The following is a 57,671-nucleotide window of genomic DNA, read 5'->3' on the forward strand; positions in this document are numbered from 1 at the left end:
GCCGGGGCCCCCCGCCCCCCCGGGGCCGCCGCGCCGGCGGGCCCGCCCCCCCCCGCCCCACCGCGTGGCCCCCCCCCCCCCCCCCGACCCCGGCGGCGCCGCCCCCCCGCCCCCCCCCCGACTTCTTAAAGCGTTTCTTCGCTGGGCTGGTTCAGGTGACCAGAAAAGACGATGCGGTAATCGACAGATGCGGAGAGAGGCTCGCGAAATGGATCTGGTTTGCGCCTCCGACGCCGTCGCTGTCGAAAGAAAGAGCTCCCGTCGAACTGTTGTAGATAATGTGATCGGAACTGTCATGCGCGGCTTTGCCGGCAAAGAAAGCGTCCGACGAGAGGCCCCCCTGATCGAGACCGGCAAAGATGGAATGATCGAGGTGGATTTTGTCCTGGGCTTTGTTGAAATCAGTGATCTTGTCGACGTTTCCAGCACCAAGGGCGGTACTGAACACGAAGGCATCTCTGCCCCCACGCCCGCTCAACGTATCGGCTCCGCCGCCGCCGTCGATCTTGTTGCTACCGGCATTGCCTTGAATGGTCTGTCCGAATTCGTTGCCGGTCAGATTGATGGCGGCCTTGCTGGATGCCTTGGTGGTTGCGAGTTGCTCGATATGCGAGCCAGCCGAAAGAGCGAAGCTCACCGAGGCAAGAACCTTATCGGCGCCGCTTCCTCTCTGCTCCACCACCTTGTCGTGGGCATTGTCGACGTAATAGGTGTCATTGCCGCCATAGCCGGTCATCTTGTCGGCGCCACCGCCACCATTGATCTTGTTGACGCCGCCATTCCCGTAGATGGCTTGGCCGAATTCATTGCCGGTCAGGTTGATGGCCGTCCTGCCCCCAGAGCTGGCAGTGGAGAGCTGCTCGATATGTGAGCCCGCCGTAAGAGCATAACTCACCGAGGCCACGACCTTGTCGAACCCCCCGCTTGGCGCTTCCATCACCTTGTCATGAGCATTGTTGACGAGATATTTGTCATTGCCCTTGGTCGCGTGGAAAACGTCTGCGCCGTGCGTGCCATGGAAGATATGATCGCTGCCCGACGGGGCCGGCGCGGCGGGAGCAGGGGCGCCGGCGTCGCTTGGTGGTGGCGTGGTCGGGGTATCGATCGGATCGCTTGCTGGCGGGGCGGCAGAGCCACCGGTGCTTTGGAGGTTGTGCTGCTGGAAGAAAGCCTGCAGCGCCGGCGAATTCTCCAGAGCTGTGTCACCGTTCTGCGAGCCCCAGGCATAGGCATAGTCGAAGGCAGGCGACGGAACCAGTGCTGCCCAATGATCTATCATCGTTTGCATCTGTTCCGTCGTTGGCATCTGATGCTTCCCGCCCGTGTCGGTCGTCCAGTTGCCACCGCCAAAAGTCTGGTAGACCGGAATGATCTTGTCGATCGGGATGCCGGACTTCACTGCCGCGCCCACAGCCCTGTCAATCATGTTGTAGTCGACCGTGCTCACGTCATCGCGCACCGGGTACGGGTCCAACCCGTAATAGTCGATGCCTGTATTGGCCGGATTATAGGTGTTGGAAAAATCCGGATTTGTAGGAGACCCCATATTCATCATGGTGACGAAGGTCTTGGCGCCCGGAAAATGGGAATGGATCCAATCCGATTCCGCTTTCAGGTTTTCGGCAGTTGCATATGTGCCCCACCTGCCGGTGGGATCTGGCTCGTCCATCAGGAAAAATCCGAACACCTTCGGGTTGTTCAGAAATGGTGTAACTTTTTCAATGAAGGAGGAGGTGACGCCGTCGTGCGCTCCGAGATAGACGAGGCCTTTCATGCCGTCCGGCAAAGCATTGACCTGCGAAAGATATTGAACATCGACCAGGTTGAACCCGGCGGTTGCGACTTCGGTGGCTGATCCACCGGACGCATAATGGAGTGTCATCCAATGATCCTTTGGTTGATTCGATTTATGCCCCGCGTCTGCTTAGGTGATTGCTACATTAGGATGAAATCAAATACGAAACACAGCGAGATAGAATGTTTGATTGATCTAAGTTGTTGCTCAGTAGCAGGTATTTTGCTCAGTCGACTGTGGCACCTTTGAAAGTGTTTGGGAGCAAGGACATACGCCTCTTTTGCCGGCTCCGTTCTGACCAGTTCCTTTAGCGAAAATCGTCATTTTTCGGGAAGTTATCCCCAGACAGGGAGACGTCGGCGGTCGCGTTTCGCCGGCTCATGCCACGAATCCGCTGCATTTTCCTCAAAGTCGACGTATGTAAGCAGAGCGTAATAAGGGGGCCGACGGATAGCGGCTGCTATGCGCATCAAGAAAGGTTTGAGCCATTACAACTTACGGAAGTAACGGCGCGGCAGTGTCGCGCGAACGACCGCTGGTCATGAAAACATCGGGGGCCGGTTCTCCCGAGCTACGTTCCGCCATTCTCGCCTGCATGCCTGGGCTGCTTGGCGTGGCGCTGTTCTCGGCAGTGATAAACATTCTCGCTCTGACCGGTTCGGTCTATATGTTGCAGATTTACGATCGCGTTCTGCCGTCGCAGAGCGTTCCCACCCTGGTGGGGTTCACGATCGGCATGCTGGGTCTGTATGCGGTCCATGGGCTTCTGGATTTCGTGCGGCTTCGCGTGTTGGTCCGCATCGGCAGCCGTCTCTATAGGAATTTGCAGCAAAAGGTGTTCTCCATCTCCCTGTCCCTGCCGCTCAAGGCAGGGCGTGATGCGGACCGTCTGCAGCCTTTGCACGATCTTGACCGACTGCGCGGCTTTCTCTCCGGAACGGGACCGACGGTCATCTTCGACGCCCCGTGGATCCCCTTTTATCTGCTGATCATTTATTTGCTCCATCCTTCGCTCGGCCTGCTGGCGACGGTCGGCGCGATCGCTGTGGTCCTCTTAACAGCGATCGCGGAAGTGTTTAGCCGAGGCCCCGCCGCGCGTGCCTCGGAGGAGCTGCTGTCGCAGCGGGCGCTTGCCGATTCCGGCCGGCGCAACGCCGAAGTCGTTCACGCAATGGGGCTGTCTGGTCGACTGGCTCGACGCTGGAGCGACGTCAGCCGAGCCTATCTCGCCCAGCAGGAACGTCTCTCTGACGTCGTTGGTGGCGCCAGTTCGCTGTCGAAGGCCCTGCGGATGGCGTTGCAGTCCTGTGTTCTCGGTCTCGGCGCTTACCTGGTGATCGGCGGCGAGGCTTCACCTGGGGTGATCATCGCATCTTCCATTTTGCTTGGCCGCGCCTTGGCCCCGGTGGATGCTGCGATCGCAAACTGGAGAGGCTTTCTGTCGGCCCGGCGCAGCTATGCCGAGCTGGCAGCGGTCATGGCGGCATTCGGCCGCCAGGACGAGCCAATGGAGTTGCCTCGGCCGCAGGCGCGGTTTGCGGTCGAGCAATTGACCATTGCGCCGCCCGGCTTGCCAAAGCCAACCGTGGTGAATGTGAGCTTCCATCTGTCGAGAGGCGCTGGGATGGCCGTAATCGGCCCAAGCGGTTCCGGCAAGACAACTTTGGTGCGTTCGTTGGTCGGAGTGTGGAAGCCGCTCCATGGCTCGGTGAGATTGGACGGTGCCTCTCTCGATCAATGGAACTCGGAACAGCTCGGCGCCCATATCGGCTACATGCCGCAGGATGTGGAGTTGTTTGACGGCACGGTAGCAGACAACATTTCGAGGTTCCGAGGCAAGACGGATCCAAAAGGCGTCCTTGCGGCGGCAAGAGCAGCCGGCGTCGAGAAAATGATAATGCAACTCCCTCAGGGGTTTCAGACCCGCATCGGCGAGGGCGGAGCGGCCCTGTCGGCAGGGCAGAGGCAACTCGTGGGTCTCGCCCGAGCACTTTATGGCGAGCCGTTTCTTGTCGTGCTCGACGAACCGAACTCGAACCTCGACGTGGACGGAGACGCTGCCCTGGCCGGCGCCATACGGGCAGTGCGTCAGCGCGGAGGCATCGTCATTGTCGTTGCGCATCGTCCTTCGGCACTCGCCAACATCGATCAGGTACTGGTTATGTCGAATGGAACGGTTCATGCCTTTGGCTCGCGCGAGCAGGTCTTGGCGAACGTGCTCCGACCTTCACCGCCTGTTTCACCTCGGCCATCTTCTTTGGCGCCGATACCGGGTGTTGCCGGACATGCATGAAGGTCTGCTCGAAACATTCGTCACCTTCTCATCGTATGCGCGGACCCTTCGTGGCAGCAAACGGCCTGCCGTGAGCGCGCCAGATCTGCCGGACGGTATACGGGCCAACCTGATATTCGGCTTGGCGATTACCGGTCTGCTGGTCCTTGGCGGCGGCCTATGGCTGGGATTGACCGAGATCGCCGGCGCTGTGGTTGCACCAGCCACCGTGGTGGTGGAAAGCAACGTCAAGAAGGTCCAGCATCAAACCGGAGGCACAGTGGGCGGGATCTTCGCGCAGGACGGAGATCATGTGCGAGGCGGCGACGTGCTGGTCAGGCTGGATGACACGCTGACTCGCGCGAACCTGCAAATCATCAGTGAGGATCTCGATCGCGCGACCGTCCGGCTCGCTCGGCTGGAGGCTGAGCGAACGGGCCTGGCGGAAATGCAACTGCCGGTCGGCCTGAAGGCGCGAATGAACCAGCCGGAGCTGGCTGCGCTCGTCAATGGCGAGCGCGCGCTCTTTGAAACGCGCGCTTCGGCTTTGGCTGGACAGAAGGCACAGTTGAGAAGCCAATCCCAGCAACTTGAACGTCAGATCGACGGCCTCAAAGCGCAACAGAGCGCGGTGGATGAATCGGTTGCTCTGCTGAATAAGGATTTCGCCGACGTTGATTCCCTCTATGCCAAAAAACTCGTCTCCAAGGAGAGGGTGAGCAACATCAGGCTGGATGCCACCCGGGCCAGGGGAGAATCGGGGCGCCTCGCTGCAGCAGTAGCTGAAGCGCAGGCGCGCATCAGCGAAACGGGGTTGCAGATGCTGCAACTGGATGACCAAAGGCGCACTGACGTGACGACCGAACTCCGCGAGACGGAAGCCAAGCAGACTGAACTCAACGAACGGAGGATTGTGGCCCAGGATGAATTGACCAAGACAACGATCCGCGCGCCGCAGTCCGGAACGATACAGGAATCGGCTGTCCATACCGTCGGCGGCGTTATCGCGCCTGGCGAGATGCTCATGACCATCGTACCTGATGCCGACGATCTTGTGGTGGACGCGCTGATCCCTCCGTCGCGGGTCGACGACGTCCGGCCAGGGCAGCCGGTATCGATCCGTTTTCCGGCGTTCGACGTGGGAACCACTCCGGTCTGCCAAGGGTCAGTGAAACACATCTCGGCAGATCTGATTAAAGATCCGCAACGTCAGCTTTCCTATTTCTCGGCGCGTATAAAGGTTGAAAGCAAATCGAACTGCCTGACCGAAGCGAAGGTGCTGAGGCCAGGTATGCCCGCCGAGGTTCATATCCGCACCGATGAACGCAATGTCTGGTCTTATCTGTTGAAACCATTTGCGGATCAGATGTCCAAGGCGTTTACGCAGTGATGGCGAGGAGGGGAGGCGAGTAGGATCGGGATTTCTGGCGGCCCGACGGCTTTTTGGGGGCGGGCGGCCGTCGAGCCTAACCGGCGGCGCGGGGATGAAGCGCCTCCGGCTGGAGGAAACATGCGCGTTATGTGCCGCTACCGCATCATTCGAATAGCGAGGCAGTTTGTCCGCTGTCGGTAGTTTTTTGCCCAATGAAATAAACGAACGCGAATGGCGGATGGCGGGCGAGCGGAACCGCAACATCACCCATCAAAGATCAGTGTTGCTGTGGTGCGAATTGCGGGGGGGCGGCCAATCCCGTGGGCGTCGTGCTGGCAGGAGCTGGCGCAGCCATCGAGCATCACTGGACGGTGGCCTGAGGCGAGTTTGCCAGCCGTGATCTTGCAAAGACTTTGTCTATCCCCGCCCGAAATACGCCTGGTACCACTCGACGAACCGCCCCACCCCTTCGGTCACTGTCGTCGTCGGGCGGTAGCCGACCGCCTGCTCCAGCGCCGAGGTGTCGGCGAAGGTATCGGGCACGTCGCCGGGCTGCAGCGGCAAAAGTTCGACGATGGCTTTGCGGCCCAGCGCGTTTTCCAGCGCCTCGACATAGGCGGTCAGCTTCACCGGGTTGTTGTTGCCGATGTTGAAGATGCGCCAGGGGGCGCTGCTTGTGGCCGGATCGGGACGGCTGGAGTCCCAGGCGGCATTGCCCGTGGGCGGGCTGTCGCTGGCGCGGATCACGCCTTCGGCGATGTCATCGACATAGGTGAAGTCGCGCGTGTGATTGCCGTTGTTGAACAGCTTGACCGGCGCGCCGGCCAGGATGTTCCTGGTGAACAGGAACAGCGCCATGTCCGGGCGACCCCAGGGACCATACACCGTGAAGAAGCGAAGCCCGGTCGTCGGCAATCGGAACAGATGGCTGTAGCTGTGCGCCATCAGCTCGTTGGCGCGCTTGGTCGCGGCGTAGAACTGCAGCGGATGGTCGGCCGGACGATGTTCGGAAAACGGCATGTCGGTGTTGGCGCCGTAGACACTGGAGGTGCTGGCATAGGTCAGGTGCGCGACGGCGCTGTTGCGGCAGGCCTCCAGCATGTTGGTGTAGGCGACGATGTTGCTTTCGACATAGGCATGCGGGTTTTCCAGGCTGTAGCGAACCCCGGCCTGGGCGGCGAGATGGATCACCCGGTCGAATGCATGGTCGGCAAAGCAGGCGTCGACCACGCTCTTGTCGGCGAGATTGCCGCGGATGAAATGATAGCCGGCATTGGTCTTGCGGCTCGCCTCGTCCAGAAGCCGCAGCCTCGCCTCCTTGATCTGCGGATCGTAGTAGTCGTTGACGTTGTCGATGCCGACGACCTCGTCACCGCGCTCCAGCAGCCGCTTCGCTACGTGATACCCTATGAAGCCGGCCGCGCCGGTGACCAGAACCCTCATCAGAAGCGCCCATCCGTAACATGCCTGGGGAACAGACCCTTGATGTCGTAGATGACGCCCGGGGTCTTGGAGGACATTAGCTGATCTGGTCGCGCGGAGTTACCCTCGCCGTGAGGTGAAGGCAAACCGGTGACAGGAGGCTCAACCAAGATCGATATTCGCACTTACAAACCTTCGGCCTCTTCGTCGTCGAGTATCTGTCACCTCAGCGCACCCTTGCCAGCGCGTGTGGGACGCCGGCTTTGTACCCAACCGAATACAGGCACGGGAGTTCCATTCCTGCACGGAATGGGGTGGGAGAGCCGCACTTCATTGCTGGCGATGCTGAATAGGCGCCATGAACCAGCTTCGCTGATACTGGCGCTCACCGGCGTGCCCTTCAGCTCCTCAAACCGGGATCCCGTTCGGGAAAAACGAGACTGGCCAATGGACGCCCGATCGTCTCGCTGCTCCAAACGTCCGCTCCTGGCTCTTGGAGCTGTAAGGGGCGCCATGTCGGCTGGATTACCGCCCCCAGACGACGGCATTCTCGTGCCGTTTGATGATGTGCTTCAGATTCTCGAAGGCGGTCGTGACGTGGCCCGCGAAGCGCTCTGCCGCGGGCGAGCGCGGTCCGCTGACCCGGCGCAGGATACCAAGCGAGCGGCTGGGCTGCGGAATTTCATAGGGCAGCACCGTCACCCGGTTTTCCTTGCGCTGCGCGAAGACCACGGAGAATGGCAGCACCGCCAGCGCATCGGTTTCGGCAAGGAAGTTGATCACGCTCATCAGCGAGCCTCCCGAATAGCGGACGTTGAGGTCCGACATGCCGATGCTCATCAGGATCATCTGCAGGTCCGACATCAGCGGAGAGCCGGGTAGGGGGGCTACCCAGGGAAAGCTGGTCAGGTCATGCGCCCTGAGGCGGCGATTTCGCAGCAGGGGATGGTCGGGCCGGCAAGCCACGACGTTGCGTCCGGGCAGGATTTCGGTGAATTCGAAGCCGGGTCCCAGGTCGAGCACGCCGATCGGCACGATCCCGAGATCGATCTGGTTGCTCTCCAGCGCCGCGACCATCTCGGGCAGGTTCATATAGCTTTGCTGAACGGTGACCTCGGGTTCGAGCTTCTGGAATTCTCCGATCATCCGGCTGATCATCGCATCCATGAAGAAGGGCACGCCGCCGACACGGACGACGCCCTTCGTGCCTTTCATGAAGCCCTGGACCGCATCCGACGCCTTGCGCGACGCGGTGATGATCGTGCGGCCCTGCGCCGCCAACTGGAAGCCGAGCGGTGTCGCCTGCAGCGGCCGGCGACCCTTGAGGAAAAGCGGCTCGCCCACCCGCGCCTCCAGCATGGCCAGCGATCGACTGACCGCCGGCTGGGTCAGACCCAGCATGGCGGCTCCTTCCGACACGCCGCCGGCATCCAGCACCGCGGCGAGCTGCATGAGGTGGCGCTCGTTCAGCTTCATAGCAAAACGCTATACAAGGGACGCCACATCTCATCAAGCATCGCGTCGGGCCGTGCTATCCCGCTTGGCAAGGGGAAGGGAGGCCCCGGCGGAATGCACGGCCAGCACGACCCGAAGCGAGATGAATTCCCCAAGGCGATCTCGACGCAGGCCGAGGAATTCTCACGGCGCCTGACGGCAATGGGCCAGTCCCGCCTGGCGGCGGCGGCGCAGGCAGCCGTCGACGGTTTGCACGCGCTGATCGTCGAGCTGCGACCCTCGGGCGAGGAGTTCCGCCAGGCGATCGATTTTCTGACCGAGGTTGGCCACTACGCCGATGCGCGGCGCCAGGAATGGGTGCTGTTCGCCGACGTCCTGGGCGTGTCGTCGCTGATCGAGGATCAGAACAGCCCGCGCCCTGTTGGGGCGACCCCAAACACCCTGGCCGGCCCCTTCTACCGGGCCGACGTGCCGGAGATGCCGCTCGGCGCGAACATCTCGCGCGATCACAAGGGCGAGCAGCTGGAGGTTGCGGGCCGGATCGTCGCGCTCGACGGCGATGCGATCGGCGATGCGATGGTCGAGATCTGGCAGGCCAATGCCGAGGGTCTCTACGAGAACCAGGAACCCGACAGGCAGCCGGAATTCAATTTGCGTGGACGGTTCCGCACCGATCCGCAGGGACGCTTCGTCTTCGTGACGGTGAAGCCGAAGGGCTACACGTTGCCATCGGACGGACCGGTCGGTCAATTGATGTCAGCGCTTGGCCTTGGCCTCGAGCGGCCGGCCCATATCCATTTTCGCGTCTCGGCGGAGGGCTTCGAAACGCTGACGACCCACATCTTTGACCGGTCGGACCCTGCGATCGGCCGGGATGCCATCTTCGGGGTCAAACCCGACCTCATGGCCGAGTTCCGCGCGCTGCCGCCCAACGGAGGAAAACGGAAGCACGCGCTCGATCTCAACCTCGTGCTCTGTCCACAGCGGCGGGGCGAAACCGAAACCTCTGGGAGGAGATGACCGATGGCACGTGTCAGCGGCTACCACCATTTGACGCTCTCGACCGACAGCGCTCAGGAAGATTTTGATTTCTATACCAAGGCACTGGGCCTGCATTCGGTGAAGCGCACGGTCTTGTTCGACGGCGTCATCCCGGTCTACCACCTCTATTACGGCTCGCCCAATGGCGATGCCTCGACGATCATCACCACCTTCCCGTTCCGCAAGCCGGGCGTCTATGGCCGCCGCGGGTCCAACCAGTCGCGCACCATCATGCAGTCGATCCCCAAAGGGGCCGCGGATTTCTGGGTGGACCGGTTGAACGCGCGCGGTATCGAGGCGATCAAGATCACGCGTTTTGGCGCTGACCGTGCGGCTTTCGCACATCCCTGCGGCATCCCGCATGAGCTGGTGGAAAGCGACAGGGATCCACGCGCGCCCATCACCAACGAGGCGCAGGGCATCGGCAAGGCCAACGGCATCAAGGGAATCTACGGCGCCGTGGTGGCGGTGATGGACCGCACCGCCATGGACGACTTCCTGACCATCGCATTGCCGATGGAGAAAGAGGCCGATGACCACGAGGGGCTTGTGTTCCGCGTGCCGGACGCGGCCGGCGTCGCGCAGCGCGTGGAGGTCATTGTCGATCGCGACAGCCCGCAGGGCACCTGGACGCTGGCGGGCGGCACCATCCACCACCTCGCCCTCAACACCGGCGACGAAGAGAACCAGCTGAAACTGCGCGCTCATATCGAGGGTCTCGGCTTCACCGATATTTCGGAGCAGAAGGACCGCAACTACTTCAAGTCCTGCTATGTCCGCTCGCCCGGAGGCGCGCTGTTCGAAATTGCCTGGACTACGCCCGAAGGCTGGGCCAAGGACGAGCCCCCGGGCCAGATCGGCAAGACGCTGGTCTTCCCGCCATGGTTCAAGGACCGTGAGAGCGAATTGCAGGTCGGCCTGGAAGAGGCGGATTTCACGTGAGTTCAGGCAGCGGTCCGCTCCGGCTTGGGCCAAGAGGCCCGGAGGCGAAGGCGATCTGCGTCTTCGTCCACGGCCGTGGCCAATCGCCCGAAGAGATGCAGTCGCATGTGCTGTCGCGGCTTTCCGCGACCGCCGTGGCCTTTATCCTGCCGCGTGCACCACACGGCATGTGGTGGGAGGCGCGTGCCGTCGACCCGTTGACGCCGGTCGCCCGGGCGCAGCTTTCCGACGCGCTCGACCACCTTGCGGCCGCAATGGTCGCGGCGCGGGCCGAACTGCCCGGACTGCCGCTTCTTCTCGCGGGCTTCTCGCAAGGGGCGTGTCTGTCGATCGAATACCTCTGCGCGGGGCTGCCGCCGCCGGATGCTTTGGCGGCCTTCACGGGCTGCCGTGTCGGTGTTCCGGCGGACGAAAGATCGGAGGCCGCGCCGGCCGGAATGCCGATCTATCTTTCCGGTGGCGATGCCGATCCCTGGATTCCGGTCTCGGCGTTTGCCGATGCCGCGCAATCGCTGGGCCGGATTGGCGCGAGCCTGCGGGCCGATCTGTTCCCGGGCCGCGGTCATGAGGTCTCGGACGCCGAGATTGCCATGCTGGGCACGATGCTCGACGACCTCGCGGCCGGGCGTGGCCCGCGCATGGAGGCGGCGCGATGATGGACAGCTTCACCTTTCCGGGCCTGACGACACGGGTGGTCTTCGGTGCCGGCACCATGGCTCGGGTCGAGGAGGAAGTCCGGCGGCTCGGCCATGACAAGGTGATGGTGCTGTCGACACCGCATCAGAAGGGCGATGCGGAAAGACTGGCCGCAAGTCTTGGCGGCCTCGCCGCCGGGATATTTGCCGGCGCGGTCATGCATACGCCCGTCGAGGTTACGGAAAAGGCCGTCGACGCCTTCCGCAGCAGCGGCGCTTCGGCGGTCGTCAGCTTGGGCGGCGGCTCGACCACCGGGCTCGGCAAGGCCATTGCGGTGCGCACCGGCGCCGATCAGGTGGTCATTCCCACCACCTATGCCGGTTCTGAAATGACCGACATCCTCGGCGAGACGGCGGCCGGCGAGAAGACCACTCGCCGCTCGCCGGACATTCGCCCCGAGACGGTGATCTACGACGTCGATCTGACACTGAGCCTGCCGGTCAGTCTCACCGTCACCTCGGCGATGAACGCGATCGCTCACGCGATGGAAGCCTTGTATGCCCCCGATCGCAATCCGGTGATCGTGCTGATGTGCAGGGATGCCATGGTTGCCTTCCGGGACGGCATTCCAAGGCTGATCGGCGATCCGCGGGATCGCGCGGCGCGGATGCAGGCGCTCTATGCGGCGTGGTGCTGCTCGACCGCGCTCGGCTATGTCTCGATGGCGCTGCATCACAAGCTGGTGCATGTCTTCGGCGGCTCGTTCGACACGCCGCATGCCGAAACCCACGCCATTCTGCTGCCGTACACGACCGCCTTCAACGAAGCGGCGGTGCCCGATCTGCTGGGCCCGATCGCCGACGCATTCGGTGGTGGCTCGGCGGGCAGCGGGCTCTGGGATTTCGCACAGTCGGTCGGCTCTCCGCTGAGCTTGAAGGCGATCGGTATCGAGGAGACCGATCTCGACCGCGCGGCGGCGATCGCGGTCAAGAATGCCTATGCGAATCCAAGGCCCATCGATCCGGGATCGATAAGGGAACTCCTTCAGTCGGCGTGGGAGGGACGCCGTCCGGGGGCTTGAGAATAAAACAAGAGGGAGGAACTTCACATGATCACAAGACGCAGCCTACTGAAAGCCTCGGCGGCGACGGGCCTGGCGCTCGCCGGTTCGCGCCTGGCGACGCCGGCTATCGCGCAAGGCGCCAAGATCCGCCTGGGCTATGTTTCGCCGCAGACCGGGCCGCTCGCCGGCTTTGCGGAGAGCGATGCCTACAACATCAAGGCCTTCCTCGCTTCCGAGGCAGGCAAGAACTTCGAGGTCATCGTCAAGGACAGCCAGTCGAACCCCAATCGCGCGGCCGAGGTGGCGAAGAGCCTGATCGTCGATGACGAGATCAACCTGATGCTCGTCGGCTCGACGCCCGAGAACACCAACCCAGTGGCCACCACCTGCGAGGCGGAGGGCGTGCCGGTCATCTCGACGATGGCGCCGTGGCAGCCCTGGTTCATCGGCCAGCAGGGCAGTCCGGCCGATCCGGCCTCGTGGAAGCCTTTCAACTTCGCCTATCATTATTTCTGGGGTCTCGAAGACATCATCGCCGTCTACACCGGCATGTGGAAGCAGCTTTCCACCAACGGCAAGGTGGGCGGGCTGTTCCCCAACGATGCCGACGGCAATGCCTGGGGCGACCCGAAGAATGGGTTGAAGCCCGGCCTCGACGCCGCCGGCTTCAGCCTTGCCGATCCTGGCCGCTATCAGAACCTTTCGGACGATTTCACCGCGCAGGTCAACGCCTTCAAAGCCGCCAATGCCGAGATCGTTACCGGGGTGGTCATTCCGCCCGACTTCACCACCTTCTGGAACCAGGCCCGCCAGCAGGGCTTCAAGCCCAAGGCGGTGACGGTGGCCAAGGCGATCCTTTTCCCGCAATCGGTCGAGACGCTCGGCGACGCCGGCCACAACCTCTCGTCCGAGGTCTGGTGGTCGGCCTCGCATCCGTTCAAATCGTCGCTGACGGGCGAGAGTTCGGCCGAACTCGCTGCGGATTTCACCGCCAAGACCGGCCGTCCCTGGACCCAGCCGATCGGTTTTGTCCATTCGCTGTTCGAGGTGGCGGCCAATGTCATGGGCCGCGTGTCGGATCCAACCAATGCCGAGGCGATCGCGGCGGCGATAGCGGCCACCGACTTGACGACGGTAGTGGGCAAGGTGGCCTGGAGCGGTGCGGGATTGCCACCTTTCGCCGCGAAGAACGTCTGCAAGACGCCGCTCGTTGGCGGGCAGTGGCGCAAGAAGGCCGGTGGCGGCTTCGATCTGGTGATCGTCGAAAACGCCGGCGCCTCCCAGATACCCACCGCCGGCAAGATGGAAGCCCTGGCCTGACGCTGCCGAGGGCGGCTGATACCGCCGCCCTCGTTCGGCGCGACCCAAGGATGACAGTGATGATACTCAGGCTGGAAAACGTTTCGAAGTCCTTCGGCGCCTTGAAGGTTGCGGATTCCGTGACCGTCAGCGTGCCGCGCGGCGAAGCGCTGGGCATTATCGGCCCGAACGGCGCCGGAAAATCGACGCTCTTCAACCTGATCACCGGCAATCTGTTTGCAAATGAGGGTCGCATCGAATTGCTCGGCCGCGACGTGACCCGTGCTCCGGCGATGGAGCGGGCGCGCATGGGCGTTGGCCGCAGCTTCCAGATTCCGCAGCCTTTCGAGGGGCTGACCGTGTTCGAAAATCTCTTGACCGCTGCCGCCTTCGGCCGCGGCGGACGCGAGGCCGAGATGGTCGACGATTGCGCTGGTATCCTCGAGGAGACGGAGCTTCTCAGGAAGGCCAATTTCGTGGCCGGCTCGCTGAGCCTTCTCGACCGCAAGCGCCTCGAACTCGCCCGCGCCCTGGCGACAGGCCCTGAGCTTCTGCTTCTGGACGAGATCGCCGGCGGTCTGACGGAGGGCGAATGCAAGGCCCTGGTCGCGACGATCAAGGCGATCCATGCCAGGGGCACGACAATCATCTGGATCGAGCATGTGCTGCACGCCCTGAATTCGGTGGTAGAGCGGCTTCTCGTGCTGGATTTCGGGCGTGTGATCGGGATCGGTGCGCCTGATGAGATCATGGCCTCGAAGGCGGTTCGCGAAATCTATCTGGGGCTCGAGGTCTGATGCTGGAAACGCGCGGCCTCACCGCGAATTACGGCCAGTTCCGGGCGCTGTTCGGTGTGGATATCAGCGTGGCCGCGGGCGAATGCGTGGCGATCATCGGCGCCAATGGCGCCGGAAAATCCACGCTGATGCGCTCGATCACGGGCGTGATCGGCAACGAGCCCGGCATGGTGCTGCACAGGGGCGAGCCGATTGGCGCGCTGTCTTCGGCCGAGATCATGAAGCGCGGCATCGCCATGGTGCCGGAGGGGCGCCGACTGTTCCCTTCGCTGACCGTCGAGGAAAACCTGCTGGTCGGCGGGCAGGCGCGCCAGGTGCCGGGGCCGTGGAACCTCGACGCGGTCTATGATCTTTTTCCGATCCTGCGCGAGCGGCGCAAGAGCCCCGGCACAGCGCTCTCGGGCGGCCAGCAGCAGATGGTGGCGATCGGCCGGGCGCTGATGTCGAACCCCCAATTGCTGCTCTGCGACGAGATCAGCCTCGGCCTCGCCCCCGTCGTCATCCGCGACATCTACGCAGCCCTTCCCAGGATTCGCGAAAGCGGCGCCGCGATCGTGCTGGTGGAGCAGGATATCGGCAGGGCGCTGGCGGTGGCCGACCGGGTCTACTGCATGATGGAGGGTCGCGTCACGCTGGCCGCCAGGGCGGCCGAGGTCACGCGCGAAGACATCCATTCCGCCTATTTCGGGGTGGCGGCATGACCAGGGATCCGAGATTCCGTCATCTGCTCGAGCAGCGCTCTTGTGGCCTGATCGAGGTGGCGCGGCGATGATCTGGCTGGACACCCTCGTGCAGGGGATTCTGCTGGGCGGGCTCTATGCCCTGTTTGCAGCGGGATTGAGCCTCGTCTTCGGCATCATGCGGCTGGTGAATCTCGCCCATGGCGACCTCATCATTCTTGCCGCCTATCTGGTTTTGATGGGCGTCACGCTGCTCGGCCTGTCGCCCTGGATCGCTGCCCTGGTCGCCATGCCGGCGATGTTCGCGCTCGGCTGGCTGCTGCAGACCGTCGTGCTGAACCGCGTGCTGGGCAAGGACATCCTGCCGCCGCTTTTGGTCACCTTCGGCCTGTCGGTCGCCCTGCAGAACGGCCTGCTCGAGGCCTTCTCCGCCGACAGCCGCCGTATTCCGGTGGGCGCGTTGGAAGGGGCATCGCTCGATCTCGGGCTGGTCACGGTGGGGATCATGCCGCTGATGACCTTTGCCTCGGCGATCGTGATGATCATTGCCCTGAACGGGCTCTTTTACCACACCGCGCTCGGCCGTGCCTTCCGCGCCACCTCGGACGACGCCGTGACGGCGGGGCTGATGGGGATAGAGCCGAAGCGGATTTTCGCGATCGCCACCGGGATCGCCATGGTCGTGGTGACGCTGGCGGCCCTCTATCTCGGCATGCGGGCAAACTTCGATCCTTCGATCGGGCCGGCGCGGCTGATCTATGCCTTCGAGGCGGTGATCATCGGCGGCCTCGGCAGCCTATGGGGAACGCTCGCGGGCGGGATCATCATCGGCGTGGCGCAGACGTTTGGTGCCGCGCTCAATCCGGAATGGCAGATCCTGGCCGGCCACATCGCCTTCCTGGCCGTGATGCTGCTCAAACCGCGCGGGCTTTTTCCGCGCGCAGTGGATTGAGGGGCGGCATGTATCGACTGACAACCCGCACCCGCGCCGGAACCGTAACCGCGATCACGGTGCCGATCGTCATCGTCGCCGCGCTCGCGCTGCCTGCCGTGGCCTCGCGGGGCGTCATACAGGATCTGTTCTTCATCCTCACCATGCTGACGCTGGCGCAGATATGGAACCTTCTGGCGGGCTATGGCGGCCTGGTCTCGGTGGGTCAGCAGGCCTTCGTCGGCATCGGCGCCTACGCGATGTTCGCCGGCGTGATCCTGCTTGGCTGGAATCCGGTCCTGGCGATCCCACTGGGGGGGCTTGCGGCGCTGGTGCTGGCGGTTCCGACGGCCTTCTTCGCATTCCGTTTGCAGGGCGCCTATTTCGCCATCGGCACCTGGGTGATCGCTGAAGTGACGCGCCTGCTGGTCGCGCAGTGGAAGGCGCTCGGCGGCGGCACCGGCACTTCGCTGCCGCGCGAAGCGACGAGCAGTATTCTGGGCACCGATGCGATCAGGGCGCTGTTCGGCGTCCGCGAGGCCGCGGCACGCGACGTCCTGGCCTACTGGCTGGCTTTGGCGCTGGTCGTGGCTGTGACCGGCGGCATCTATTGGCTGCTGCGCAATCGCCTCGGGCTGGCGCTGGCGGCGGTGCGCGACAATGTCGACGCGGCGCAATCGGTCGGCGTCGATACCGGCCGGCTCAGATGGGCGGTCTTTCTGATCGCCGCGGCCGCCACCGGGCTGACCGGCGCGCTGATCTTTCTGCAGACTGCCCGCATCTCGCCGGGAGCGGCCTTTGCCGTCACCGACTGGACCGCCAACGTCATCTTCATAGTCGTCATCGGCGGCATCGGCACCATTGAGGGGCCGATCCTCGGTGTGCTGGTCTTCTTTGCGCTGCGCTCGGCGCTGGCCGACTACGGCAGCTGGTACTTGATGACGCTCGGCCTCATCGCCGTCGTCGTAATGCTTTTTGCACCAAAGGGGCTGTGGGGCCTGATCGCGTCCCGCAATGGCCTGCACCTGTTTCCGGTCCGCCGCAGGCTGACCGGTCCGAAGATCGAGGGAGGAATTTGATGGCGGATATCGAAACCGACGTGCTGATCGTCGGCACTGGCCCGGCCGGCTCGGCCACCGCCGCGCTGCTGTCCAGCTACGGCGTCGCCAACATGATCGTCAATCGCTATCGCTGGTTGTCGAACACGCCGCGTGCCCACATCACCAACCAGCGCACGATGGAAGTGCTGCGAGACCTTGGGCCGGAGGTAGAGGCCGAGGCCATGATGCACGCCTCCCCGCAGGAGCTGATGGGCGAGAACGTGTTCTGCGAAAGCCTGGCCGGCGAGGAGATCGGCCGCATGAAAAGCTGGGGCGTCCATCCGCTCTCCAAGGCCGAACATCTCCTGTCGTCTCCCTGCTTCATGAACGATCTGCCGCAGACCTTCATGGAGCCGATCCTGTTCAAGTCGGCCTGCGCCCGCGGCACGCAGGCCCGCATGAGCACGGAATATGTCAGCCATGTCCAGGATGCGGACGGCGTGACGACGACCTGCCACGATCGGCTGTCGGGCAAGGATTTCACCGTGCGGTCGAAGTTCCTCGTCGGCGCCGACGGCGGCAACTCGCTGGTGGCCGAGCATCTGGGCCTGCCGCTCGAGGGCAAGATGGGCGTCGGCGGCTCGATGAACATCCTGTTCAGGGCCGATCTCTCGAAATATGTCGCCCACCGGCCGAGCGTCCTCTACTGGGTCATGCAGCCCGGCGCCGACGTCGGCGGCATCGGCATGGGTCTCGTGCGCATGGTGCGGCCGTGGGACGAATGGCTGATCGTCTGGGGCTACGACATCAACCAGCCGCCGCCTGAAGTGACGCCGGAACTGGCCACCAGCGTCGCGCGTCAACTGGTCGGAGATCCCGCGCTCGAGATCGAGCTCCTGGGCGCCAACACCTGGACCGTGAACAACTGCTTCGCCACGCACATGCAGAAGGGGCGGGTGTTCATCATGGGCGATGCCGCGCACCGGCATCCGCCCTCGAACGGGCTCGGCTCGAACACATCGATCCAGGACGGGTTCAACCTCGCCTGGAAGCTTGCCAAGGTCGTCAAGGGGCAGGCGGGGGTCGGGCTTCTGGACAGCTTCTCGGCCGAGCGCGCACCGATCGCGCGCCAGATCGTGACACGGGCGAACCAGTCCATCGCCGAATTCGGACCGATCTTCGAGGCGCTCGGCATGGACGGCGGCGTGGATCACGACAAGATCCACAGGAACATGGAGGCTCGCGCCGATGCGACGCCCGTCGCCGAAGCGCAGCGCGAGGCGCTCCGCAAGGCCATCGCCTTCAAGAAGTACGAGTTCGACGCCCATGGCGTCGAGATGAACCAGCGCTATGCCTCCGGCGCGGTGGTGACCGACGGCCAGGGCGAGCCGCCTTTCGAGAAGGATCGCGAGCTGCATTATGCGCCGACAACGTGGCCCGGTGCGCGCTTGCCGCATGTCTGGGTCTTCGAGCGCTCCGGCAGGAAAGTCTCGACGCTCGATCTTTGCGGGCATGGCGAGTTCACGCTGTTGACCGGCATTGGCGGCGAGGCGTGGGTCGCAGCGGCGGAGACGGTGGGCGCGGAACTCGGTCTGCCGATCCGCAGCCATGTGATCGGCCCGCGTCGCGCGATCGAGGATCATACCGGCGACTGGGCCGGCGCGCGGGAGATCCGCGACAACGGCTGCCTGATCGTTCGTCCCGACCATCATGTTGCCTGGCGTTCCGAAACGCTGGCGGCCGATCCGGCGGCCGAACTGCGCCGGGTCTTCAAATCCGTTCTGGCGCGCTGAGGAGGATCGCATGATCGACGAACACGAATCCGGCTATTTCACCGAAGCGAACTCGGCCGAGGTCGTGGTGGCGCGGAACAGGAACGCCAAGGACGAGCGACTCAAAGAGGTGATGGAGGTCATCACCCGCAAGCTGCACGAGGCGGTGAAGGAGATCGAGCCGACACAGGAGGAATGGTTCGGCGCGATCATGTTCCTGACGCGGACAGGCCAGATCTGCAACGAGTGGCGGCAGGAATACATCCTGCTGTCGGATGTTCTCGGTGTCTCGATGCTGGTCGATGCGATCAACAACCGCAAGCCGTCGGGCGCCTCGGAATCGACGGTGCTGGGACCCTTCCACGTCGCCGACGCCCCCGAACTGCCGATGGGCTCCAACATCTGCCTCGACCAGAAGGGCGAGCCCATGTTCGTGCATGGCCGCATCCTCGATACCGAGGGCAACCCGATCGCAGGCGCCAAGATCGACGTCTGGCAGGCCAATGACGAGGGCTTCTACGACGTGCAGCAGAAGGGCATCCAACCCGACTTCAACCTGCGCGGCGTCTTCCGCACCGGCGCGGACGGGCGCTACTGGTTCCGCGGCGTGAAGCCCAAATACTACCCGATCCCGGACGACGGCCCGGTCGGCAAGCTGCTGGGCGCGCTGGGGCGTCACCCAAATCGTCCGGCGCATCTCCACTACATCGTCGAGGCCGCGGGCTTCGAAGCGCTGACCACGCACATCTTCGACCCGGACGACCCGTACATCGATTCAGATGCCGTCTTCGGCGTGAAGAAGAGCCTGCTCGCCGAATTCCGCAAGGTCGAGGACGCCGAAGCTGCCGCCAGGGTCGAGGTTGCGGCCCCGTTCTACGACGTGGAGTTCGACTTCGTGCTGTCGCACAAGGGAGGAAACTGATGGCCGCACTTGAAAAGATGTTCGATGTCAGAGGCAAGTCGGTGATCGTCACCGGGGGCGCCAGCGGCATCGGGCAGGCCTATGCCGAGATCATGGCCGAGCACGGAGCGAAGGTTTGTATCTTCGACCTGAACCCTGCCGGGCTTGACGCGACCGTGGCCGCGATCAGGGCGGTGGGTGGCGATGTCTGGGGCCAGGTTGTCGATGTCGGCGACCGCGCGGCCATGGCCGCAGCCTTCGACAAGGTCGCCGGGAAGGCAGGCTCGATCGATGTCGTGTTCGCCAATGCCGGGATCGATGCCGGGCCGGGCTTCAACACCCCGACGGGCGAAAGGAACTCCGAGGGCGCCATCGAGAACCTGCCCGACGAGCACTGGGACAAGGTGATCGAGATCAACCTGACCTCGGTCTACACCACGATCAAGCATGCCGTCCGGCACATGAAGCCGAATGGCGGCGGCCAGATCATCGTCACGTCGTCCATTGCATCGCTGATCAACGAGAGCATCGTGGGCACGCCCTACATGCCCGCCAAGGCCGCGGTGAACCATCTCGTTCGCCACATGGCGATGGAGCTTGGCGCCTACAACATCCGCATCAATGCCATCCTGCCCGGACCGTTCATCACCAACATCGCCGGCGGCCGGCTGCGCAATCCGGCGGACCGCAAGGCCTTCGAGGCCCAGTCGCTGCTCGGTCGGATCGGCGACCCGGAAGAGATCAAGGGCCTGGCGCTTTATCTGGCGTCGCCGGCCGCGTCTTACGTCACGGGCTCGCTGATCGTCATCGATGGCGGCTCACTGCTGAGGATGACCTGAAGCCGCTTTGAACTGAGACCGGTCCCGTGGGCCGGAGAAACTTAACCCAGGGAGGAACCGACGATGAGCTACTACAACAGACTGGTGAAATCGGGCTTGCGGCCCAGCCGCCGAAGCGTCCTGAAGGGGATTGGAGCCGGCCTTGCCGCCAGCACGCTTGGCATGCCGGCCTATGTGCGCGCCGCGACGGCGGGAAAGATCAAGCTCGGCTATCTCAGCCCGACGACCGGACCGCTCGCCCTGTTTGGTGAAACGGATGGCTACACCTTGCAGAAGATCCGCGCCCTGCTCGGCGGCCAACTGCAATGCGCCGACGGCAATACCTACGAAATCGAGATTCTTGACCGCGACAGCCAGTCCAATCCGAACAAGGCATCGGAAATCGCCGGCAATCTGATCCTGAACGACGAGGTGCATCTGCTCGTGCCGGCCTCGACCACCGACACGATCCTGCCCGCGGCCGAGCAGGCCGAGCTCTATGAAACGCCCTGCATTTCCTCGGGCGCTCCCTGGCAAGCGGTGATCATGCCGCGCGGCGGCGGCAAGCAGACCTTCGACTGGACCTATCATTTCTTCTGGGGCCTCGACGAGGCGTTGAACACCTTCGTCGGGCTCTGGAACCATCTGGAGACCAACAAGAAGGTCGGGATGCTGTTCCCCCAGAACATCGACGGCGAGACCTGGGGCAACGACGAATATGGCTTGCCAGCGCCGACCCGCAAGGCCGGCTACGAGGTCGTGGTGCCCGGCTATTTCCAGCCCCGCACCAATGATTTTTCCGCACAGATAGCCGAGTTCAAGAAGCAGGGCTGCGAGATCATCGGCGGCATTACCTATCCCGACGATCTGAAGACCTTCGTCACCCAGTGCAACCAGCAGGGCTTCAAGCCGAAGGCGGTCACGGTGGCGGCGGCGCTCTTGTTCCCGGGTGGCGTCGAGGCCATGGGTCCTCTAGGCAACGGCATGTCCTCGGAGGTCTGGTGGACCCCGGCCTTCCCGTTCAAGTCGTCGCTGACCGGCCAGGTCAGCAGCGACATCGCCAGCCAATGGGAAGCCGATACGAAGCGCCAGTGGACGCAGCCGCTGGGCTATTCGCATGCCTTGCTCGAGGTCGCCCTCGACATACTGAAGCGCTCTTCCAATCCGCTCGACCGTGCGGCCAATCGTGACGCTCTGGTCGCTACCGATCTGCAGACGCTGGTCGGTCATATCAAGTTCGACGGCTCGCCCCACAAGAACATCTGCAAGACGCCGATCTTCGGCGGCCAGTGGGTGAAGGGCGAGAAATGGCCTTATGACCTGAAGATCGTCGACAACACTGTCAATCAGCTCTTCGCGCCGCAGCAGGCTATCCAGCCGATCGCCTGGTGACATGAGCGGGAACGCGGGCAGAGTTATGGGTAGGGAAATCCTGCTGAAAGCGCACGGCGTGTCGAAGTCCTTCGGCGCTGTCCGCGTCCTGCATGAGGTGAGCTTCGACGTGCATCGGGGCGAGGTGCTGGGCATCCTCGGCCCGAATGGGGCGGGCAAAACGACGCTGTTCAACATGATCAGCGGCGATTTGAAGACGTCCGGCGGCGAGATCCAGCTCGGCGACACCGCGCTTCGCGGCGAGCCGCCCTTCCGGCGCTGCCAGATGGGGATCGGGCGGACCTATCAGATCCCGCGTCCCTATTCCGGCATGACCACCTTCGAAAACCTGCTGGTCGCCGCCGCTTTCGGGGGCGGCCGGTCCGAGAAGCAGAGCTATGCTTTCTGCGCCCAGGTCCTGCGCGATTGCGAGCTCTCCGACAAGGCCAATGTCTCGGCCGGCGCGCTCACTCTGCTCGATCGCAAGCGGCTGGAGCTGGCGCGCGCGCTGGCGTCGGATCCGAAGCTGCTGCTGTTGGACGAGATCGCGGGCGGGCTGACCGACGATGAATCGAAGGCGCTGGTGGCGCTGGTGCGCCGCATACGCGACCGCGGCATCACCATTGTGTGGATCGAGCATGTGCTGCACGCGCTGCTGGCGGTGGCCGACCGGCTGTTGGTGCTGAACTTCGGCGAGAAGATCGCTGAAGGCGTGCCAGCCGAAGTGATTGCGCTGCCCGAGGTCCAGCGCGTCTACATGGGGATCGAGGCATGACGGCCGTTCTTTCCACCCACGGGCTGTTGGCCCGCTATGGCGATTTCCAGGCGCTCTACGGCGTCGACATCGAGCTGCACCAGGGTGAGGCCGTGGCCTTGATCGGCGCTAACGGGGCAGGAAAATCCACACTCCTGCGTTCGATCATGGGCTTGCTCCCGGTTGCGCGCGAGATGGTGCTGCTGCACGGCGAGGCCGTTGGCGGCACCACCACCGACCGCATGGTGCAGAAGGGTGTCGCCATCGTGCCGGAGGGCCGTCGGCTCTTCACCGGCATGTCGGTCGAGGACAATCTGCGCGTCGCCATCGACCAGGCCGCGCGCATGGGCGCCAAGGGCGGATGGACGCTGCCGCGGTTGCACCTGCTGTTCCCGATCCTAAAGGAGAAGGCCCGCACGCAGGTCCAGAGCCTCTCGGGCGGGCAGCAACAGATGGTGGCGATCGGCCGCGCACTGCTCTGCCAGCCTCGCGTGCTGCTCTGCGACGAGAGCAGCCTTGGTCTTGCGCCGAAGGTGATCCGCGAGATCTATGCCGCCTTGCCCGAAATCCGCGCCACCGGAACGGCGATGATCGTGGTCGAACAGGATGTCGGCCTCGCCCGAACCGCCACGGACCGCCTCTACTGCATGCTGGAGGGGCGCGTGACCCTGACCGGCAGGTCCGCCGAGATCACGCGTGAGCAGATCGGCAAAGCCTATTTTGGAGCAGGCCATGGAGTGGTTTGACGCCTTGGTGCAGGGAGTCCTGCTGGGCGGCATGTATGCCCAGTATGCGCTCGGCATGGCGCTGATGTTCGGCGTCATGCGGATCGTCAACATCAGCCATGGCGATCTGGTGATCCTTTTGTCGCTGATAGGCATTTCGATAGCCACGGCCTGGGGTCTGGGACCGCTGCCTGTGCTGATCTTACTGGTGCCGCTCGCGGTGCTGATGGGCTGGGTGCTGCAGAAGGCCGTGCTGAACCGCGTGGTGGGCAGCGATCCGCTGCCCTCGCTGATCGCCACCTTCGGACTGTCGATCGCGCTGCAGAACCTGATGCTCCAGATATGGTCCGCGAACAGCCGATCGTTGCCCGGCCATGGAATAGAGAGTCAATCCATCGAGATCGGCGGTATCTATGTCGGCCTCCTGCCGCTGATCGTGCTGGCCGTCGCCACGGGGTTGACAGGAGGCCTCGACCTGACTCTGAAGCGCACGCGCTTCGGCCGGGCGCTCCGCGCCGCGTCGGCCGATGTCGAGGCAGCGGCGATGACCGGCATCAATCCGCGCGCCGTCTATGCGATGGCGACAGCGGCAGCGGTCGGCATCCTCGGCTTTGCAGCCGTCTTCCAGGCGTTGCGGTCGACCGTCGCGCCGGCCGACGGACCTGCACAGCTGATCTACGCCTTCGAAGCGGTGATCATCGGCGGCATGGGGACGGTATGGGGCGCCTTCGCCGGCTCGATGGTCCTCGGCATCTCGCAGGCCATCGGCTTCCGCATTGATCCGGGCTTCGGCGTGCTCGCCGGACATATCGTCTTCCTGATCGTGCTGGCGACCCGCCCGCAGGGCCTGTTCGGAAAGGCATTGTCATGAGTGCGATCCCCTATGTGGCAACCGAGGTGCCTGAGGTCCTGGTCCAGCGCCAGACCCGGTCCGGTCGCATCGCGATGACGCTGGCTGTGCTGGCGCTGATCGGTGTCGCCGCCATGCCATGGTGGGCCTCGACCGGCACGATCCGGTCGATTCTGGTGCTGTGCTGCTACATCGCCGTCGCTCAGATGTGGAACCTGCTCGCCGGCTATGCCGGCCTCGTCTCGGTGGGTCAGCATGCCTTCATGGGAGCGGCCGGCTATGCGCTCTTCGTGTTGGCCCAGACTTACGGCATCAATCCGTTTGTGGCGGTCTTCCTTTCGCTGCTGGTGCCGGCCGCGCTGGCCGTGCCGATCTACCTGCTGCTGCATCGCCTGGATGGCCCCTATTTTTCGATCGGCACATGGGTGGTGGCCGAGGTCTTCCGGCTGACCGCCTCGAACCTGCCGCTCGTCAATTCCGGCGCGGGCATGTCGCTTCGCGTGATGAAGGACTATTCGGCCTTCGAGCGGAATGTCGCCATGTCGCTGCTCTGCGCGGGGATGCTGCTCGTCACGCTGGGCGGCAGCTACTGGCTGCTTCGCTCGCGCTTCGGCCTTGCGCTGATCGCCATGCGCGACAATCCGGTCGCGGCCGCAAGCCAGGGCGTGAATGTCGTCAAGCTGCGCTTCCTGATCTACGTCGCGTCGGCGGTCGGCTGCGGTCTTGCCGGGGCGATCTATTTCATGGCGCAGCTCCGCATCACCCCGGGTTCGGCCTTCGATCCGATGTGGGCCAACGTCGCGATCTTCATCGTCATGGTCGGCGGAATCGGCTCCATCGAGGGCGTTCTGATCGGATCCCTGATTTTCTTCATCGCGGACCGCTGGTTCGGCGAATACGGCGCGACTTATTTCGTTGTCCTCGGCCTGATGACGCTTCTGGTCGCGCTCTACGCCCGGACGGGCATCTGGGGCCTGATCTCGAAACGGTGGGATGCACCATGGTTCCCGATCCGACGCAAGCTCGTCGACCCGAACCGCTGACGAGGAGGATTCATGAAAGCCGCCATCTTCGATAGGGTCGGCGTCCCGCTGCGGATCGGCACGGTGCCGGACCCGACGCCGGCACCGGGCGAGGTCGTCTTGCGTGTCGCCGCCTGCGGCATCTGCGGCAGCGATCTGCATATCACCGAGGACCCCGTGCCTTTCGGCATCGAGGCAGGCTTCGTGCTCGGCCATGAATTCTCTGGGGACATCGTCGCGGTCGGATCGGAGGCAACAGGCCTTCGGATCGGTGACCGTGTCGCCGTCGCGCCTATGCGCGGTTGCGGACACTGCGAAGCCTGCGAGCGCGGCGATCCGGCGCGCTGTCGCGAGATGGAGCTGATCGGCGGCGGCTATGCGCAATACGCGACCGTGGCCGCACGCCAGTGTCATATCCTGCCCGGCGATGTGGCGCTCGAGGATGGTGCGTTGGCCGAGCCACTGTCGGTCGCTCTGCATTGCATCGTCCGCTCGGGCATGAAGCCGGGGGATCGGGTCGCCATCCTGGGCGCTGGGCCGATCGGACTGCTCGTCGCCTTCTGGGCGCGGCGGATGGGGGCGTCGCGTGTCGTGGTGGCCGACATCCACGGCCATCAGCGCGAGCGTGCGCTTGCTCTCGGCGCGACCGGCTTCGCGCTTTCGGGCGAAAAGCTGACCGAAAACCTCGCCGATCTCTGTGGCGGAGCGCCAGACATTGTCTTCGAATGCGTCGGCAAGCGCGGCCTCATCGGCGCGGCGGTCGAAGCGGTGCGGCTGCAGGGCACGGTGGTTGGCGTCGGCTTGTGTATCGGCGGCGACGAATGGGATCCGTTCATTGCGCTGACCAAGGAAGTGAACCTGCTGTTCTCGGTCTTCTTCCATCAGCACAACGAATTCGGCGTCGCCCTCGATGCGCTGCGCGGCGGACCTTTCGCACCGCAAGCTCTGGTCACCGACCGGATCGACCTCTCGCCAGTTCCGCAGATATTCGAGAGCCTTCGCCGCCGCACCACGCAATGCAAAGTGCTGATCCAGCCGGACCTTGTTTGAGGCCGCACCTGTTTGAGGAGAGTGAAAATGGCCGTTCAATTCGAAACCCTCGAATACGATATCGGCGGCACGGAAACGGTGGTGAAGGCCATCGGTAGAGGCAAGCCCGTGCTGTTCCTGCACGGCGCCTCGACGCTTGAAGGCTTCGACTTCGCGGAGGGCCTCGCCGACCGCTTCCGCGTGCTCTGCCCGAGCCATCCGGGCTTCGGCTTTTCTGGCCCGGCGCCGCATGTCGCTGCGATGTCCGACATGGTTCTGCACTACCTGAACCTGCTCGATGTTCTGAACCTGCCGGAGAAGCCTCATCTCATCGGCTTTTCCATGGGCGGCTGGATGGCGACCGAGCTCGCCGGCCTTGCGCGGGAGCGTTTCGACAAGGTGGTGCTGATCGCGCCGGCAGGGCTCAACGACCCCGCGCATCCGGCCACCGATCTGGGCGCGGTCGCGCCGCAGGAGCTGCCGGCCTATCTGGCGCACGACGTCTCGGTGGCGCTGCGCTATTTCCCGGATGGTTCCAACCCCTCCTTTGCGGAGGCTTTCGGCGCCGATCGCGCCCGCGAAGGCGAGACGCTCGGCCGGCTACTGATGCCATTCGGCATGGGCCATCCGAACCTGCGGCGCTTCCTGGCGCGCATCACCAACCCGACGCTGGTCGTCTGGGGCACCAAGGACCGTCTGCTGCCGGCGAGCCAGGCGCCGCTCTTCGTCGAGGCGCTGCCCGATGCACGGCTGATCCTGGTCGAGGATGCCGGTCATTTCGTCATGCAGGAAAAATCCGAAACGCTCAGGAAGATCGGCGACTTCCTCGCCGGCTGACCGCATTTGAAAAAGGAGGAGAAGACAATGAACAAACCCATCAAGCATGGCTCGTGGGGGACGACCACCGACTATCGCGACCTGCTGACGAAGATCGCGGAGATCGGGCCGGCCCTGGAAGCCAACGCCATCGCCGACGAGGAGAGCGGCGAACTGACTTCGGCCACGTTCGAGCTGCTGAAGCCGTTGCGCATGTCGCATATCTTCGCCGCGGAGAGCCTCGGCGGCGCGCAGTTGCGACCCACCCATGGTCTCGAACTGCTGGAGACGATCACCTGGTATTCGGGAGCGGCTGGCTGGGTTTCCATGGTGCATTGCTGCATCGGTGCGATGTCGGCGGCCTTTCTGCCGGACAGCGCGGTCGAGCGGCTTTTCGCGCCGGGCACCGACAACCGTTTCTCGGGGCAGGGCGCGCCGCTTGGCATGCTGAAGAAGGTCGACGGCGGCTACCGGCTGAACGGCAAGTGGAGCTATGGCAGCGGGTTCAGCCACGCCACCTATAGCCACAGTGCCGCCTTCGTCGATGACGGCACCGGCAAGCCCGCGAAGGACGACAAGGGCAATGTGATTATCATGTGCGCCCATGCGCCGATCTCGCAGCACAAGCAGCTCGGCAATTGGGACGTTCTGGGCCTCGGCGGCACCGGCAGCATCGACTATGCGGCCGAGGATGTCTTCATCGCCGACGATCTCGTCTTCCCGATCCTGACCGCACCGCCGCTGCGCCAAAAGGAGTTCTTCAGTCTCGGTGTCGTCGGCCTCGCCGCAATCGGGCATACCGGTTGGGCTCTCGGTACTGGGCGGCGGATGCTGGACGAGATCGCCAAGTTCGCCCGCAGCAAATCGGGTCGCGCCGGCCTGATCGGCGAGAGCGAGAAGTTCTGGCACGATTATGGCCGCGCCGAAGCCCGCTATCGCGCTGCCCGCGCCTTTGTCTTCGAAACCTGGCGCGACATCGAGGCGACGGTCGAAGCCGGCAACAGCGTATCGACGCGGCAGATCAGCCTTGTCCATCTGGCCAAATCCGAGATTCACGAGGTTGGCGTCGATATCTGCAACTTCGCCTACCGCGCGGGCGGCGGCGCGTCGCTGCGCGCCGGCGTGATCCAGCGCACCTTCCGCGAGATGATGGTGGCTGCCAATCATTTCACGATCGCGCCGTCGATCGTCACCTCGGCTGGTCGCGACATCGGCGGGCTGTGGAGCGATCGCACCTGGCAGTTCTACGACCTGATCGAGAAGAAGTAGTCGCAAGGGCCGGACGGCGGACGCCGTCCGGCCCTTATGCACGCTGCAGAAGAGAGACGTCGATGAGCTTCCCGCATCCAATGACCAACGCCTTCCGCGAAGCCTTTCGCCACCATCCGGCCGGTGTTGCCGTGATCACGGCCGATCCCGGCGACAGACCGGTGGCGATGACCGTATCCTCGCTGATCTCGGTAAGTGCCGCGCCGCCGGTCGTCGCCTTCTCGCTCTCGATGAAATCGACTTCGTCCGAGCCCTTGCTGCGGGCCGAGACCATGGTGATCCACCTGCTGCGCTTCACTGATATCGACCTAGCGCAGCTCTGCGCGTCGAGCGGCGCGGAACGCTTCCCTCCGGGAGGCGCCTGGGCGCGGCTGCCCACCGGCGAACCGCGCTATACCGGCGTTTCGACCTGGTTCCGCGCCCGTCGGCTCGGCGTTCTGCCGATCGAGGGCGCGACGCTTGTCGCGGCCGAACTCCTTGACGGCGAGGTGCTGCCGGACGAGGTCCCTCCGGAGGCGCATTCGCTGGTTTATCTCGACCGTCGCTGGCATCGCCTGCACAAGGAACTGGACGGGGTGGCTGAGCTTCTTGAGTCGTCGCGTTTTCTTTGAACGGCGCCGAAGCGGCGCGGGTTATCAGGTCGTTGCGCAGGAACTCGCAAAGCCAGTCGAAGCGCGTTCGTCAATCTACCGTGCTCTCTGGCTCCCAGCGCGGGGTTGAAGGCTATCCGGCCAGTTGGGCACTAGCCGGAACTTCGTCCGCATCGGATGCGGTACGAGGGGATGGCAATTTTCGTCGCAGATAAAGTCAGACATATCCGCAAAATATCTCACGTATTGACGTTAACTTAACATGCTAGTATGGTCTTTTTACCGCGTCGGATGCGTCGCTTTTGTATCACCGTTGCTCGTTGATCGTCGTCATGTCTGTCATCCTTATCCCAACCTGCAGGGTTGCCTTGCAGCGCCCTTCACCAGTTGCTGAAAGCGGCGGCGCCCATGCCCAGTCTGCTCGGAATCGATAACGGTCTCACGGTCACCAAGGCGGTGATCTTCGATGCTGATGGCACGCAGTTGTCGGTGGCGCGCCGGCGCGTCCCGCAGTCGATGCCCCATGCGCGCTGGGTGGAGCGCGACATGGCTGGCCTCTGGCAAGCGACCGCCGACGCGATCAAGGAGGCGATCGCGCTGTCCGGCCGCCCGGCAGGCGACATCAGGGCGGTGGCGGCGACCGCGCATGGCGACGGTCTTTATCTGCTCGACAAGGATCGTCGGCCGCTAGGCCCCGGAATCCTGTCGCTCGACAGCCGCGCCGGCGAGATTGTCGAACGATGGTCGGCGGATAGGGTCTTCGAAGACGCCTTGGCGCGCACGGGCCAGGCGCCGCACGTGTCTGCGCCGTCGGCGCTGCTGGCCTGGATCAGGAAGAACGAACCCGACCGCTATGGGCGCATCGGGCATATACTGGCCTGCAAGGATTGGCTGCGCTTTTGCCTGACCGGCACGATCGGCACCGACCGTACCGAGGCCAGCACCTCATTCACGGATTTCCGCACGCAGGATTACGCGCTGGAAGCGATGCGCATCTTCGAACTGGACGATCTTTTCGACGCGCTGCCGCCGATGGCGCATTCGGCCGAGATCGCCGGCCACGTTACCGCCGAGGCCGCCGATATGACCGGCCTTGCCAAGGGGACACCGGTGGCGAGCGGCCTGCATGACGTAACTGCCTCCGCACTTGGCATGGGCGGCCATGAGGAGGATGTGCTTGCCATTGTCGCCGGGACCTATTCCATCAACGAAGTGGTCTCTTCGCAACCGCGCGTCGACCCGCGTTGGCTCTGTCGCAACGCCATCGACGCCGGCCGCTGGAACAACATGGCGATCTCGCCGGCCTCGACCGCGAACTACGATTGGTTTCTCGACACGTTCTGCCGCTCGGAACAGGAGAGGGCATCGGTCGGTGGTGGCTCGATCCACGAGGTTTTGGCAACAGAGATCGACGAGGCGCTTAAAAAGCGGTCGACCATCCTGTTTCATCCCTATCTGTTCGGCTCCCCCTTTGGCGATGTCGCCAGCGGCAGCTTTGTCGGCCTTCATGGCTGGCACAATCGTGGCGATATGCTCAAGGCGGTTCTGGAGGGCATTGCTTTCAATCATCGTACCCATGTCGAAGCCTTGCGCGACGGCTTTGCCATCAGCGAAATCCGCCTGACCGGCGGCGGCTCGCGCAATCCGGCCTTCGTCCAGATGTTTGCCGATGTGTTGAACGCCCCGGTCATCGTTACCTCGACCGACGAGGCCGCGGCGTTTGGCGCTGCGCTTTGCGCGGGTGCGGCGGTTGGCATCTTCGCGACGCCGCAAGAAGGCGCCAGGCAAGTCGGCATGACCGCGCGCCAATACGAGCCAGTGCCGGCCTCGAGTGCTGTGTTCAACGAGCGCTTTTCCCTCTATGGCCGCATAGCCGGTGCGCTCGAACCGCATTGGCCTGACATCGAGAAACTGGCGCGGCCAGACACCGGGGGAAGCGCATGATCAAGGCCGACGAACGACGCGAAGAGATCGCCGATTATGTGATCAAGCTCGGCCAGGTACGCATCGACGATCTGGTCGAGCATTTCGGCGTGTCGCGCATGACCATCCACCGGCACATCGACCGGCTGGCGCAGCAGGGCGTGTTGCGCAAGCTGCACGGTGCGGTCACGGTTCAGCCTTCCGGTCTCTACGAAAGCGCCTTCCGCTACCGGGTGACGGTCAACCGGGCCGAAAAGGATGCTCTGGCGCGGACAGCACTCGATTATATCGAAGCTGGCCAGGTGGTGATGCTGGACGATTCGTCAACGGCAAATGCGGTCGCTACGCTCCTGCTCGACGTCAAGCCGCTGACCGTCATCACCAACTCAGTGGCGACGGCTGCACTGCTGACCCATGTCGACGAACTCGACTTCATCTGTCTCGGCGGCCAGTACCACAACACCTACAACGCCTATATCGGCATCGTCTGCGAGAACGCGGTGGCACAGCTTCGCGCCAATGTGCTGATCTGTTCGGCTTCGGCCATCACCGGAACCACCGCCTTCATCCAGGATCCCAATGTCGTGCGGGTCAAGCAGGCGATGATGGCCGCATCGGTCAAGCGTATCCTTCTGATCGACCATGCCAAGTTCGACAGGATCGCGCTGCATGTCTTCGATGATCTGACCAGCTTCGATGTCGTGCTGGCGACCGAAGGCCTGGGCGATGCGCGGGCGCAAGCCCTCGAACGGGCCGGCGTGAAGCTGCGCATCGTCAAGACGAAAGCGCCATGAGCTCGAGCGAAGCGATACGTACGGAAAATCCAGCCGGGCGTCTGGCCGCCATGGCCGGAGCCGGGGAGGCCGACGTCGTCATTCTTGGCGCCGGCATCAACGGGGCAGGGCTGTTTCGCGATCTGTGCGCGCAAGGCGTCAGCTGCCTGATCGTCGACAAGGCGGATTTCGGCTCCGGCACGAGTGCTGCGCCATCGCGGCTCATTCATGGCGGTCTGAAATATCTCGAAACCGGCGAGTTCAGGCTGGTGGCGCAGTCGACGCTCGAACGCAATTTGCTTTTGAAGAACGCGCCGCACTATGTCAGCCCGCTGCCAACGGTCATCCCGATCTTCTCCTGGAGCAAGGGCATGCTGGCGGCGCTGCGGACGCTGTTCGGCTCGACCAGCGCGCCGCGCAGCCGTGGCGCCGTCCTGATCAAGATCGGCCTGATGATCTATGATTTCTATGGCTCGCGAAACCAGGTCATGCCGCGTCACCGCATGGTCGGGCGGCGCCAGGCGCTCAGTGAGATGCCGGCGCTCGCCCCCTCGATCGTCGCCACCGGCACCTATTACGACGCCAAGATAAGCCACCCCGAGAGGCTCGTGCTCGAACTGATCCTCGATGGGCTGCAGGCAAACGCGGCCTCGGCCAGCGCGAACTACACGGCGCTGGCGAAGTCCGCCGATGGCGTGCTGACCTTCCAGCCGGAAAACGGCGCGGCCTTTTCGGTGCGGCCGAAGCTGGTGGTCAATGCCGCCGGTCCATGGATCGACGATGTCAACGATTCGCTAGGCGCGCCGTCGAAGATGATCGGCGGCACCAAGGGCTCGCACATCCTGTTGAAGCACGACGAGATGGTCAAAAGCCTGGCCGGACGCATGCTCTATTTCGAGGCCGATGACGGCCGCATCTGCCTTGTCTACGACTATCTCGGCCTAGCGCTGGTCGGCTCCACCGACATCAAGGCCGACAACCCCGACGCGGTGCGCTGCGAACCTGACGAAGTCGAGTACCTGCTCGACAGCGTACGGACGCTGCTGCCGGGGATGGCGTTCGAGCGCGACCAGATCGTCTATGCCTATAGCGGCATCCGGCCGCTGCCGGCCTCGGATGCATCGGTGCCCGGCTTGATCAGCCGTGACCACTCGGCGCCCGTCGCCGAGCCGGATCGGAACAGACCTTTCGCAGTCATCTCGCTGATCGGCGGCAAGTGGACGACCTTTCGCGGCTTCGCCGAGGAAGTCGCCGACACCGTGCTCGGCCGCCTGCAGCGCAGCCGCAAGGTGACGACGCAGACCATGCCGATCGGCGGCGGCAGGGATTTCCCGGCTGATGCTGCATCGCGAGCAAGTTGGCTGGCTCTGGCTCACTCGGAGACGGGCGCTGGAGAACGGCGTCTCGAGGCGCTGCTGTCGCGATATGGCACCAGAGCCACGCAGATCGCCACACATGAGCCGGATGATGAGGGCCGACTGCCGGATTCAGAAAGCTACAGCCGATCGGAAATTGACTACATCGTCCGCACCGAGTTCGTCGAACATCTGGCCGATATCGTCATGCGCCGCAGCACCCTGGCGATATCAGGGTCACTGACGGGCCGGGATCTGCAGGAGATTGCGACGATTGCCGGACGGGCGCTGGGCTGGAGCGCCGGGCGCCTCGCAGAGGAAGTCGAGGCCGCCGCCCTGGAACTCGAGGACCGGAACCTGATGCGGCTGGGCTGATCATTCCGTCGCCGATGCTCTTTCCCCAAGGCAATCCAGTCGGTTTGCCTAAGGATGCGTCGCATCCCCAATCGCTCAACTCACAGGTGGATTGGGATTTTGCCGATGTCAGATATTATTCTGGAGAAACAGCTAGTTAGCAAAAAATTTGATAGCCGATGGCTGTGCAATTCTACTGGCTCAGGCACGAAATAACACAGATTGACGTTAAATTAACATAGCCGTATGATCGACTAACATGCTCACCTCCTAATGGGTCGATGTTGCCCGCCGAAATGCCGGCAGACCGGCGTTTCGGGAAGGGCGAGACCTGTGAATTCCCCATATGTGCATGCGCCAAATCCGGCGAGGGATTGACAGCGATGCAGGGATGTGAAAATTTTTGCACACAAAGATAATAATATCATCTCAGGGAGGAGATGTCTTGAAATCCGGCGGAGCCGCTAACCGCGATCATGAGTCCAGCCTCGCCACCCGCGCGGCCTGGCTTCACTATGCCGGGGGTCTGACGCAGGCCCAGGTGGCCAAGCGGCTCGGCCTGACCAGCCTCAAGGCGCATCGGCTCATCACCCGGGCCACCCAGGATGGCCTTGTCAGGGTGATCATCGACGGCGATGTCGGCGAATGCATCGACCTCGAGCAGCAGCTGATCAATGCTTACGGGCTCGATTACTGCGAGGTCGTTCCCGATCTCGATCAGGACGAGCTGCCGCTGAAGGCGCTTGGCATCGCCGGCGCTCAGTTTCTGAAGCGGGAGATCGATCGCGGCGAGGACATGCTGATCGGCGTCGGCCATGGCCGTACCCTTGCCGCAAGCGTCGAGTATCTGACGCGCACCGCCGCTGCCCATATCCGTTTCGTCTCGCTGCTTGGCGGCGTGACGCGCAAATTCGCGGCCAACCCGCACGATGTCATGCATCGGCTGGCCGAGCGGACCGGCGCGCAGGCTTATGTGATGCCGGTGCCTTTCGTCGCCAACACCGCCGAGGACCGTGAAGTGCTGCTTGGTCAGCGCGGCATTAGCGATGTCTTCGACCTCGCAAGCCGGTCCGACCTGATGTTCGTCGGCATAGGGACCGCCGAGCGGGAAGCTTCGTTGGTCGCTACCGGCATGATCGAACATTCCGAAATCGATGAGGTGAAACGCGATGGCGGCGTCGGCGAGCTGCTCGCCCACTTCTTCGACGACAAGGGGCGCCCGGTGGAAACGGCGCTGTCGGACAGAATTCTCGCGCTTCCGCGGGACCAGTTGAAGGGCCGCCGGATCGTCGCCGTCGCCGGCGGCAAGATCAAAGTGCGTGCCATCAAAGCGGTGCTCGAAAGCCGCTATCTGAGCGGCCTGATCACCGACGAGTCCACCGCTCGTGCCCTTGTCGAACAGAACAAACCCAATGGCGCGAAGCGCCATGTGAACGGAGGATCGTCAAATGCGTGACAAGCGCGGATCAGCCTTGCTGGCGGTTGCGTCATGAGCGCGAAAGCCGCCACCGCATCGACCAGGCCGGCTTCGCCCGCCCTGCGTCGGGCACTTGCCGGCGCCGCGGTTGTCGTCCTGCTCGGCGCCATGGCGCTCGACACCAAGGTGGTCAGGATCGGCTCTGCCGGCGATGTCCGCAGCGCCGTGTTTTCCGCCGCTGACTACGGCAAGTCGGAGTTTCCCAAGGTGCAGGCCGATGTCGAGGCACGCGCCGCCGACGCGGTGACGGTGGCTGCTGCTATCGCCAAGGACAGGGCGACGGCGGAAAAGGAATATGGCGTGCCGGCGGGCGTCGGACCGGTCATCTCGGTCAAGTTCACCGGTGTCGTCGGCGAAGGAAAATCCGGCATCTACAAGGTCGCCGTCGAAGGCGTGCCGGACACGCTGATGATCCGGGTGCAAACGGGACCGGCGATCAACGGCACCGAGCTTCGCGACGCCACCGGCAAGATCACATTCGGCCAGTTCACCAACCAGATCGAATACCAGGACGCCGGTTCGGCGCTGAACAACGAGATGAAGAAGGAAGTCCTGGCCAAGGTCGACACCAGCACCTTGACCGGCAAGACCGTATCGGTGGTCGGCGCATTCAAGCTGGTCAACCCGAAGAGCTGGCTGGTCACTCCGGTGAGGCTGGAGGTCAAATGAGCGCGGCTGCAGACACCGGACCCGCGACCGGCGACGCCGTGCTTTCGGCGCGCAACATCGTCATGTCGTATGGCGGCGTTCATGCGCTCAAGGGCGTCAATTTCGACATCCATCGCGGCAAGGTCACGACGCTGTTCGGCGAGAACGGCGCCGGCAAGTCGACGCTGATGAAGATCCTGTCCGGCGTCGTCACGCCGACATCCGGCGACATCGTGCTCGACGGCAATCTCGTCAGCTTTTCCTCATCCTCGGACGCGCGCGATCGCGGCATCTCGATCATCCACCAGGAACTCAGCCTGGCGCCGAACCTCAGCGTTCGCGACAACATCTTCATGGGCCGCGAACTGCGCACCAGAACCGGCCTCGACTTCGCCGAAGAATCGCGCCAGGCGCGCGCGCTGATGGCCGATCTCGAAGAGGACATCGACCCGATGACTCTCGTCGAGGATCTGCGCCTGGGTCAACAGCAGATCGTCGAGATCGCGCGGGCGCTGTCGGTCGATTCACGCATCCTCATCATGGACGAGCCGACCTCCGCGCTCAGTGCAACCGAGGTCGAGGTGCTGTTCAAGGTGATCCGCGATCTGACCAGCCGCGGCGTCTCCATCGTCTACATTTCACATCACCTCGAAGAGGCGCTGCAGATCACCGACTACGCCGTTGTCCTGCGCGACGGCGCCATAACGGCGACGGCCGAGGCCAGGGACATCGACCTCGAGTGGATCGTGCGCAACATGGTCGGTGAGAACTTCGATCTCGGCTCGCCGCCGACCGGCCATGCGTTCGGTGAGGTCGCCCTTTCGATCGAGGATGTCAGCGTCGTTGACACTTCGGGCTCAGGTTATTCCGTCGTCGATCACTTGTCGCTGGACGTCAGGGCCGGCGAGATCGTCTGCATCTACGGGCTGATGGGCGCCGGGCGCACGGAGTTGCTGGAGGCCGTCGCTGGACGGGTGCCGATGGCGGGCGGCCGCGCGCTGCTGGAAGGCGAGGACGTCTCGGGGTTGAGCATTGCCCAGCGCATCTCCAGAGGGCTTGTGCTGGTCCCCGAGGACCGCCAGCGCGACGGGCTGGTGCAAACCATGACCGTCGGCCGCAATCTTTCGCTTGCCAGCATCGAGGCGTTCGCCAAGGGACTGTTTCTGTCCCGTTCCAGGGAGCGAGAGCTGGTCGAAGACTCGATCCGCAAGGTGACCGTCAAGACCGCTGGTGGCAACGCCATGATCGGATCGCTGTCTGGCGGTAATCAGCAGAAGGTCGTCATCGGCAAGATGCTGACGACCAACCCCAAGGTCATCCTCCTCGACGAGCCGAGCCGCGGCATCGATGTTGGCGCCAAGGCCGAGGTCTTCCGCTTGTTGAGCGAACGCGCCGCTCAAGGGCTTGCGGTCGTCTTCTCGACCTCTGAGGTCAACGAATGCCTCAGCATTGCCCACCGCATCGTCGTCATGCGGCGTGGCAGGATTTCAGCTGAATTCGGCGCCAACGCCACCAAAGAGCAGATCATGGCCGCCTCCGGCGAAGCCGTGGTCGCCTGATCATCAGAATTTCGGAGCCCAGACCCATGACCGACGTCAGCCAGGCCAGAAAACAGTCCAGTCCAAGCGCGAGCGAAGGCTTCGATCTCGCCAAGTTGCTGCTCGAGGGCCGCGCCTTCTTTGCCCTGATCGTCATCATCGTCGTCTTCTCGATCCTGTCGCCCTACTACCTCTCGGTGGCGAACTTCCTGACCATGGCTTCGCATGTCGCCATCTTCGGAATCCTCGCGATCGGCATGCTGCTCGTCATCCTCAATGGCGGCATCGATCTGTCGGTGGGGTCGACGCTGGGTTTGGCCGGCGTCGTTGCCGGATTCCTGATGCAAGGGGTGACGCTGACCTGGCTGGGCGTCGTTCTCTATCCGCCGGTGTGGGTGGTCGCGGTGCTGGCCTGCATGCTGGGCGCGGTCGTCGGGCTGATCAACGGCGTGCTCATTGCGCGCTTCAAGGTTCCGGCGTTCGTCGCCACGCTCGGCGTCATGTACATGGCGCGCGGCCTGGCGCTGCTGATGACCAGCGGCCTGACCTACAACAATCTCGGCGGCAAGCCAGAGCTTGGAAACACCGGCTTCGATGCGCTTGGCTTCAACCGCTTGTTCGGCGTGCCGACGGGCGTCGTGGTTCTCGTGGTCATCGCGCTCATCGGCAGCATCGTCTTGAACCGCACCGCTTTCGGGCGCTGGCTCTACGCCTCGGGCGGCAACGAGCGCGCGGCCGAACTCTCCGGCGTTCCGGTCAAGACCGTGCAGATTTCCGTCTATGTGCTGTCGGGTATCTGTGCCGCTATTGCCGGCCTGATCCTGTCCTCGCAGCTGACGTCGGCTGGACCGACCGCCGGCACCACCTACGAACTGACGGCCATCGCGGCCGTCGTCATCGGCGGCGCGGCACTGACCGGCGGTCGCGGCAACATCCGCGGAACCCTGCTCGGGGCCTTCGTCATCGGCTTCCTGTCCGACGGTCTGGTGATCATCGGCATTTCATCCTACTGGCAGACAGTGTTCACGGGCGCGGTCATCGTGCTCGCCGTGCTCCTCAATGCCGTTCAGTATCGCCGCCGTAGCAAGCTCCCAAGCGCGTCAGGTGGCCAACCGACTTCTCAGAAACGGGGGAAGGCCGAACCGGCCAATCCTGCCCAAGGGAAGACTGCCAGGTGAACTGGCAGCAACACCGCGTAATCATTGGAGGAATGTACATGAAAACCATGCTGAAAAGTCTGCTCGCCGCCGCGATGGTCGTCGGGTTCACGGCCGCCGCGTCAGCCGCGGGCCTGATCTCGATCATCGTCAACGATCCGGCCAACCCCTACTGGCTGACTGAGGGCAACGTCGCCAAGGCCGAGGCCGAGAAGCTTGGCTATACAGCCAATGTCGGCGCCCACAAGGGCGATACCAATACCGAAAGCAATTTGATCGACACCGCCATCACCAACAAGTCGGTGGCGATCATCCTCGATCCGGCCAACGCTGACGGCTCTGTCGGTGCGGTGAAGAAGGCGATTGCAGCCAACATCCCGGTGTTCCTCGTCAATGCCGAGATCAATCAGGAAGGCCTCGCCAAGGGTCAGCTCGTTTCCAACAACGCGCAAGGCGCTGCTCTCGGTGCCCAGCAGTGGGTGCAGGCCGTCGGCGAAAAGGGCAAATATGTCGAACTGCTCGGCGCCCCGTCTGACAACAACGCCGCTACGCGCTCGAACGGTTACGCGACTGTGCTGAGCCAGTACCCGGATCTCGAAAAGGCTGCTTCGCAGGTCGCCAACTGGGATCGTACCCAGGGCCACGACAAGATGCAGAGCATGCTGCAGGCCAATCCCGACATCATCGCCGTGATCAGCGGCAATGACGAGATGGCGCTTGGCGCGGTTGCGGCGCTGAAGGAAGCCGGCAAGCTCGCCGGCATCAAGGTCGGCGGCTTCGACGGCTCCCCGGATGCGGTTGCGGCGATCAAGTCCGGCGAACTGCAGTACACCGTGCTTCAGCCGGTCGCCATCTTCTCGGCCAAGGCCGTGCAGCAGGCGGACTCGTTCATCAAGACCGGAGCCACCGGCGCGGCGACCGAGAAGCAGCTGTTCGATTGCCTTCTCATCACCAAGGACAATGTCGACAAGTACACCGCTCCCTTCGTCCTGTCGGAATGAAACCTGCACAGGGGGTGTCCTTGCGGACACTCCCTGCCTCTTCTACGAAATGACTACCCTCGTGAACTGCCTTCGCAACCAACCGGAATTTGCGGCATGAAAGACCTGCTGATCGGCATCGACGCGGGAACGTCGGTGATCAAATCGATCGCTTTCGACCTGTCCGGGCGGCAGCTCGCCATGACGTCGGTGCCCAACAGCTTCGTCACGCTGGAAGGCGGCGGCGCCGAGCAGGACCTCGACCAGACCTGGCGCGACATGGCGCGGACCGTTCGCGATCTCGCGGCCAAGGTTCCCGACCTCGCGCAACGAACCGCAGCGGTGGCCATCACCGGGCAGGGCGACGGAACCTGGCTGATCGATGGCGAGGGCTTGCCTGTCTCGCGCGCCTGGCTGTGGCTCGATGCCCGCGCCGGACATCTGGTCGACGAGATGCGCGCCGATCCCCGGGATCGCAGGCGGTTCGAGCTGACCGGCACGGGCCTGAATTCCTGCCAGCAAGGCGCCCAGCTTGCCTTCATGAAAAAGAACCATCCCAGCATGCTGGAGCGGGCGGCGACCGCCCTGCATTGCAAGGATTGGCTCTACTTCAAGATGACAGGCGAACGCGCCACGGATCCCTCCGAGGGAACCTTCACCTTCGGCGATTTTCGGTCGCGCAACTATTCCGACGAAGCCCTCGACATCCTGGATCTGACGACGCATCGCCGCCTGTTGCCTCCCATGCTCGAAGGCACCACCGACCATCATCCGTTGTCGCGATCGTCGGCGGCAGAGACTGGCCTGCTCGAAGGCACCCCGGTGGTGCTGGGTTACGTCGATATGGTCATGACGGCGCTCGGAGCCGGCCTCTATGATCCCTCGGGCAATGTCGGCTGCACGGTCATCGGCTCGACCGGCATACACACGCGCTTCGCCGCCCAGCCCGACGATGTCGTGCTGAACGACGGTGGCTCCGGCTACACGATTGCCATGCCTATTCCGGGCGCCTTTGCACAATTGCAATCCAACATGGCGGCGACGCTCAACATAGACTGGCTGCTTGGCCTTGCGCGAGACGTGCTCGCCACGGCTGGCGGCAAGCCTTCTCATGACGAGTTGCTGAAGGCCCTCGACGCTTGGGTGGAAGCATCGGAGCCGGGATCGCTGATCTACCAGCCTTATATATCGCTGGCCGGTGAAAGAGGACCGTTCGTCGATCCTGACGCACGCGCTGGCTTCATCGGCCTTTCGGTCAAGCACGGGTTTGGCGATCTGGCACGCGGCGTCCTCGAGGGACTGGCCTTCGCCGCACGCGATTGCTACCAGGCGATGGGCGCCGTGCCGGGCGAAATCCGCCTGTCGGGCGGCGCCGCGCGCAGCCCGTCCCTACGCCGCATCATCGCAGCGGCGACAAGGGCACAGGTGCGCACCAGCAGTCGCCAGGAAGCCGGCGCGGCAGGCGCCGCGATGATGGCTGCGGTCGGCCTCGGCGTCTATGGCTCGATGGAAGACTGTGCCGCCGAGTGGGTAACGCCGCTTCTCGGCGACTGCGATGCCTATGACGAGGCGCTTTCGCAAACCTACGATGCCCTCTTCCCTTCCTTCGTTGCAGCGCGTCAGGCGCTTCGGCCGGTGTGGAAGGGCATGGCGCACCGCACAGGAGCAGGATCTTGAGCAATACAACAGATGTCGTCGATCTCTTCGTGATCGGCGGCGGCGTCAATGGAGCCGGCATAGCGCGTGATGCGGCAGGTCGCGGGCTGTCCGTCATCCTGTGCGAAAAGGACGATCTCGCGCAAGGCACGAGCTCGCGCTCCGGCAAGCTGGTGCATGGCGGCCTGCGCTACCTCGAATATTATGAATTCCGGCTGGTTCGCGAAGCACTGATCGAACGCGAGGTGCTGCTCGAGGCGGCGCCGCACATCATCTGGCCGATGCGCTTCGTTCTTCCGCACAGCCCGCAAGACAGGCCGGCATGGCTGGTCCGGCTCGGGCTGTTTCTCTACGACCACCTTGGCGGCCGTAAACGCCTGCCGGGGACAAGAACACTGAACCTCAAGACTGCGCCGGAAGGCGCGCCAATCAAGGACGAGTTCAAGCGCGGTTTCGAATATTCCGACTGCTGGGTCGACGATGCGCGCCTGGTGCTGCTCAACGCCCTGGATGCCCGGCAGCGCGGTGCCAGAGTGCTCACGCGCACCGCCTGTGTCGCGGCCCGCCGCGAAAACGGACTGTGGTCGATCGACATGCAGGATGGTCGCACGGGTGCGGTGACGAAGGTCCGGGCGCGGGCGCTGGTCAACGCGGCAGGCCCCTGGGTCAACGACATTGTCAGCCGCGTCGCCGGCCAGAATTCCACCCGCAATGTTCGTCTGGTGAAGGGCAGCCATATCGTCGTGCCCAAATTCTGGGAGGGGCGGCAAGCCTATCTCATTCAGAACAACGACAAGCGGGTGATCTTCGTCAATCCGTATGAGAACGATCTGGCGCTGATTGGCACCACCGACATTCCCTACGAAGGCAGGCCCGAGGAAGTGGTCGCCGAGGCCAGCGAAGTCGACTATCTGATCAAGGTGGTCAATCGCTATTTCAAGCGGCAGCTGACGCCACAGGACGTGGTCTACAGTTTCTCGGGCGTGCGTCCGCTCTATGACGACAATGCCGACAATCCAAGCGCGGTGACGCGCGACTATATTTTCGAACTCGACGCCTCCAATGGCAACGCACCGCTGCTTTCGGTGTTCGGCGGCAAGATCACCACCTTCCGCAAGCTGTCGGAACACGCGCTGGAAAAGATCCAGCCGTTTTTTCCGACGATGAAGAAAGCCTGGACAGCCAAAATTCCCTTGCCGGGAGGCGACCTGCCCAATGCGGACTTCGAGCAGTTCCTGAGCGATCTGCATTCCGAGTTTTCATGGCTCAGCCCGTCGCTGGTGAAGCATTACGCGCGAAGCTATGGCACCCGCGCCAGGCAATTGCTCGCTGGCGCACAGCGCGAGGCGGATCTCGGCCGCCGCTTCGGTCCCGACCTGTATGAGCGGGAGGCAAGGTTCCTGGCCGAGACCGAATGGGCCGGCACATCAGCCGATATTCTGGAACGCCGCACCAAACATGGCCTGCATCTCGATGCGGCCGAGCGGAAAGCATTCGAAGACTGGTTCGATAACATCATGGCGACGGCAGACTGATGGCCTTCACGCTTTCCCTCAACACCAATCCACTGGTCAACCGTTTCGCCGATCCGGACGATCTGATCGACGCGATCGCCTATGGCATCGGCATCCGCGACGTGCAGCTGACGCATGAATTCGTCAATCCGGGCTGGCCAGCGGCGACGATTGCCAAATTCCTGCGCCTGTTCAACAGCGCCTTGGCGCGGACCGGTGTCAGGATCACCTCCGGCATGACCGGACCCTACGGCCGGCTCAACCATTTCGGCCATCCGGATGCGGATGTCCGGCGCTACTATGTCGACTGGTTCAAGACCTTCGCCGACATTTCCGCGGAACTCGGTGCGTCGGGCATGGGCACGCAGTTCGCCATCTTCACCCACAAGGACTTTGACGATCCGCAACGGCGGGCGGCACTGCTCGATATCGCGCTCGAATGCTGGCGCGAGGTGGCCGAGCACGCCAAGGCGGCGGGTCTGTCCTATCTGTTCTGGGAGCCGATGTCGGTGGGCCGCGAGTTCGGCCACACGATCGAAAGCTGCGCCACGCTGCAAGGCGCCATCGATGCGGCGAAGCTGCCCATACCGATGAAGATGATGGTGGATATCGACCATGGCGACGTGACCTCGGCCGATCCTGCCGATACCGATCCCTATGCTTGGGCGAAAGCGTTTCCATTGCAATCGCCGATCATCCACATCAAGCAGTCGTCGATGAATAAGGGCGGGCACTGGCCGTTCACGGCCGCCTACAACAAGGATGGCCGCATAGTGCCGCAGAAGCTGCTGGACGCGGTTCGGCAGGGCGGTGGAACCGACAATGAAATTTGCCTTGAACTTTCCTTCAGGGAGAGGGAACCAGTCGACCATCAGGTTATCGAGATGATCCGCGAGTCGGTGGATTTCTGGGCCCCTCATATCGACAGCGGTCGCGACAGCCTCAAGCCCCGGACCTGAGCGAATACGTCGCCCGAAAGCCGGCTTCGGCCGCAAAAGTATCGAAGGAGAAGAAGAATGGCCCCATATTGGGTCGGCACGAGCTGGAAGATGAACAAGACGCTGTCGGAGGCGTTGCAGTTCGCCGATGCGCTGGCGGCCTTTGTGCCCGATTTCGATCTGGCAATACAGCCCTTCGTCATTCCGCCGTTCACCGCAGCGCGCCAGGTCAAGGCGGCGCTGGCCGACACCCGCGTCAAAGTCGGCGCCCAAAACATGCATTGGGCCGACGCGGGCGCCTGGACGGGAGAGATTTCGCCGGTGATGTTGAAAGACTGCGGGCTGGATGTGATCGAACTCGGCCATAGCGAGCGCCGCGAGCATTTCGGCGAGACGGATGCGACTGTGGGACTGAAAACGGCAGCCGCTGTCAGGCACGGTTTCGTGCCGCTGATCTGCGTCGGCGAGACGCTGGCTGAGCGTGAATCAGGCCGCGCCGAGGCGGTGTTGACGGCTCAGGTTCTGGGCGCGCTGCAAGAGCTGAGCGGCGATCAAGTGAAGGGGGAAATCCTCTTTGCCTACGAGCCCGTCTGGGCAATCGGCGAGAAGGGCATTCCCGCAAGCGCCGACTATGCCGACAAACAGCAACAGCTGATCAAGAAGGTTGCCGCCGACCGGCTGCCGATTGCTCCACCTGTGCTTTATGGTGGCAGCGTCAATCCAGGCAACGCGGCTGAACTCATCGGCCAGCCGCATATCGATGGCCTGTTCATCGGCCGCTCGGCGTGGCAAGCGGAAGGCTATATCGACATTCTGAAAAAGGCGTCGGCCGCCATCGCGCGCTGACTGCCAAAAGACCTAGCAAAGGAGTTCATCATCATGAAGATCGCACTCGGAGCCGACAGTGCCGGAAAGCCGCTGCTCGACGTCATCGCCAAGCATCTCGCCACCAAACCCGAACTGCAGGTCGTCGACCTCAGCCAGGCCGGATTCTACGCCGACATCGCCGCCTCGGTAGGCCACGAAATCCTGGACGGCAATTACGACCGGGCCATCCTGTTTTGCGGCACCGGCATTGGCGTCAGCATCTCCGCCAACAAGGTGCCGGGCATTCGCGCCGCATTGACCCACGACACCTATTCCGCTGAGCGCGCCGCCAAGTCCAACAACGCCCAGATCATCACTATGGGCGCCCGCGTCATCGGTCCCGAACTGGCGAAATCGATCGCCGACGCATGGTTAGCCTCGGAGTTCGATCCGAATGGCCCCTCCGCCACAAACGTGCAGGCCATCGACAAGCTCGACGCCAAGCGCTGAAAGACGCGGGGAACCCGTTACTGAGTTAACTGGTCAAGGCGACCCGCATCGCCTCGATCACGGTCACGGCGGAGGCGGCGCCCGGGTCCATGTGGCCAAGCGAGCGTTCACCGAGGCGCGATGCCCGGCCCTTCGTGGCGACCATCGACTTGGTCGCCTCCGCGCCTGCGTTTGCCGCTTGTGCAGCAGCTTCGAGACTGCCCGCCAGATCCTTGCCGGAGGTCAGCGCTTCGCCCGCTGCCTGCGCAGCTGGCGCCCATGCATCGATCATCGTCTTTTCGCCAGGCTCGGCCTTGCCGCGATCCTGAATGCCCTTGGCCATGGCCTGGAACAGGGCGACCACGTCCGAATCGTCGAGCGTCGTCTTGCCCTTGACGGCTGCCGCGCCGCGCATGAACGCGGTCGCATAGAGCGGGCCGGAGGAGGCGCCAACCGCATTCAGGAACGATTTTGCGGCGGTGTTCAGCAAGCTGGTCGGGTCGGTGGCCCCGGTGTCCAGTGCGGCGACTGCATCGCGTGCAGCGGAAAATCCAAGCTCCATCGCGATGCCGTGGTCGGCGTCGCCGATAACCCCGTCAAGCGCGCATAGTCGGTCCCTGTCGGCGGACATGGCGGTTGCGATCGCCGCGAACATCGCGACAAGGTGGGCGGTGTCGATTGTCGTCATATCTTAGTCCTTGCCACAGAAGTGGGTTTAGCCGGCGCGAAACATGGCGCAGTCGCAGGGGTGGTCCAGCATCGTCTGCAACTCGCCGTCCAGCCGATGCAGAGTGATCGAGGCTCCTGCCATTTCGAGCGAGGTGCAGTAATTGCCGACCCAGCTTGCGTGGATGGACACACCGATCTCATCGAGCCTCTGCTTCACGCGCCGGTTCATGATGTAGAGTTCCATCAGCGGCGTTGAGCCCAGCGAATTGACGAGCACCGCGACCTTGTCGCCGCGCGTAGGCGCCATCTCGTCGAGGATCCTGTCCAGCATCTCGTCGGTGATCTCGTCGGCTGTTTTCAACTTTTCGCGCGCGATGCCCGGCTCGCCATGGATGCCCATGCCGATCTCCATCTCGTCCGGCCCGATCTCGAAATTCGGCCGGCGGGTCTGCGGCAGCGAACAGGGCGACAGCGCCACGCCCATGGTGAAGGTGTGGTCGTTGGCCTTGCCGGCGATGCGCTCGCATTCGTCGAAGGACAGCATCCGGTCGCAGGCGGCACCGGCCGCCTTGAAGATGAAGAAATTGCCGGCGACGCCGCGCCTCTTGTGCCGCTGGTCGCGCGGTGCCGAGGCGACGTCGTCGGTGCTCAGCACCGTGCGCACCTCGATGTCGTCCATGGCGGCCATCTCGGCCGCCATGTCGAAATTCATCACGTCGCCGGCATAGTTGCCGTACATGAACAGCACGCCGGCGCCGCCGCTGACTGCCTTTGCGCATTCGAGGATCGGGTCCGGCGGTGGCGAGGCGAAGACATTGCCGATGGCCGCCGCATCGGCCAATCCCTTGCCGACGAAGCCAAGAAAGCTCGGCTCGTGGCCCGAGCCGCCGCCAATGACGAGGCCCACCTTGCCCTGGCGCGGTCCGTCGCAGGCGATGATGGAGCGTGGACTGCCGTCCACGCTTTTGAGATGGCGGGGATGCGCTGCCAGGATGCCTTCCAGCATCTCGTCGACGGCGCGGTTGCCGGCATTGATGATCTTCTTGGTCTGCACCCGGCATCCTCCCGATTTCGGCATTTTCGCAGATAATACCGGGTGTTACCGGGATTTCCACCCGGCAAGGAGCATTTCGTGCGCAGAGGTGTTCCCACAGGCTATCACCTGGACGTAGGCGTTAGTTGTTTCAACCGCCGAGGCCGTCGCGGATGGCTGAGAAATAGCGATCAGTTCCGACCTGGCCGCCCTTGAGCGCGACCTCCAGTCCGTCGATCGCCTTGACGCGCGAGTGAGCAACGCAGAGCGGCGAGCCCGGCGAAGCGGGCAGCGGCATGCGGATTGTCAGGGCATCGACACCCATTTCGCCCAGCGCGTGGCTCGACGTATCGCCGCCGGCAATGACCACGCGCCGCAGGCTCTGTTCGATCGTCAGGCCGCGAAGGATTTCTCCGAGTCCGCGGCCAAGCCTGTGGCGGGCGCCTTCCTGCCGGTCGATTTCGGCGCCCCTGTCGGCATCGGGGCCAAGCGCGGTGTAGAGGATGACGCTGCGCCCGGCTTGCAGACTGGCACGGCCGCTTGCCGTTGCGCGCGCGATCGCCTGCTGCGAAGCCTCCGAAACCAGTTCGACTGGATCGACCTCGATGCCGTCGAAACCGTCGGTCAGGGCATGCCGGATCTGCCGTTCGGTGGTCGGCGAGCAACTTCCCGACACGACGGCTATCCGCTCGGCTGCGCCCGGTGGCGTGAAGCCATGTCCGGCGCTGACGATGCCATTCGACGCCCATTCGGCCAGCAACGCATACTCGACCCCGGATGAGCCGACGACAAAAGAACCGCCGGGCTTGCGAACGCGCCACAGCTCCTTGCCGGCCAGAGCCTGCGTTTCCAGATTGTCGACATCGACAAGCACGATGGGGGTGCCGTTTCCGGTCAGCCGATCGAATGCCGCCGACCGCGACGCGGACTGCAGCGTCGCAAGGTCGACCAGCCCCGAGCTCAGCGCCGTCTGCCGCGACAGATGGATCAGCAAATCCGACTCATCCATCGGCGTCGTCGGGTGGCGGCTCATCACCGGGTGGCGGTCGATGCGGAAATATTGGTCGCGATAGGCGGCGAACAGGTGCCCGAAGGCGGTGTAGCGCTTGAGCTGCGGCGCGCCGACCAGCAGCGGCACGCTGGCTTGCGCGAACACCGAGCGGCCGATCTCGGTGGCCCGGCCGATGCTGCCGATCGTCGGGCTGGAATCGAAGGTCGAGCAGACCTTGTAGTGACAAATCTCGGCATTCAGTGTCTTCAGCCAGGCAAAGGCATCGCGCAGATATGTGTCCATCCATCGCGGTGTCTCGCTGCGGCTGGTGCCGGCGAGGCCGATCGCCCGGCAATGGGCAAATCGTGAAAGCAAGGCATCGTCCGGCTGGCGCATGAACAGCACGGTCGGCACACCACCGAGCTCGAGCGCCTCCATCACATCGGTCGAGCCGGTCAGGTCGTCGCCGTAATAGCTGAGAAGCAGGTCCTGCATCGTCTCAGGCTGCCTTGCCGTCGCCGAATTTTTCGATCGACCGCGCCAGTTCGGGATGGTTCAGGGCGAAGTCCGCCAGCGGAATGCCGTCGACCGCCGCTTGCCAGGCTTGCTGCACGGCACGCACGCCGGCGCCCGGCCCGTCCGGATGGCTGACGATGCCGCCGCCGCAGAGATAGAGAAGATCGACCGTCCGGCCGGTCCGCGCATATGTCTCAGAAGCCTGGCCGCCCCACTGGCCAGAGCCCGCCACCGGCAAGGCGCAGTCCTCGGGTGAAAAGATCGGTGTCGTCACCGCCTTGAACGATTCGACGAAAGAGTCATCCGGTTCCCAGTATTTCGAGGCGATGCCGTTGATCTGGAATTGGTCGACGCCGAGCAGTCGCCAGAATTGCTGCCAGACCTTGAAGTCCATGCCTAGCCCGGGGTGCCGGGTGAGGATGTCCCAGCCGTTGCGGTGAGCATGCAGCACCAGACTGGAGCGCTTCCTCAGGAACGCCATGCCACCGAAGCCGATCGAATTGATGTTGATAACAGCGCAATTGCCGCCAGCCTTCGCCACCATATCGTGGTTGCGCATCATCTCATCGGGGTCGGCATGCGAGATGCCGAAGGCATACATCACCTTCTTGCCGGTCTTCTGCTCGTGGTCGAGGATCAGCGGCACGATCGCCTTCACTCGTTCCGACAGGGGCGAATAGGCCGGGCTCATCAGCTTCTCGTCGTCCTTGATGAAGTCGACACCGGCGGCGATCAGTTCCGCCACCATTGCGGCCGTCTCATGTGGCCGCAAGCCCAGCGCCGGCTTGACGATGGTGCCGATGATCGGACGATCCGTCACATTGGTCAGCCGACGGCTGCCGGCGACACCGAACTGGGGGCCGGGATGCGCGCCGCGATACTCCTCCGGCAATTTCATGTCGACGATGCGAATCCCGGTGAGGCCCTTGATCGAATAGGTGCCGCCGATGGCAATGGTCATCAGTGCCGAAAGGTCGGTGCCGATGGCATCGAATGGAAAGGCGATATCGACATCGGCGCGCCTGAACGGCCCGTTGCCGCTGTCGGGAAGCGACGGCCGCTCGGCATCGGCCAGAGGCCGTATCGCCAGCACGCGCGCCGCCACCCGGGCTTTCAGTTCCTCGGTCTCGCCGGGCAGCGCGACGAAGGTGCCGGTCGACTGATCGCTGGCGATCTTGGCCGCCAGGACTTCGATGCTTCCAGGCGTTTCGATGCGGTAGGTGAGCGTGATCATGGTCCGCTGTCTCAAGCCGAGGCGTTCGAAAAAGGTTCACCGGTGTTTCAAATCTGGTATAATGAGTACATAAGTATTGCAAGTCATATCCGGCAGCGGGATCGACAGACGGCAATTCTGGGAATTGTGGCGGCAGTGTTAGATAAGGCCGGGTCAAGGGAGTGATTCGCGACGATGAACCGTTCGGAACCGATTGTCCGGCGCAAGCTTTCCGATGAGGTCTTCTTGCGGCTGAAACGCCTGATCACCAGCGGCGAGCTGATGCCGGGCGACGACATGCCGTCGGAGCGCGAACTGATGGAGCGCTTCGAGGTCGGCAGGCCGGCGATTCGCGAGGCGATGCAGGCGCTGAGCAATATGGGCCTGGTGGCGATCTCGCATGGCGAACGCGCCAAGGTGCTGCAACTCACCGCCAAGTCGATCATCAAGCAGGTCGACGGCGCCGCCAAGATCATCCTGTCGTCGTCGAAGGACACGCTTGAGCACCTGAAGACCGCGCGCATCTTCTTCGAGCGCGGCATGGTCAGGGAAGCCGCCGAAAAGGCCACCGCCGAGGATGTGCAGCGGCTCAGGGCCACCGTTGCCGAACAGCGCGGCTTTCGCGGCGATTCCGAAGCCTTCATCTCCGCCGACATGAAATTCCATACGCAGATCGCCGCGATCTCCGGTAACCCGATCTATGTTGCCGTCAGCGAGGCGATGCTGGGCTGGCTGAAGGAATACCACACCGAAATGCTGATCTGGACCGGCAAGGAAAAGTTCACGCTGACCGAGCACGAAGAGATCATCGGCCGCATCGAGAAGAAGGATGCCGATGGCGCCGAGAAGGCGATGATCAAGCATCTCGAACGCTCGCGCGCGCTCTATGTGATGAATTCCGAAAAGTAACTTCAGCCGAGCCGGGTGATCGCGTAAGGCGTCATCACGACCTGGCCTCGGCCAAAAGCTGAAATGTCGACCTGCACGTCTTCCGCCGTCAGGTTCGCCAGCCACGCGATTGTCTTGCCCGAGGCGGAGCGCCCGGCCAGCGCCAGCACCTTGGTTTCATCGCTCGTCCTTGCCGACACATGCGCAAGGCCGGCCAGCTCGCAAAGCCCCTTGATGGCCCCGAAGATCGGCCGGCGCGATCCTTCCGCGACGGGTTCTCCGGATGACGCCAGCACGCCGAACGGTCCGGTGAAGCTGGAGAGCGTGAGCTGTTCCAGTCCAGCGGGCGCGACGCGCGCGGCATATCCGATCGTCCATGCAGCAGCGAACTGACCGGTGTGGCGAGGATCGCTGGCGGCCATGGCAACGCGCTGTCCCTCGGGATTGGGCTTGGTCGCGCTGCCATAGGGGTTCTGGCGCATGGCAATCGTCGACGGGCCGATCCGATAGGGCTTTGCCCCGAAGATCATCGCCCGCGCCGATTGGGTGATGAAAGGCAGCGCCTCCAGCGATTGCATGATGCTGAGATCGTCGGCGGCATGCACGATCGGGCAAGTACAATGGGTGATGAAATCGAGCTGGTCCGCCGGCACGCGCTTGCGGTTGAGTTCGGTGAAGTAGCTGAACATGCCGCCGCCGAGGCGGATATCCGGAAAGGCGCGCCGCGCGGCCGCGTAAACGTCTTCGAGCGGCGGACAGTCCGGCCACGTGCTGCCCGGCGGTGTCGACTGCCGGTCGACCGAAGGCGACACGGCAATGGCCGAGAGTTTCAGCCCGGCCTGGCGCACCAGGTCGGCGACACCTGACATCTCGGCGTCGAGATCGCCAGCGCAGGCAACGACGCATTCGAGGGTCGTTGCGGCAGCGTGGGCAGTTGCCAGTCGGGCGAAAGCGCGCAAGGCGTCGGGCCCATGGCCGCGTGTCGGATCAAAGTGAAACAACAGCTGTTGTGGGCCGAGCGCCGCCAGCGTGGAGAGGTTCGCCAGCGCCGTCTCGACATCCTCGGGATAGATGACCACGCCGATATCGGGCAGCCTTGGCCCGACCTCGCCAAGTCCAACGCGGACCGGTTCGCTGGTCACGGTGGCAGCCGGTGCGTTGCCTTCACCTGCGATGCGCAGGCTGATCGTCTGGCGCAGGGTTTGGCCGGCAGGCAGCACATACGGCCATGGCAGCGCCAGCGGCCGCACATAGGTCTTGTAGGAGGCGTCAGACCAGTTGCGCTGGTCCTCCATTTCGAAAGTATCGCCTTCCATCCGGCATTCGGCGGTGATGCCAGGCCGAACCTCATGGGTGATGGCGCGGATATCCTTGAAAGGCTGCCAGGGGTCTATCAGTTCGGGAAGCTTTGTCGCCTCCACGCTGCCGTCCGTATGCTCGACCTTGACCGGGCTGCCGGCGAGGTCGGCGATCGGGTGAAGGATGCAGAAGCCGCAGCGGTTGGTTTCGAAATCGCTTTCGGGAAGGGCGCTGACCTCGAAGACCAGACGGCCATCGGCGGAGCCTTTGATGGTGGCGCGGAAGCCGAGCCGGATTCCATCGGGGGCCAGGCAGCTTGCCGAATAGCTGACCGAAAAAGCGTCGGCAGCCTGGTCGATGATCAGGTCCGTCAAATTTGGCTCATAGGTGCCCCAGTCGCGGTCACGCACGATATAGGCGACGGCGCGCAGCACTTCGGTGCCGCCATGGCTGATGGTGCGTAGATTGCCGTTGACGAAGTCGGCGCTAAGCGCGCCCGCGCGCAGCCTGACCGGCTCGGCTTCGACCGTACGTGTGCCGTAGAGCAGGAAGGCGTCGTCGGTCATTTCAGCAAGGCGTCGAGTTGCACCGTTTGCCGGCTCGCGGCACCGGCGTAAGCCGCCTCGACCAGCGCGAACGTCTCGAGATTGTCCGCTCCCGAGGTCGCCGGTTCGATCCCCTTTGCCAGGCAGTCTACCCAGTGCTGCTGGATAGCGACAACGCTTTCCTGGATGTTGTGCCAGGGACGCGACGCCCATGGCAGCAGCGGCGGCGAGACGTCGGTGACGACCGTGCCGTTCCTGCCGGTGACGGTGAGCCGGTATTCCTGCGCCAGCCGGATCGTTCCGTCGCTGCCGTCGATCTCGATCAGCGTCTCGGGAAACGGCTCGGTCGCAAGCTTCGTCGCGTAGCTGCAGTCGACCACGGAGGTCGCGCCGCTCTTGTGGTCCATCAGCATGGTCGCCACATCCTCGCCCGCGATACTAGGATTGATGCGGGCGGTTCGCGTCGTGATGGTCGAGACGTCGCCGAGCAGGAAACGGGCGATGTCGAGGACATGGATGCCGAGGTCCTCGATGATGAAACGCTTTCCCGTCGCCAGATAGGGTTGGCCGGAAAACACGTCATAGGCGGAGCGGAAGGAGATGCGCCCGAAGAAAGACGTGCCGATCTCGCCGCTGTCGAGCACGGCGCGCACCGCCTGGATCGGCGACTGCCAGCGAAAATTCTCATGCACCATCAGCGGCACGCCTGCTTGCGCGCATGCCCGGACCATGGCCTTGGCGTCGGCCAGCGTCGGCGCGAACGGCTTTTGGCAGATCACCGGAACGCGATGAGCGGCCGCCATTTCGACCAGCGGACGATGGCTGGGCGCGGTGGTGGCGATATCGACGAAGTCGAGGCTTTCGCCGGCAAAAAGTTCCGCCGCATCGGTATAGCGCTTCGCAATGCCGAATTGGTCGCCGACGATCCGCAATCGTTCCGGGTCACGGTCGCAGATGGCGACGATCGAGGCGCTCGTTATGTCGCGCCAGGCATGCATCTGGTTGACGGCAAAGAAGCCGCAGCCGATCAGCGCTCCCCGCAGTTCCGCCATGCTCAGCCTGCCTTCGCCATCTGCATCAGCGTCACCCGGCTTTGCAGCCGGCGCTGCGCCTGGTCGACGACGACGGCAACGATGATGACGAGACCCTTGATGACCATTTGCCAGAACGAACTCACACCCATCATCACCAACCCGTCCGAAAGAATGCCGATGACGAAGGCGCCGACGATGGTGCCGCCGATCGTGCCGCGCCCACCCGACATCGAGGTACCGCCAAGCACCGCCGCCGCAATGGCGTTGAGCTCGAAACTTTCGCCTGTCGCCGGATGCGAAGCCATCAACTCGGACGAGATGATCAGGCCGACGATCGCCGCGCAGAAACCGGAGAACATATAGACGAACATCTTCACCATGTTGACACGGACGCCCGAAATCCGCGACGCCCGCTCATTGCCGCCGACCGCGAAGATGTGGCGGCCGAGTGGCGTGTATTTGGCGAGATAGGCGGCTCCCAGCGCAACCACGATCAGGATCCAGATCGCCACCGGCAGGCCAAGCAGCCGGCCGGCTCCGAGGAAACCGAAGCCGGTGGTTCCCAGTTCCGGCTTGCCGACGAGGTTGGGGAAGGTGCGGCCGTCCGACGACAGCAGCGCCAGCCCGCGCGCGACATAGAGGACGCCGAGCGTGGCGATGAACGGTGCAACGTTCAGCCTGGTGATCAGCAATCCGTTGACGGCGCCGATCAATATGCCGACGGCCAGTGTGATCAGCGCGATCTCGAAGACGTTGAAATAGATGGTGTAGCCGATCTGCAGGTCGATGCCGTTGAGCACGAGATAGCCGGCCACCATGCCGCACAGGCCGACGATCGAGCCGACCGAAAGGTCGATGCCGCCAGTGATGATGACGAAGGTCATGCCCATCGCCAGGAACGCGTTCAGCGCCACGTGCTTCGACATCAGGATCAGATTGGCGGTCGACAGGAAATTCGGCGCCGCGATCGAGAAGAAGATCAGCACGGCGATCAGCGCGATGAACGTCCGAAGCTTCATCACGGTCAGCAGCACCGAGCCGCTGGAAGCGGAGGGAGCGGCCGCTTTGGCTGGGATGTCAGTCATGGGCGGTGCTCTCCGTGCGTGGGGCCGGTCCGTGGCCAAGCGCGGATGCAGCCACGAGTGCCGCCTCCGTCGCTTCGGCGCGATCGAACATGCCGGTCAGTTTTCCGTTGCTCATCACCGCGATGCGGTCGGACAGCGCCATCACCTCGTCGAGGTCGGAGGTGGCGAACAAAATCCCCAAACCGTCGCGGGACAGTTTGCGCATGGTGCGGAAGACGTCGGCCTTGGCGCCGACATCGATGCCTCGGCTGGGCTCGTCCATCAGCAGCACCTTGGGTTCGGTGAGCAGCGCCTTGCCGATCACCACTTTCTGCTGGTTGCCGCCCGACAGCGACGACACCTCCTGCGCAGGGTCGGCGACCTTGATCGCCAGCTCCCGCACCATCTGCGTCACCGCCTGCCTTTCGTCGGCGCCACGGATATGGAACAGGCGGGCAAATCGCAACAGGCTGGCCAGCGTCAAATTGCTGGCGACCGAGACGATCGAGACCAGCCCTTCGCGCTGACGGTCTTCGGGGATCAATGCCAGGCCACGCCGGATGCGCCGCGTCGTATCGCGCTCCTTGACCTTTATACCGCCAATGAAGATCTCGCCCGTCGAATGGCCGTGACGGCCCATGATGCAGTCGAACAGCTCGCTGCGCCCGGCGCCCATCAGGCCGTAAATGCCGAGGATCTCGCCGGCACGCAGCGACAACGAGACATGGTCGACGGCAAGTCCGCCGGTGGCGCGGGGCAGGCAGATCTCCTCGGCACGAAAAATCTCTTCTCCCGGAAGATGGCCGTCGGCCTTGGCGAAGTCCTTGGCGTCGGAGCCGATCATCTGGCGAACGATCCATTGCGTGTCGACGTTCTTCATCTCTTCCTGGCCGGTGATGCGGCCGTCACGCAGCACGGTGATGTAGTCGCCGATGCGGATCAGCTCTTCGAGCCGGTGCGAGATATAAACGATCGCCACGCCGCGTGCCTTGAGGTCGGCGATCACCTTGAACAGGATCTCGACTTCCGCAGCGCTCAGCGCCGAGGTCGGCTCGTCCATGATCAGGATGCGCGCGTCGAGCGAGACCGCCTTGGCGATCTCGACCAGCTGCTGCTGACCGATGCGCAGATCCTCAACCAGCATGTCTGGCCGTATGCCGGCTTGCAGGCGTTCCAGAAATTCCGCAGCGCGGTTTTCCTGTTGCTCGCGGTCGATCTTGCCGAAGCGGTTGGTGATCTCCCGGGTGGCGAAAATATTCTCGGCGACGCTCATATTGCCGAACAGGTTCAGCTCCTGGAACACCATGCCGATGCCGCGGTTCACCGCGTCCGCGGACGAGGAGAAGGAAACCTCTTCACCTTCCAGCAGGATGCGGCCGGCGGTCGGCCGTTCGACACCGGCGATGATCTTCATCAGCGTCGACTTGCCGGCGCCGTTTTCACCGACCAGCACGTTGACCGCGCCCTTGCGCACCTCGAAATTGGCGCGCTTGACCGCAACGGTGCCGGAATAGACCTTGGAGACGTCCTCGAGCTTCAGGATGATTTCGCGCTCAGTTGTCGCGCTCATGGCTTCGGCCCGATCTCTGCCTCCGCCGCCGTCACCAGCGGCAGGTCCTGGCCGCTCCCCAGCGTATAGGCGCCGAGCACCTTGGCGCTGCGGCCTTGCAGCGCATCGCGTGGCAGCTTGGAGAGCACCGTCTTGTCGGCATAAGCGTTGAACGCCTTGCCGAACTGGGCGAAGTCGATCTGGTTGGTGAAGTCGTTGAACTGGATGAAGTCCAGGCTGTCGCGCAGCGCGGTACCGCGCACCGCCGGTCCGATCTGCACTCGTGCATCGGCCTTGCCGTCGCCGTCGACATCGACGTCGACGGTTGCTGCCCGCGACTGCGTGTTGGCCGCGACGATCTTGCCTTCCAGGCGAACCGCGAAAGTCCAAGGCGAATTCGCCTGCTTGTTCGGATTGCCGTATTTGGCGCCGGCAGCCGATGGATCGGTTGTCGCCAGGGTGTGAACCTGCGCAAACGGTCCGGCTTTCTGCTGGAGATAGGACACGACCTTTGCCGCCCATATCTCTTCGATCATCTTGTCTGGATTGAAGGCGGGAGCGTTGTCTCCGGCTTCCGATTTCGTGGGCAGGATCTTGCAGGCGGTCAGGCTGATGCCGACCATCACGGTAAGGGTCGGCCAGTTCGGCTTGGTGTTCAGCATGGCGGCCTGTCGTTCAGCATCGTGGGCGGCCCACGGAAAAATGGCGGCGAGGGGCGAAAACCGATGTTCGCCCCTCGCTATTGAAATCACGCTGGCTCAGTTCGTCAGCGCGAAGGTCTCCAGCTTGGCGGCATTGTCGCCATTGATCAGAACGCAGTCCATCAACTGCTTTTCCTTGGCCGGCGACTTCTTGTTCTTGATGAAGTCATTGGCCTGCTCGACCGCCATCTGCGCCTGCGCGAAGGCCGGTTGCAGCACGGTTGCCTTGATACCGCCCGAGGCGATGGAGTCGCGAACATCGTTCGATCCGTCGAAGCCGACGACGATGACGTCCTTGCGGTTCGCCGCGGCAAGTGCCGCATAGGCGCCCATCGCCATCGTGTCGTTGCCGGAGATCACGCCCTTGATGTCGGGGTTGGCCTGCAGGATCGATTCCATCTTGGAATAGGCTTCCGTCTGGCTCCAGTTGGCCGACTGCTGGGCAACCATCTTCAGGTCCGGATAGTCATCGATGACGTCGTGATAACCCTTGGAACGAATGCCGGCATTGGTGTCGGATTCCTTGCCGACCAGTTCGACGAAATTGCCCTTCTCGCCCATCAGCTTGACGAATTCCTGCGCGCCGAGCTGGGCGCCCTGGTAGTTGTTGGAGACGATCTGCGCCACGGCCACGCCGGTGGCGTTGATCTCGCGGTCGATCAGGAAGGACGGAATGCCCGCATCCTTGGCCTTCTGCACGGCGGCGACGGTGGCGTCCGCGCCTGCATTGTCGAGGATGATCGCCTTGGCACCGCGGCCGATCGCGGTGTCGATCAGCTCGGACTGCTTGTTGGCGTCGTCGTCATGGACCAGCACCAGCGCCTCATAGCCGAGTTCCTTGGCCTTGGCTTCCGCGCCGACGGCTTCCGCCTTGAAGAACGGATTGTCGTGTGAGGGCGTGATAATGGCGATGAGATCCGCCGCATAGGCGGGCACTGCCGTGCCAAGCGCCAGCATACCGGCGAAAGCCGCAAGCGTCATTCTGCGTGTGAGTTTCATGAAGTCCTCCCGTTTGAAAAATTGCCTTGATCGGCCAATGGCTTTGTCTGCATCCGAATTCGTCAGGCAGCGCGGGCCGCGGATCGCTTGGGTCGAAAACCGTTGCCGGCTTACCCAGGACGGATCGTTGCTCCCCAGCCCTCCTCCACTCGCCCAGGCATCGTGCTCCCTGCGAAACCTTGTCGATCCGAGCCATGAACAGCTAAGCCAACTGGTATGATGAGTCAACCACAAATTCAGGTGACATGTACCTGATGAGCTACCAAAATCGAGGATCGGCAATGGCATGCCGGGCCCTTGAGGTGCTGCGTCAAGCACCTGTCTTCTCTCAGGTGATCCGCTGAATGCTGGCGGCGATCTCTTCCGGTTCGAACACGCGCTTCCAGTCGTCACGCATCAGCACCGGCTTGCCGAATTCGATCGCCTTGTTGCAGGCATCCGAGAAAACGCCCTTGGTCTCGCCGAAAATGACGGCGCCGAGCACGTTCATATGGCCGAGCAGGAAGTCGAGTGCCGCCTGCTGGTCGACGCCGCGCGCCACGACCTCGTCGACGGCTTCTTTCATGACCACCAGCAACGAGGCGCACACCGTCTCCGAAAGGCCAGGCTCGAGCAGCGCCATCTGTTCGACGCTGACGCGGTGCGAACGCATCACCGGCGCCCAGATGATCTTCGCGATCGCCTCGCCCTTGGCGTAGTCTTCTTCCGGCCCCTGCATCAGGGCGCTGACCATATGCTGCTTGGCCTTCACGCCGCCGAAATAATCCTTCTTGGCTGCCATGTCGGTCTCGTCATTGAAGATCGGCGGATGGCAGGGGTGAGTGACGAAATAGGTGAGGTCAGGCCGCTTCGGCAAATGGCCGGCGAAAGGTGCCGCCGCGTCGAGCACCACCACCATC

At 63.5% G+C, this 57,671-nt stretch carries 51 protein-coding genes (1 of these 51 running past the window's edge); 37 read left to right on the forward strand and 14 right to left on the reverse strand.

What is annotated here, in order from left to right; all coding sequences use genetic code 11:
- Positions 1-151: 151 nt before the first annotated feature.
- Positions 152-1,882, reverse strand: a complete 1,731-nt coding sequence (locus tag NKJ67_RS13645) for a calcium-binding protein (protein ID WP_352581650.1) — start codon at positions 1,880-1,882, stop codon at positions 152-154.
- Positions 1,883-2,336: 454 nt separating this feature from the next.
- Here NKJ67_RS13645 and NKJ67_RS13650 point away from each other — a divergent pair, with 454 nt between their 5' ends.
- A complete protein-coding gene (locus NKJ67_RS13650; RefSeq protein WP_352581651.1) occupies positions 2,337-4,088 on the forward strand; it encodes a type I secretion system permease/ATPase in 1,752 nt (583 codons plus the stop codon).
- A complete protein-coding gene (locus tag NKJ67_RS13655) occupies positions 4,081-5,457 on the forward strand; it encodes an HlyD family type I secretion periplasmic adaptor subunit (RefSeq protein WP_352581652.1) in 1,377 nt (458 codons plus the stop codon). Before NKJ67_RS13650 ends, NKJ67_RS13655 begins: the two co-directional genes overlap by 8 nt.
- A gap of 399 nt (positions 5,458-5,856) precedes the next feature.
- On the opposite strand, the gene NKJ67_RS13660 is transcribed toward NKJ67_RS13655, so the two are convergent.
- Complete coding sequence (locus tag NKJ67_RS13660) at positions 5,857-6,882, reverse strand: NAD-dependent epimerase (RefSeq protein ID WP_352581653.1); 1,026 nt, start codon at positions 6,880-6,882, stop codon at positions 5,857-5,859.
- Between the two features lie 504 nt (positions 6,883-7,386).
- Positions 7,387-8,337: a LysR family transcriptional regulator gene (locus NKJ67_RS13665; RefSeq protein WP_023808937.1), complete on the reverse strand. Its 951-nt coding sequence runs from the start codon at positions 8,335-8,337 to the stop codon at positions 7,387-7,389.
- A gap of 93 nt (positions 8,338-8,430) precedes the next feature.
- Here NKJ67_RS13665 and NKJ67_RS13670 point away from each other — a divergent pair, with 93 nt between their 5' ends.
- The 34 genes from NKJ67_RS13670 (at position 8,431) to derI (ending at position 44,292) form a co-directional block, all read left to right on the forward strand.
- Positions 8,431-9,336, forward strand: a complete 906-nt coding sequence (locus NKJ67_RS13670) for a dioxygenase family protein (protein WP_352581759.1) — start codon at positions 8,431-8,433, stop codon at positions 9,334-9,336.
- A 3-nt stretch (positions 9,337-9,339) separates the two neighbouring features.
- Positions 9,340-10,299 carry a VOC family protein gene (locus NKJ67_RS13675; RefSeq protein WP_352581654.1) on the forward strand — a complete coding sequence of 320 codons (960 nt, stop codon included), beginning with the start codon at positions 9,340-9,342 and terminating at the stop codon, positions 10,297-10,299.
- On the forward strand, positions 10,296-10,955 hold the full coding sequence (locus tag NKJ67_RS13680; RefSeq protein ID WP_352443267.1) for an alpha/beta hydrolase: 660 nt from the start codon (positions 10,296-10,298) through the stop codon (positions 10,953-10,955). Before NKJ67_RS13675 ends, NKJ67_RS13680 begins: the two co-directional genes overlap by 4 nt.
- Entirely contained in the window at positions 10,952-12,016 is a 1,065-nt protein-coding gene (locus NKJ67_RS13685; RefSeq protein WP_352581655.1) for a maleylacetate reductase, read from the forward strand. Before NKJ67_RS13680 ends, NKJ67_RS13685 begins: the two co-directional genes overlap by 4 nt.
- Positions 12,017-12,043: 27 nt before the next feature.
- Positions 12,044-13,318, forward strand: coding sequence for an ABC transporter substrate-binding protein (locus tag NKJ67_RS13690; RefSeq protein WP_352581656.1), 1,275 nt, complete (start codon positions 12,044-12,046; stop codon positions 13,316-13,318).
- Positions 13,319-13,377: 59 nt separating this feature from the next.
- The gene (locus NKJ67_RS13695) at positions 13,378-14,094 is read left to right on the forward strand and encodes an ABC transporter ATP-binding protein (protein WP_352556029.1); all 717 of its coding nucleotides are present in this window, start codon (positions 13,378-13,380) and stop codon (positions 14,092-14,094) included.
- On the forward strand, positions 14,094-14,795 hold the full coding sequence (locus tag NKJ67_RS13700) for an ABC transporter ATP-binding protein (protein ID WP_352581657.1): 702 nt from the start codon (positions 14,094-14,096) through the stop codon (positions 14,793-14,795). Before NKJ67_RS13695 ends, NKJ67_RS13700 begins: the two co-directional genes overlap by 1 nt.
- Before the next feature lie 67 nt (positions 14,796-14,862).
- The gene (locus tag NKJ67_RS13705; RefSeq protein WP_352581658.1) at positions 14,863-15,726 is read left to right on the forward strand and encodes a branched-chain amino acid ABC transporter permease; all 864 of its coding nucleotides are present in this window, start codon (positions 14,863-14,865) and stop codon (positions 15,724-15,726) included.
- Between the two features lie 8 nt (positions 15,727-15,734).
- The gene (locus NKJ67_RS13710; RefSeq protein ID WP_352581659.1) at positions 15,735-16,784 is read left to right on the forward strand and encodes a branched-chain amino acid ABC transporter permease; all 1,050 of its coding nucleotides are present in this window, start codon (positions 15,735-15,737) and stop codon (positions 16,782-16,784) included.
- On the forward strand, positions 16,784-18,538 hold the full coding sequence (locus tag NKJ67_RS13715) for an FAD-dependent oxidoreductase (RefSeq protein ID WP_352581660.1): 1,755 nt from the start codon (positions 16,784-16,786) through the stop codon (positions 18,536-18,538). Before NKJ67_RS13710 ends, NKJ67_RS13715 begins: the two co-directional genes overlap by 1 nt.
- Before the next feature lie 10 nt (positions 18,539-18,548).
- The gene (locus NKJ67_RS13720) at positions 18,549-19,439 is read left to right on the forward strand and encodes an intradiol ring-cleavage dioxygenase (protein ID WP_352581661.1); all 891 of its coding nucleotides are present in this window, start codon (positions 18,549-18,551) and stop codon (positions 19,437-19,439) included.
- Positions 19,439-20,257, forward strand: coding sequence for an SDR family NAD(P)-dependent oxidoreductase (locus tag NKJ67_RS13725; RefSeq protein WP_352581662.1), 819 nt, complete (start codon positions 19,439-19,441; stop codon positions 20,255-20,257). The genes NKJ67_RS13720 and NKJ67_RS13725 overlap by 1 nt, the downstream gene beginning before the upstream one ends.
- Positions 20,258-20,320: 63 nt before the next feature.
- A complete protein-coding gene (locus NKJ67_RS13730; protein ID WP_127266430.1) occupies positions 20,321-21,628 on the forward strand; it encodes an ABC transporter substrate-binding protein in 1,308 nt (435 codons plus the stop codon).
- A gap of 25 nt (positions 21,629-21,653) precedes the next feature.
- Entirely contained in the window at positions 21,654-22,382 is a 729-nt protein-coding gene (locus tag NKJ67_RS13735; RefSeq protein WP_127266429.1) for an ABC transporter ATP-binding protein, read from the forward strand.
- Entirely contained in the window at positions 22,379-23,107 is a 729-nt protein-coding gene (locus NKJ67_RS13740) for an ABC transporter ATP-binding protein (RefSeq protein WP_352581663.1), read from the forward strand. Before NKJ67_RS13735 ends, NKJ67_RS13740 begins: the two co-directional genes overlap by 4 nt.
- Positions 23,094-23,957: a branched-chain amino acid ABC transporter permease gene (locus tag NKJ67_RS13745; RefSeq protein WP_127266427.1), complete on the forward strand. Its 864-nt coding sequence runs from the start codon at positions 23,094-23,096 to the stop codon at positions 23,955-23,957. The genes NKJ67_RS13740 and NKJ67_RS13745 overlap by 14 nt, the downstream gene beginning before the upstream one ends.
- Entirely contained in the window at positions 23,954-24,979 is a 1,026-nt protein-coding gene (locus tag NKJ67_RS13750; protein ID WP_127266426.1) for a branched-chain amino acid ABC transporter permease, read from the forward strand. The genes NKJ67_RS13745 and NKJ67_RS13750 overlap by 4 nt, the downstream gene beginning before the upstream one ends.
- Before the next feature lie 12 nt (positions 24,980-24,991).
- Entirely contained in the window at positions 24,992-26,008 is a 1,017-nt protein-coding gene (locus NKJ67_RS13755; protein WP_127266425.1) for a zinc-dependent alcohol dehydrogenase, read from the forward strand.
- A gap of 27 nt (positions 26,009-26,035) precedes the next feature.
- The gene (locus tag NKJ67_RS13760) at positions 26,036-26,824 is read left to right on the forward strand and encodes an alpha/beta fold hydrolase (protein ID WP_352581664.1); all 789 of its coding nucleotides are present in this window, start codon (positions 26,036-26,038) and stop codon (positions 26,822-26,824) included.
- A gap of 27 nt (positions 26,825-26,851) precedes the next feature.
- Positions 26,852-28,072: an acyl-CoA dehydrogenase family protein gene (locus NKJ67_RS13765; RefSeq protein ID WP_352581665.1), complete on the forward strand. Its 1,221-nt coding sequence runs from the start codon at positions 26,852-26,854 to the stop codon at positions 28,070-28,072.
- 62 nt (positions 28,073-28,134) lie between these two features.
- On the forward strand, positions 28,135-28,683 hold the full coding sequence (locus tag NKJ67_RS13770; protein ID WP_127319879.1) for a flavin reductase family protein: 549 nt from the start codon (positions 28,135-28,137) through the stop codon (positions 28,681-28,683).
- A gap of 387 nt (positions 28,684-29,070) precedes the next feature.
- Positions 29,071-30,606 carry an FGGY-family carbohydrate kinase gene (locus NKJ67_RS13775; protein WP_352581666.1) on the forward strand — a complete coding sequence of 512 codons (1,536 nt, stop codon included), beginning with the start codon at positions 29,071-29,073 and terminating at the stop codon, positions 30,604-30,606.
- On the forward strand, positions 30,603-31,379 hold the full coding sequence (locus NKJ67_RS13780) for a DeoR/GlpR family DNA-binding transcription regulator (protein WP_127269804.1): 777 nt from the start codon (positions 30,603-30,605) through the stop codon (positions 31,377-31,379). Before NKJ67_RS13775 ends, NKJ67_RS13780 begins: the two co-directional genes overlap by 4 nt.
- The gene (locus NKJ67_RS13785; protein WP_502905209.1) at positions 31,376-33,088 is read left to right on the forward strand and encodes a glycerol-3-phosphate dehydrogenase/oxidase; all 1,713 of its coding nucleotides are present in this window, start codon (positions 31,376-31,378) and stop codon (positions 33,086-33,088) included. The genes NKJ67_RS13780 and NKJ67_RS13785 overlap by 4 nt, the downstream gene beginning before the upstream one ends.
- 424 nt (positions 33,089-33,512) lie before the next feature.
- Positions 33,513-34,523: a sugar-binding transcriptional regulator gene (locus NKJ67_RS13790; protein WP_128287373.1), complete on the forward strand. Its 1,011-nt coding sequence runs from the start codon at positions 33,513-33,515 to the stop codon at positions 34,521-34,523.
- Between the two features lie 33 nt (positions 34,524-34,556).
- Positions 34,557-35,213: a DUF2291 domain-containing protein gene (locus tag NKJ67_RS13795; protein ID WP_127269798.1), complete on the forward strand. Its 657-nt coding sequence runs from the start codon at positions 34,557-34,559 to the stop codon at positions 35,211-35,213.
- On the forward strand, positions 35,210-36,751 hold the full coding sequence (locus tag NKJ67_RS13800; RefSeq protein WP_127318214.1) for a sugar ABC transporter ATP-binding protein: 1,542 nt from the start codon (positions 35,210-35,212) through the stop codon (positions 36,749-36,751). The genes NKJ67_RS13795 and NKJ67_RS13800 overlap by 4 nt, the downstream gene beginning before the upstream one ends.
- A 26-nt stretch (positions 36,752-36,777) precedes the next feature.
- The gene (locus NKJ67_RS13805; RefSeq protein WP_352581667.1) at positions 36,778-37,908 is read left to right on the forward strand and encodes an ABC transporter permease; all 1,131 of its coding nucleotides are present in this window, start codon (positions 36,778-36,780) and stop codon (positions 37,906-37,908) included.
- A 38-nt stretch (positions 37,909-37,946) separates the two neighbouring features.
- Positions 37,947-38,888, forward strand: a complete 942-nt coding sequence (locus NKJ67_RS13810; RefSeq protein WP_013533072.1) for a D-ribose ABC transporter substrate-binding protein — start codon at positions 37,947-37,949, stop codon at positions 38,886-38,888.
- A 96-nt stretch (positions 38,889-38,984) separates the two neighbouring features.
- Entirely contained in the window at positions 38,985-40,544 is a 1,560-nt protein-coding gene (locus NKJ67_RS13815) for an FGGY-family carbohydrate kinase (protein WP_352581668.1), read from the forward strand.
- Complete coding sequence (locus NKJ67_RS13820) at positions 40,541-42,058, forward strand: glycerol-3-phosphate dehydrogenase (RefSeq protein ID WP_352581669.1); 1,518 nt, start codon at positions 40,541-40,543, stop codon at positions 42,056-42,058. The genes NKJ67_RS13815 and NKJ67_RS13820 overlap by 4 nt, the downstream gene beginning before the upstream one ends.
- Entirely contained in the window at positions 42,058-42,996 is a 939-nt protein-coding gene (locus NKJ67_RS13825; protein ID WP_127318206.1) for a sugar phosphate isomerase/epimerase family protein, read from the forward strand. Before NKJ67_RS13820 ends, NKJ67_RS13825 begins: the two co-directional genes overlap by 1 nt.
- 57 nt (positions 42,997-43,053) lie before the next feature.
- Positions 43,054-43,821, forward strand: coding sequence for a triose-phosphate isomerase (locus NKJ67_RS13830; RefSeq protein WP_352581670.1), 768 nt, complete (start codon positions 43,054-43,056; stop codon positions 43,819-43,821).
- A gap of 33 nt (positions 43,822-43,854) precedes the next feature.
- Positions 43,855-44,292, forward strand: a complete 438-nt coding sequence (gene derI, locus NKJ67_RS13835) for a D-erythrulose-4-phosphate isomerase (RefSeq protein ID WP_013533067.1) — start codon at positions 43,855-43,857, stop codon at positions 44,290-44,292.
- Between the two features lie 25 nt (positions 44,293-44,317).
- Here derI and dhaL read toward each other — a convergent pair whose 3' ends face one another.
- The 4 genes from dhaL to oiaX form a co-directional block, all read right to left on the reverse strand.
- Positions 44,318-44,959, reverse strand: coding sequence for a dihydroxyacetone kinase subunit DhaL (gene dhaL / locus NKJ67_RS13840; protein ID WP_127318202.1), 642 nt, complete (start codon positions 44,957-44,959; stop codon positions 44,318-44,320).
- Between the two features lie 27 nt (positions 44,960-44,986).
- The gene (locus NKJ67_RS13845; RefSeq protein ID WP_127395895.1) at positions 44,987-45,994 is read right to left on the reverse strand and encodes a dihydroxyacetone kinase subunit DhaK; all 1,008 of its coding nucleotides are present in this window, start codon (positions 45,992-45,994) and stop codon (positions 44,987-44,989) included.
- A 130-nt stretch (positions 45,995-46,124) separates the two neighbouring features.
- On the reverse strand, positions 46,125-47,459 hold the full coding sequence (locus tag NKJ67_RS13850) for a four-carbon acid sugar kinase family protein (protein WP_352581671.1): 1,335 nt from the start codon (positions 47,457-47,459) through the stop codon (positions 46,125-46,127).
- A 4-nt stretch (positions 47,460-47,463) separates the two neighbouring features.
- Positions 47,464-48,714 carry a 3-oxo-isoapionate-4-phosphate decarboxylase OiaX gene (gene oiaX / locus NKJ67_RS13855; RefSeq protein ID WP_256747193.1) on the reverse strand — a complete coding sequence of 417 codons (1,251 nt, stop codon included), beginning with the start codon at positions 48,712-48,714 and terminating at the stop codon, positions 47,464-47,466.
- A gap of 174 nt (positions 48,715-48,888) precedes the next feature.
- Between oiaX and NKJ67_RS13860 the strand changes: the two genes are divergently transcribed.
- The gene (locus tag NKJ67_RS13860) at positions 48,889-49,602 is read left to right on the forward strand and encodes a transcriptional regulator NanR (protein WP_023808899.1); all 714 of its coding nucleotides are present in this window, start codon (positions 48,889-48,891) and stop codon (positions 49,600-49,602) included.
- A 2-nt stretch (positions 49,603-49,604) separates the two neighbouring features.
- On the opposite strand, the gene apnL is transcribed toward NKJ67_RS13860, so the two are convergent.
- From apnL to NKJ67_RS13895, 7 genes are all read right to left on the reverse strand, one after another.
- Positions 49,605-51,446 (reverse strand): D-apionate lactonase, encoded by a 1,842-nt coding sequence (gene apnL, locus NKJ67_RS13865; RefSeq protein ID WP_352581672.1) that lies wholly within the window; start codon positions 51,444-51,446, stop codon positions 49,605-49,607.
- On the reverse strand, positions 51,443-52,477 hold the full coding sequence (locus tag NKJ67_RS13870; protein WP_352581673.1) for a Gfo/Idh/MocA family protein: 1,035 nt from the start codon (positions 52,475-52,477) through the stop codon (positions 51,443-51,445). Before NKJ67_RS13870 ends, apnL begins: the two co-directional genes overlap by 4 nt.
- Positions 52,478-52,479: 2 nt before the next feature.
- On the reverse strand, positions 52,480-53,544 hold the full coding sequence (locus NKJ67_RS13875; RefSeq protein ID WP_352581674.1) for an ABC transporter permease: 1,065 nt from the start codon (positions 53,542-53,544) through the stop codon (positions 52,480-52,482).
- Positions 53,537-55,093, reverse strand: coding sequence for a sugar ABC transporter ATP-binding protein (locus tag NKJ67_RS13880; protein WP_352581675.1), 1,557 nt, complete (start codon positions 55,091-55,093; stop codon positions 53,537-53,539). Before NKJ67_RS13880 ends, NKJ67_RS13875 begins: the two co-directional genes overlap by 8 nt.
- Positions 55,090-55,734, reverse strand: a complete 645-nt coding sequence (locus tag NKJ67_RS13885; protein ID WP_352581676.1) for a DUF2291 family protein — start codon at positions 55,732-55,734, stop codon at positions 55,090-55,092. The genes NKJ67_RS13880 and NKJ67_RS13885 overlap by 4 nt, the downstream gene beginning before the upstream one ends.
- A gap of 96 nt (positions 55,735-55,830) precedes the next feature.
- Positions 55,831-56,772: a D-ribose ABC transporter substrate-binding protein gene (locus tag NKJ67_RS13890; RefSeq protein ID WP_127269049.1), complete on the reverse strand. Its 942-nt coding sequence runs from the start codon at positions 56,770-56,772 to the stop codon at positions 55,831-55,833.
- A 328-nt stretch (positions 56,773-57,100) separates the two neighbouring features.
- Positions 57,101-57,671 carry the 3' portion of a phosphogluconate dehydrogenase C-terminal domain-containing protein gene (locus NKJ67_RS13895; RefSeq protein ID WP_352581677.1) on the reverse strand. The gene runs 257 nt beyond the window's last position, so only the last 571 of its 828 coding nucleotides appear in the window; its start codon lies beyond the right edge, outside the window — the gene reads right to left on this strand; the stop codon is at positions 57,101-57,103.

It is taken from the genome of Mesorhizobium sp. M0088 (assembly GCF_040322895.1).
Lineage (GTDB): Bacteria > Pseudomonadota > Alphaproteobacteria > Rhizobiales > Rhizobiaceae > Mesorhizobium.

Bases quoted from the DNA above. Each gene is read 5' to 3' on its own strand.
- NKJ67_RS13645 (WP_352581650.1), bottom strand. From the start codon at position 1,882: ATGACACTCCATTATGCGTCCGGTGGATCAGCCACCGAAGTCGCAACC.
- NKJ67_RS13650 (WP_352581651.1), top strand. From the start codon at position 2,337: ATGAAAACATCGGGGGCCGGTTCTCCCGAGCTACGTTCCGCCATTCTC.
- NKJ67_RS13655 (WP_352581652.1), top strand. From the start codon at position 4,081: ATGCATGAAGGTCTGCTCGAAACATTCGTCACCTTCTCATCGTATGCG.
- NKJ67_RS13660 (WP_352581653.1), bottom strand. From the start codon at position 6,882: ATGAGGGTTCTGGTCACCGGCGCGGCCGGCTTCATAGGGTATCACGTA.
- NKJ67_RS13665 (WP_023808937.1), bottom strand. From the start codon at position 8,337: ATGAAGCTGAACGAGCGCCACCTCATGCAGCTCGCCGCGGTGCTGGAT.
- NKJ67_RS13670 (WP_352581759.1), top strand. From the start codon at position 8,431: ATGCACGGCCAGCACGACCCGAAGCGAGATGAATTCCCCAAGGCGATC.
- NKJ67_RS13675 (WP_352581654.1), top strand. From the start codon at position 9,340: ATGGCACGTGTCAGCGGCTACCACCATTTGACGCTCTCGACCGACAGC.
- NKJ67_RS13685 (WP_352581655.1), top strand. From the start codon at position 10,952: ATGATGGACAGCTTCACCTTTCCGGGCCTGACGACACGGGTGGTCTTC.
- NKJ67_RS13690 (WP_352581656.1), top strand. From the start codon at position 12,044: ATGATCACAAGACGCAGCCTACTGAAAGCCTCGGCGGCGACGGGCCTG.
- NKJ67_RS13695 (WP_352556029.1), top strand. From the start codon at position 13,378: ATGATACTCAGGCTGGAAAACGTTTCGAAGTCCTTCGGCGCCTTGAAG.
- NKJ67_RS13700 (WP_352581657.1), top strand. From the start codon at position 14,094: ATGCTGGAAACGCGCGGCCTCACCGCGAATTACGGCCAGTTCCGGGCG.
- NKJ67_RS13705 (WP_352581658.1), top strand. From the start codon at position 14,863: ATGATCTGGCTGGACACCCTCGTGCAGGGGATTCTGCTGGGCGGGCTC.
- NKJ67_RS13710 (WP_352581659.1), top strand. From the start codon at position 15,735: ATGTATCGACTGACAACCCGCACCCGCGCCGGAACCGTAACCGCGATC.
- NKJ67_RS13715 (WP_352581660.1), top strand. From the start codon at position 16,784: ATGGCGGATATCGAAACCGACGTGCTGATCGTCGGCACTGGCCCGGCC.
- NKJ67_RS13720 (WP_352581661.1), top strand. From the start codon at position 18,549: ATGATCGACGAACACGAATCCGGCTATTTCACCGAAGCGAACTCGGCC.
- NKJ67_RS13725 (WP_352581662.1), top strand. From the start codon at position 19,439: ATGGCCGCACTTGAAAAGATGTTCGATGTCAGAGGCAAGTCGGTGATC.
- NKJ67_RS13730 (WP_127266430.1), top strand. From the start codon at position 20,321: ATGAGCTACTACAACAGACTGGTGAAATCGGGCTTGCGGCCCAGCCGC.
- NKJ67_RS13735 (WP_127266429.1), top strand. From the start codon at position 21,654: ATGGGTAGGGAAATCCTGCTGAAAGCGCACGGCGTGTCGAAGTCCTTC.
- NKJ67_RS13740 (WP_352581663.1), top strand. From the start codon at position 22,379: ATGACGGCCGTTCTTTCCACCCACGGGCTGTTGGCCCGCTATGGCGAT.
- NKJ67_RS13745 (WP_127266427.1), top strand. From the start codon at position 23,094: ATGGAGTGGTTTGACGCCTTGGTGCAGGGAGTCCTGCTGGGCGGCATG.
- NKJ67_RS13750 (WP_127266426.1), top strand. From the start codon at position 23,954: ATGAGTGCGATCCCCTATGTGGCAACCGAGGTGCCTGAGGTCCTGGTC.
- NKJ67_RS13755 (WP_127266425.1), top strand. From the start codon at position 24,992: ATGAAAGCCGCCATCTTCGATAGGGTCGGCGTCCCGCTGCGGATCGGC.
- NKJ67_RS13760 (WP_352581664.1), top strand. From the start codon at position 26,036: ATGGCCGTTCAATTCGAAACCCTCGAATACGATATCGGCGGCACGGAA.
- NKJ67_RS13765 (WP_352581665.1), top strand. From the start codon at position 26,852: ATGAACAAACCCATCAAGCATGGCTCGTGGGGGACGACCACCGACTAT.
- NKJ67_RS13770 (WP_127319879.1), top strand. From the start codon at position 28,135: ATGAGCTTCCCGCATCCAATGACCAACGCCTTCCGCGAAGCCTTTCGC.
- NKJ67_RS13775 (WP_352581666.1), top strand. From the start codon at position 29,071: ATGCCCAGTCTGCTCGGAATCGATAACGGTCTCACGGTCACCAAGGCG.
- NKJ67_RS13780 (WP_127269804.1), top strand. From the start codon at position 30,603: ATGATCAAGGCCGACGAACGACGCGAAGAGATCGCCGATTATGTGATC.
- NKJ67_RS13785 (WP_502905209.1), top strand. From the start codon at position 31,376: ATGAGCTCGAGCGAAGCGATACGTACGGAAAATCCAGCCGGGCGTCTG.
- NKJ67_RS13795 (WP_127269798.1), top strand. From the start codon at position 34,557: ATGAGCGCGAAAGCCGCCACCGCATCGACCAGGCCGGCTTCGCCCGCC.
- NKJ67_RS13800 (WP_127318214.1), top strand. From the start codon at position 35,210: ATGAGCGCGGCTGCAGACACCGGACCCGCGACCGGCGACGCCGTGCTT.
- NKJ67_RS13805 (WP_352581667.1), top strand. From the start codon at position 36,778: ATGACCGACGTCAGCCAGGCCAGAAAACAGTCCAGTCCAAGCGCGAGC.
- NKJ67_RS13810 (WP_013533072.1), top strand. From the start codon at position 37,947: ATGAAAACCATGCTGAAAAGTCTGCTCGCCGCCGCGATGGTCGTCGGG.
- NKJ67_RS13815 (WP_352581668.1), top strand. From the start codon at position 38,985: ATGAAAGACCTGCTGATCGGCATCGACGCGGGAACGTCGGTGATCAAA.
- NKJ67_RS13825 (WP_127318206.1), top strand. From the start codon at position 42,058: ATGGCCTTCACGCTTTCCCTCAACACCAATCCACTGGTCAACCGTTTC.
- NKJ67_RS13830 (WP_352581670.1), top strand. From the start codon at position 43,054: ATGGCCCCATATTGGGTCGGCACGAGCTGGAAGATGAACAAGACGCTG.
- derI (WP_013533067.1), top strand. From the start codon at position 43,855: ATGAAGATCGCACTCGGAGCCGACAGTGCCGGAAAGCCGCTGCTCGAC.
- dhaL (WP_127318202.1), bottom strand. From the start codon at position 44,959: ATGACGACAATCGACACCGCCCACCTTGTCGCGATGTTCGCGGCGATC.
- NKJ67_RS13850 (WP_352581671.1), bottom strand. From the start codon at position 47,459: ATGCAGGACCTGCTTCTCAGCTATTACGGCGACGACCTGACCGGCTCG.
- oiaX (WP_256747193.1), bottom strand. From the start codon at position 48,714: ATGATCACGCTCACCTACCGCATCGAAACGCCTGGAAGCATCGAAGTC.
- NKJ67_RS13860 (WP_023808899.1), top strand. From the start codon at position 48,889: ATGAACCGTTCGGAACCGATTGTCCGGCGCAAGCTTTCCGATGAGGTC.
- apnL (WP_352581672.1), bottom strand. From the start codon at position 51,446: ATGACCGACGACGCCTTCCTGCTCTACGGCACACGTACGGTCGAAGCC.
- NKJ67_RS13870 (WP_352581673.1), bottom strand. From the start codon at position 52,477: ATGGCGGAACTGCGGGGAGCGCTGATCGGCTGCGGCTTCTTTGCCGTC.
- NKJ67_RS13875 (WP_352581674.1), bottom strand. From the start codon at position 53,544: ATGACTGACATCCCAGCCAAAGCGGCCGCTCCCTCCGCTTCCAGCGGC.
- NKJ67_RS13880 (WP_352581675.1), bottom strand. From the start codon at position 55,093: ATGAGCGCGACAACTGAGCGCGAAATCATCCTGAAGCTCGAGGACGTC.
- NKJ67_RS13885 (WP_352581676.1), bottom strand. From the start codon at position 55,734: ATGCTGAACACCAAGCCGAACTGGCCGACCCTTACCGTGATGGTCGGC.
- NKJ67_RS13890 (WP_127269049.1), bottom strand. From the start codon at position 56,772: ATGAAACTCACACGCAGAATGACGCTTGCGGCTTTCGCCGGTATGCTG.